General features: G+C 74.6%; 1 protein-coding gene. It reads left to right on the plus strand.

The window, feature by feature from the left end:
- On the plus strand, positions 1-41,184 hold a 41,184-nt coding region (locus A949_RS33435; protein WP_037706402.1), incomplete at both ends, for a lonely Cys domain-containing protein.

The following is a 41,184-nucleotide window of genomic DNA, read 5'->3' on the forward strand; positions in this document are numbered from 1 at the left end:
CGATCTGGGTCTCGGGCCTGCAGGGCCTGGGCGCCGGCGGCCTCATCCAGCTGTTCAACAAGATCGGGAACATCCTCAAGAACACCTTCTCGAACTTCTTCAAGAACAACTTCGACGTCGATGTCTTCTTCAAGGTCGACAAGAACAACTTCCCCGGCCCGGGCAAGAACCAGTTCAACCCGCGCAACTACCTCGACAACCCGAACCTGAACAACCTGTTCAAGAGGCCCGACCCGATCACCAACACCCTCTGGCACGTCCCCGTCACCTTCCTCGCCCACGGAGCCGGCGAGGGCCTGGCCGGATTCCTCGTGGTCGGCGCGGTCTACGGCAAATGGGAGTTCCAGTGGAACGACTGGGTCGGCGGCGGCACCAGCGCCCTGGTCCACGGCGGCCTCCACACCGGACTCACCACCCCCGGCCACACACTCCACAACAAACTCTTCCCGAACGGAAACCTCTTCACCAACTACATCAACAACAGCTACACCACCGGCGGCCCGGGCGACGGAGGCGATCGGCCGAACGGCTCCGGGCCCGGGACCCCGCCGCCCCCTTACTCCGAGAACGACGTCTTCCCCGAGGCGAGGCCGGCCGTCAGCCCCGCGCCGCCCTACGCGAAGAACGACCCTCTCACCGGGCCGACGCCCACGCCGACCACCGGCACCAGCACGCCCTCTTCGCCGCCGCCCGCCTACTCGCCGAGGCCCCCCACCACCACCACCGACCTCGACTACGACTCGGGATACGAGTCCGACACCGGTTCCACCGATTCCGACATTCCTCGCTCGGCGCCGGTCGGCCCGAAGACGACCGGCCCGCTCGGGGCGCCCCTGAGCAGCCTCCCGCCGGTTTCGAGCCTCGCGCCGCCGGTGTCGAACCTCAGCCCGCCCCTCAGCAAGGGCTTCGGTACTGCGCCCGGGTACGGCGACAGCTACGGCGAGAACGACCTGCTCAACCTGTCGCCGGAGAGCGCGGACCTGGACGCGTCGGGATGGGACGCGGACAAGAACGTCTCCGGGCCGGGCGCGGGCCGCGGGCCGACCGGGCTTCCGGGATCCGGGAACGCGCCCGGCCGGTTCGGCAATCCCGGCGATTCCGATGTCAACACGCTGCTGGACGAGGAGAACCTCGCCCCCGGAGAGCAGGGGCCCGTCGGTGCGCCGCCCACCATGGGATCGACCCCTCCGGTCTCCCAGTCGCCCGGCGGCCAGCAGTCCCCCGACCAGCACACCGGGGGCCGGTCGGGCAGTGGCCAGCAGGGCGGGAACCAGCAGTCGGGCAACCAGGGCACGCGCAGGCCCGACGTCCAGGACGGCTCCGAGACCGGCGACCCCGACCTGGACCAGCCGGACGCCGGACAGCAGTCCGACGCGGACCCCCAGTCGACCCCGGAGACGCAGCCGGACGCCGACCCGGGCAGTGAACCGACCCCGGGCCGAACCCCCGATTCGGGCTCCCCGCAGGATGACGCACAGCAGAATCCCGCACCCCCCGCGGCCGTGCCCACTCAGACCGCCACCGGAGGCCCGGGGACGGCCGGCGGCCGCTCCACCGCCGACCAGGTGCCACGCGTCGACCGCTCCGACGCCCAGCGCCGCTGGATCGCGGAGCAGCTGGCGGACGCGGATGTCGTCGGCAGCCCCGCACCGCTCCCCTCCGACGCGATGATCAGCCTCGCCCAACTGGAGGAAGCGGGCTTCACCCCGGGCCCCGTCCAGCGCACCGCCGCCGAGATGAACAACGGTCTGCTGACCGTGGGCGACAGCCGGCTCACCCCGCTGGAGCTGACGCAGTTCCTCATGGTGCGGGACGCATCCTGGACGCCCGGACTCGACACGGTCGCGGCCAAGGCCTCCGAACGGATCTGGCAGTCGGCGTACGAGGACTTCGCGGCAGCCGCCGCCGAGAGCGCCGTCTCCGACGACGCCGCGGCCGAACACGCCGCCCGCGCCTGGGAGTCCGCGCTCACACTGGTGCTGCCGCCCGGCCCGCATCCGGCGTCGGCCGACTCCCGGTACGCGGGCGCCGAATTCCGGGGCGCGGTACGGAAGGTCGCCGAGCACCTGCTGGCCGCGGGGCCGGACGCGGACTCCGCGGTGGCGCTCGCCGACGAGGCCCGCGACGAACTGGGACTGCCGCCCGCGGACCGCGTGGCCACCACGTCCGGGGGCCCCGACCGAACGGACCCGGCCGTCCCGCCGCCGTCCCCGGCCAAGGTCGTCACCACCTCCGGGCCGCTGGCCGAGGACGACGGCTCCGCCACGCCGCTCACCGACCGCGAGGCCCGCGAATCCGCTGCCACCGCACCCGCCGGCCCGCCGACCGCCGCGGACAAGGGCAAGGGAACGCTGGTCAGCGCGGACCCGATCCCGGCACCGAGCACACCGGAGGTGTCCCGGCGGGAGACGCAGATCGCCCTCGCCCGGGCGGACTTCGACGCCGCGCGCGCCGACTTCGCCGCGGCCCTGGACAGCATCGAGCAGATCGGCGCGCGTGTGGAGTCCGGCGTCGGAGGCAGCACCGACACCGACGCAGCGCTCGCGGCGGCCCGGGTCGGTGCCGACCGTGCCTACGGGAAGTGGGAGAGCGCGGCGGAGCGGCTGCGCGAGCTGGGTGTCGATCCGACGGCCTGGGACGAGAGCGAGGATCTCTCGGCGGTGCCGCACCTCGCGCACGACGCCGCCGAACGGCGCTGGATCGCCTCGCGGGTGACGGCCGCGGACCTCCCGGCCGACCTGGCGGATCTGGCGGATGCCGATCCCGCAGCACACGACGCCGTCACCGCCGACGAGTTGCGGAAGGCGGATGTCCCGCCGCCCGGCGCCGTGCCCACGAGCCGGCTGCCGCTGGCCGCGCTGGCGCCGGTGGACCGGGTCCGGGTGCTGATGGTCCGGTCCGGGCCATGGTCCGGGGTGCTCGACGAGACGGCGGCGAACATGGCCCGCCGCACCTGGCAGGAGGCGTACGCGGACTTCGCGCGGACGAACGCCGAACTGGCCGGCGGCACCAAGCAGACCGGCTCCGACGCCCTGCGCCAGGCGTGGGACACCGCCATGGGCCTGGTCCTGCCGCTGGAACTGCACCCGGTCGAGGCGCTGTCCTGGTATGCGGCCGGCCGGTACGTGCGTGCCGTCCGGGAGGTCGCCGACCTGCTGGCGGAGGACGTTCCCCGCGAGACCGCCCGCACCCTCGCCGACCGCAACCGGCGCCATCTCGGTCTGCGCCCCCGCGGACGCGGTGGTGCCCCCACTCCGACGGCCCGGCCGGGCGTCCCGTCCCTCCCGCCCGCTCTCACCGATCTGGCGGCGCGGCTGCCCGGGATGTCCGCGCAGGAGCGGACCGAGGCGCTGGCGCTCCTCCCGGACACCGAGCTGGACAGGCTGGCCGGGGACCGGAAGCTGATCCGGGCTCTGCTGGACGGCCTGTCGCGGAAGGATTTCGGGGCCACGGCGGCACAGTTGATGGTGCGCGTACCGGAGGGCGTGCACGAGCCCGAGGCCGCCCGGAGCGCGGCCCAGGACGTGCTCGCCCATATGCTGCGGGACCCGAACAACTGGTCCCGCCAGGGGTCCGAGGCGCCCGCGTCCGACGATCCGGCAGACGTCCTGCTGCGGGGCCCCAACGCCACGATGCGGATGCTGCTCACGGGCTTCCGCGCGGTGGTGATACCCAGGGACAGGCCCCTCACGGACTTCGCTCCGTTCACCGAACTGCGCGGAACCGCCGCGGCCCACGGGGGAGCGTGGGAGGAGAGCCGGGGCGGTTTCTGGAACGGCCACGCGGGGTTCGCCGAGGAGAACCTGCTGGGCGAGGAGACCAGCCTCTCCCGCAAGACCCACTCGGCCGACGGCTACTCCGACGCGTCCCACGAGTTCGCGCACGCCCTCCATATGACGGCGCTGCCCATGCCGGTGGTGGACCACATCAGGTCCGTCTACCAAGCGAAGATCGAGCAGGAGCGGATCAACGAGTGGGCGCTCAACTGGGGACAGGACGACGAGTTCGAGCCGGTGCACTGGCCCGACGGTCCCTACCAGGACCCTCGCGGGCGCCGTCCGGGGACGAACTACTCCTCGCACGACGAATACGAGTACTTCGCCCAGCTCTCCAACGCCTACCTGGGCACCAACACCGGGACCGACCCGTACACCGGCCAGCCGCACAACAACGGCGCCCAGTGGGTGCGCGACAACGACCCGGCGCTGCTTCCGCTGCTGGAACGGCTCTACGGCCCCGTCTCGGAGCAAGGCGGCCTCAAGGCGAATCCGTACGCCGAAGTGCAGGCCAGGAAGGCCGCAGCGGTCGCGGACGACGGCGCGCGGACCGGGACGACGTCCTCGCGGCCGGAGGCGGCGGCCACCACCGCCGGTGAGACGGACGCGCCGCCGGTGCTTCCGGAGGACCAGGGCCAGGACACCACCGCGGATGAGACGGTCGTGGCATCGGTGCTTCCGCTGGACCCGGGCACCTCCGCCGAGGAGACCGCCCCGGCCCCCGAGCCCCCCGCGGACGAGGGCACCACCACCGACGGGACCACGGACCCGTGGCGGCCCGGGAACGACGAGACGTGGGCCGCCTTCCGGGGACTGTGGGACGACGGCGCAGCCGAGGACAGCACGCTCACCACCCGCCCGCTGGGCACCCCGCTGCCCGTCCCGCAGGACGGCGAGAGCATGCTCTCCGCCGTCCTGGCGAGCGACCCGGCGCTGCTGCGCGACCGGCTCCCCGGACTGGCCGAACGTGCTCCCGAGGCGCACGCCTGGCTGGCGGACCCGGCCCGGGTCCGCCGCGATCTGGCCGGCCCCTCCGAGGCGCTGCCGGACACTCCCCACGCCGCCGTGCTCACCGCCGTGCGGGGGCTGGTCGCGGACCGGCTGCAGGCGGACCGCGGCCGGGGTGCCACCGAGGCACTGTGGCAGTACCGCCTCAGCAACCTGGGCGACGACTCCTTCGCGGCCCGCGTCGCCGGGATGGACCTGGCCGAACTCGTCACCCGGCTGGCCGACCTGGGCGTCCCGCTCCCGGACCAGACCGCCTTCGAGACCGAGGAGGGGCTGCGCGGAGAACTCTCCGACCTCCTGCTCCGCCACGAGCCGCTGGACGACCGGGAACTGACCGCGCTCACCGCCGCCGTCCTGGACTGGACGGACCACTGGAACTCCGCCGAGGGCGAGGCGTTCCTGCCGCTGCTGGCGCATGTCCTCGGCGTGCGCATCGAGATCTTCCGGGCCGACCGGTACGGCGAGGGGGCCGGCCCTCTCGACTTCCGGCGCCACCAGGCCGTCGGCCCGGCCGACGCGCCCCGCACCGTCGAGCTGTTCCACACCACCTCCTACGCCCGGCAGTCCGTCACCGAGAACGGCGAGACCACCACCCGATGGGTGCCGACGAGCGACCAGCGCTACGCGGGCAGCACCGCCGTCGAACCGGTCACCGACACTCCGCCCGAGAGCGCACCCACGCCGACGCGGGCGGCGCAGGACCCGCGGTTGGCACCGGTTCCGGAACCGGCCCCCGCGCGCACCTGGAGCGACCTGCGGGAGCTGGCGGACGAGGTGATCGCCCGCGGCCCGGTGGCGATCTCCGCACTGGGCCCCTGCGCCGGACTCGTGCGGCGGCTGACCGACCGGCTGTTCCCCGGCGGCGGGGTACGGCCCGGAGTGGCGCTCGACGACCTGACGAGCAGTCGCAGCGCGACCGAGTACGCGCTGGCGCCGGGCCCCGGCTGGGCGTCGGTGCGCTCCTGGGACGTGGTCGCCGACGCGCTGCGCGGCTCCGCACCGGGCACCCTCGCCGTCGTCCTCGCCGGCAACCAGGGCGGCCTGCCCGGCCACGCCTGGACGGCCTACCGGCTCCCGGACACCGACGTACGCGGCGTGGCCTGGGTGAACCTGACGCCCGGCCATGAGAGGCAGCCGGTCTCGGACGGGCCGCCGGCCCTCGTACCGCTGGACGCGCGGGCCGTACTCGTCGACCCGTCCGGGCGGGTGCGGCCGAACGCGCTGCCGCTGTCACCCGGCAGCACACCCTCCGCCGACGCCTGGCAGGCCCTGGTCGACGCGCCCGTCAACCGCGAGTACGCGGGGGAGGGCCGCAGCGGGCTCGCCGCCGACCCGAGGAACTCGGCCACCACCCTTCCGCCGCAGCCCGCACCGGCCTCCGCGGCCCGCCCGGTGCTCACCCGGCCGGTGGCGGAGGTCGGTGACCGGCCGGGAGTCTCCCGTCCTGTGGACACCGCCGCCGGGGCGTCGGCCTCCGGCGGGCCGGAGGACGCGACCCGGAACGTGCCGGGGGACGCGATCCGCTCCTCGTGGCCGCACTCCGGGCGTCCCGGGCCGGTGCCGTCCTCGCCCGTCGTCTCCACGTCCGGCAGTTCGGACATGTCGATGGACAGTTCCGAGGACGAGCAGGGCGAACTCCTCCCCGAGCCGCAGTACCGTGCGGTGCAGGGGCTGCTGGCCGCGCTCGATCCGGCCGCGGCCGCCCGCGAGGGCGCGCTGGACGCGCTGCTGGACCGGCTGGACGGCCTGCGCGGGCAGCACCCGGAGCTGGCGCGCGGCCGGTTCGACCTGACGAGGCTGACCCGGAGTGTGCTGCATCTCGATCCGGGCGAGCAGCTGACCGACGCGACCGTCACCGAACTGCTGCGGGTGGCCCTCCAGCGCCCGCGGGCGGCGAGCCTCGCGGAGCTTTCGGCCTACCACCTGGCCACCCACGGGGAGGGACTCTTCGCCGACCGGTACCGGCTGCCGACGGGCGCGCAGGGCCGTCCGGCGGGCTGGAACTGGAGCGCGGACGGCATACCCGGCGACGCCGATCTCGCGGTGGCGGCACAGGTCGTCGAGCGCGAGGACGGCACGCGTGCCGAGAAGCTGATCGACACCCCCTGGGGGGCCGCGTACCTCTACTCGGCGTCCAGCGGCCCGTCCTGGATCTCGTTGCCCGGCTTTGGCGGGCGGCTGCGACGGGTGCCGTTCGAGGTGTTCACCGAACTGCCCGCGTTCGACCCGGACACCGCGCGGGTCCCGCAGGGCACCGATCTCCTGCTGGCGATGCCCCAGGTCAGCTCCCGGGGCATCCACCTCGCCGACGGACTGGTGTCCCGGTACGGCATGAACGTGCTCTCCAGCAGCGGGCGGCTGGAGTGGACGCGGACGGCGGAGGACCCGGACCGCTCCGTGCTGGCGATCACCGCCCGGGAGCGGCAGGAGCCCCTGGGCGGCTGGCTGCGCCGCGACCCGGACACGGTGCGCGCCGTCGCCGCCCGCGGCCTGGGCGACGCGGCCCACTGGAGCCGACGGGTGTCCTACTGGCCCCTCGTCGGGGACGACAACCGCCTCATCGGCTACGCCTCGATGGACTTCGCCGAGGAGAACGACGGGGGCTGGGACACCACCTCGTTCTACTCCCGGTTCACCGCCGGCACCCCGGTCGAGAAGTACGTCATCCGCTACGCCGACGCCGACCGGCTGGAAGCGCGCACCGTGCCCTGGGTCGCACAGGCCCTGCCCTCTCCGGTCTTCGGAGTCGCCCACGGACTGGCGGGCACCACCGCCTGGCACACGCCGCGGGGGACGCGGACCACCTCCGGTCCCGAGACCGGCCGGCTGGTCGCCGGGCTGGTGGCGCTGACCGGTCTGCCCGACAGCCACCCCTTCGTGATGGACCACTGCTACGGCATGATGCCGCGGCAGCCCGGCACCCTCGGAGAGGAGGGCGCCTCCGTCCACGACACGGATCCGGGGGGCGCCGACCCGCTGTTCGACCGGTCCGAGGCGGACCACGTGGCGGACGCGCTCGGTAGGACGGTGCTCTCGCACCGCCACCTGTCCACCGTCGGCGTCACCAACGTGCCGCTGCCCGGCATCGGTGCCGACGAGGGCGTGTTCGAGGTGCAACTGGACCCGCGGTCCCAGGAGCTGCCCCCGGAGCACGTGTACCCCGTCGCGCAGCCCAGCCCCCGGGGCGAAGCGCTGGACGCGCTCGCCCGGGGCATGGGCCTGCACCAGGGCACCGGGCCGGCGTCCGCCGAGGTCCGGAGCCAGACCCTGGGGCTGGTGCGGGTGCTGCGCGCGGCCTTCCAGCCCTTCAAGGACCGCAACGGGAACTACCGTTCCGTGGATGCGCACGCGCTGTCCCTGCGGGATCCCGACGACCCGCGGGGACGACTGAGCCGGGTGCTGGTGCAGGGCATCGGCGCATTGGAGCTGATGCGCCGTCAGGACGTCCGGCTGGGCCGCTCCGGAGCCCCGCTGTTCACCACGAACCTGCTGGAACTGCTGGGGGAGAAGCACCGGGACCAGACCGGGGAGACCGGTCCGCCGGCCGGACTGTCGCAGGCGGACCGCCGGCAGTCGCTCGCCGTGCTGCTGGAGAACGCGATCGCCGCGCGGGCCGAGCAGCCGGAGCGCGGGCTGACCCAGTGGATCGCGCTGCCGGAGGTGACCGCGGCGCTGGGGGCACTGCGGCAGGCGAACGACCCGCAGGCGCTGGCGCGGGACGCGCTGGGCCTTCCGGAGGGCGCTCCGCTGCGGGCGCCGGAGGCGTCGCGGCTGCTGTGGGCGGAGGTCAAGGCCGCGCGGATCGTCGGCTGGGATGCCGATGCGACGGCCAAGGGAGAGTTCGCCGCCGCGGTCCTGCGCCTGGACCGGGCCGACCCCGCACGGTTCCCGGAGGCACACCTCGCCGCCGTCCGGGCGATCGCCGCCGGCCGCGACCCGGACGACCTGGCCGCGCTGGCCTCCTTCGACCTGGAGCGGGAGGGAGTGCTGTCCTCGGAGGCGCTGCTGACCGACGTCGCGGACGAGGCCTGGGCCCGGGACTTCACCGGGGAGTTCGGGGACGGGAACTTCGACCACACGGTCATCACCCCGATGAGGCAGCAGCCGGACGGCTCGTTCCGACCGGAACGTCCCGTCCCCGCGCCCTGGCACGACGAGGACGAGCCGGACGGCCCGATTCCGTTCGTGTACCACGCGCGGGAGGGCTACGCGCCGACGGGCGCGTTCGCCGATCTCGCCTCCCGCGATCCGCTGCTGCGCGGGCCGAACGCACCCGAGCTGGGCATCCTGGCGGTCGGCCGGGCCATGCCGGACAGCGACGACCTCGAAGTGGACAGCCTGCCGGCGCAGGTCGCCCTCCACACGTCCAAGGACTGGTACGCCAGCACGCACCCCGTGGCGCTGCACCGGGACGGGGACGGCCGCGTCACCCTCGCCGTGTACTTCGACCAGGACGACGCCACGGATCCGCAGGACGTCTGGGGGTACGTCCCGTACCTGGACGTACGGGAGCAGCTCGCGGACACCTCCGGCGCGTCCCCGGCCTCCGCCGCCGCGCTCATCGACTCGGCGCCCCCGCACGCGTCCCGCCCCGGCCCGTCCGCCGTCACCTGGCCGCAGCCGACAGCGGCCGGACGGCCGGACGCCTCGCCGCCGCGCAAGCGGGCCCGGTTCGCCGAGGGGGATCCCGAGTCCGGCACGAGCCCGGAGTCCAGCTCCGAGTCGAGCAGCCTGAGCTCCGACTCCAGCACGGAGTCCGACTCCGAGTACAGCAGCTCCAGTTCCAGTTCCAGCTCCAGCTCCAGTTCGAGTTCCAGCTCCAGTTCGAGCTCCGAGTCGGAGTCCAGCGGCGACTCGGGCTACTCCTCCGGCTCCACGACCGGTTCCGAGGCCGCCTCCGAGACGAGCAGCAGCTCCAGCTCCGGAAGCGAGTCCGGGACCGAGTCCGACTCGGGCCTCGGCTCCGACGCGGAGGCGGGCTACGAGTCCGACCTCGACTCCGAGACGGACGAGGAGCCCATGCCGGGCCCGGCAGCCACGGCGCCGTCGGGGCCCGCGCCGCGGTCCGCCGCCGGGCCCGCGGCGTCGTCCGCTCCCGGCACCGTCACGTCCTCGGCCGCGGCACCGCGCACTGCTCCGCGGCGCGTGCTCACCCAGCCGGTCGGCGACCCGACGTCCCCGTTCCGGCCCTCGTCGGCCGTGCCGTCCCTGGCCGACGCGTCGCAGAACGCACCGGTGCGCTCGCCGTACGCGCGCCGGCAGGCGCCGCAGACGAGCATGCCGCAGGGCGGAATCGGGACCGCGCCCACGGGGCTGTCCGGCGGGCCGGGCGGGCGCGGGGGCTCCCGGATCCCCACGGCGATCCCGGCTCCTGCGGACCCCTACGACCGGATCCTCCGGACTCTCCACGGCCCCCGGTTCGCTGACCGCCCCCGCACCGCGGAGCGGTCGGCCCTGGCCCGGCTGGACACGCTGCGGAAGAAGCACCTGTCGCTGCAGGGCGGCTCGCTCGCCCTCGATCCGCTGGCCCGGCAGGTGCTGCTGCTGGACCCGGAGCAGCCGGTGACGCCGGAGCACCGGCGGGAGCTGCTGGCCGTGGCGATGGACGCGCGCGCGGAGCGGGTGGCGAACCTGGCGGGTCTGTCCGCGGTGCGGCTGGTGCGCCAGGGCGTGCTGCACGACCGGTTCCGGCGTCGAGGTCCCGAAGGGGACTGGCGGGGCTGGGACTGGAACAGGCCGCGTGTGCCGCTCGGTGCCGACGTGACCAGGTCGGCGCTGGAGGTGGTCGACCCCGCCGACGGTACGGTGCGCTTCGCCGACGACGGCTCCGCGCCGTGGAGCAGCGGGCCCGACCCGTATCTGCTGACCGCGGAGTCCGACCGGACGGGGATCCGGGTGCGGGGTCAGGAGGGCTTCTCGCAGCGGGTGCCCCCCGAGGTGTTCTTCGAGCTGATGGGGTTCGATGCCGAGCTGGACCGGGCGGCTCGGGACGTTCCCGTTCTGCTGGCGATGTCCGAGGCCAGCGCCTGGAACATGCATCTTCAGGACGCGCTCGCGGACCGCCACGACCGCGATGTCTGGGCCCCCAACGGCGTCGGCCGGTGGGTTCCGTCGACCGACGATTCGGACCGGCACGTGTTCGTGCTGTCGGTCCGGGAACATGTCGGGCTGCATGCGCAGTGGCTGCTCCGGCACCCCTCCGAGGTCCGGGCCGGTGCCAGGCTGCCGCACGGCGGTGCGGTCGACTGGGCCCGGCCGGAGATCGCCTATCCCCTGGCGGGCTCGGACCACCGGCTGAACGCGTTCATCTCCATGGACCTCCCCGCCGAGCCGGACCAGGGCTACCTCCGCAGCGCCCTGGCACGCCTGCTGGACAACACCACGTCGTGGGTCACCCTGCGCACGGGCCGATTCGGTCTGCACGTCCCGCACCGGCTGCCCTGGCTCGAGGGCGGACGGCCCCGTCCTGTCTTCGTGAACTACCACGGAGGCGCGGGATCGAGTTCCTGGTTCACCCCGGACGGGATGGAAGAGGTCGACGCTCCGGAGACAGGCCGCCGGGTGGCGCGTCTGGTCTCGCTGTTCGGCCTGTCGCGCAGGCATCCGCTGGCCCTGCTCTCCTGCTTCGGCGCGATGCCCGGGGGAACGGACCGCAGCCTGCCCAACCCTGCGGTGCACACCGGCCGTTCGCGTCCGGCCGACCCGCTGCGGAGGCCTGCCGGGGCCGACCCGCTCTCCGAACCGGCCGCCGGGCAGTACGTGGCGAACGAGGCCGACCGCGAGGTCTGGGCCTCCAACTACACGCTCGCCATGAACTTCGCCCAGGGCCTCATCCCCCCGAACCATCCTGACGAGATGGTCATCAGCCTGATGACGGACGAGCGGAGTCCCGGCGCGGAGTGGGCACGCTTCCTGCCGGAGCCGAAGGGCCGGGCCCTGGACCGCATCGCGGACTGGGCGCATCTGTACGACGGACGTGGGCGGGCGCCGGACGAGGTGCGGGAGCAGGCGCTGCGGCTGGTGCGGGCGCTGCGGTTGGTCTTCGGCGCGGACGTGGCGAGCCGCAAGGACTACCGCAAGCTGGTCAGCGGCATCGGTTCGCTGGAGATGCGCCGGACGGCCGACCCGGCTCTGGAAGAACATCCCGGGGCACGGCTGTTCAGCATGGAGCTGTTCGACGCGCTGGTCCGGAAGTACGCGGGCGTCGGCCCGGGTGAACCGGGGGCCACCGTCGGCGATTACGACCGTCTGCTGAAGGCGGCGGCGAACCAGGGAGGCAGGGGGCGGCGGCTCCCGTTGACCCGTTGGCTGGCGCTGCCCGATCTGACCGGCGCGCTGGCGGACCTGGCGGCCGCTCCGGATCCGGAAGGACGGGTCAGGGAACTGCTGGACCTGCCCGACGACGGCGAGCCGGTCGACGAGGCCGACTGGTCGCGGACCGCGTGGGCGCAGGCCAGGGCCGCCGAGTTCCTCCGCACGATCCAGGACGAGGGTGAGTTCGCCGAGCAGGTGCTGCGGCTGCCCGGCCCGGCCCCGAGCCGATTCGGTGAGGCCGGGCTGGTGGTGCGTGACGCGCTGATCGCCGGTCGCGACCCCTGGAACATGGACGACCTGATCGCCTTCCGCCGGGAGTGGAAGGGCGAGCTGTCCTCGTTCACGCTGAACACCGACGAGAACGGAACCCCGTGGGGCAGGTCCTTCGGCCTGCCGGCCCAAAGCGCCGACCCCGTGGACCTGAGCACCGTCACACTGCTGTCCCTGGGAGCCGACGGCAGGACGCTGGAGGTCCACGACACCGAACCCGCACCCTGGGCGTCCGCTGACGACAGTCCCCCCTTCGTCTACGACCTCGCCGACGACGAGCCGGTGGACGAGGTACTCGGCTCACTCGCCTACCACGACCCGGTAGTGCGCGTGCGGCTGCCCAACGCGCCGCTCGTCGTGACGAGTCAGCAGCCGCCGCTGAACGGATTCCACCCCGCGGACGGCGGCCTGGGGATCCTGTCCCGCAACACCGGCAAGTGGACCTGGGGCTCGGACTTCCCCACCGGGGTGTGGACCGACCCGGTCACCGGTGTCCGCACTCTCGCGGTGTATCCCGACGCGAGCGGACAGCCCGCGCCCCGGGGCTCCTGGCAGGTGGCCCACCCCGAGGACGCGGACTCGCCGCCGCTCACCCCCAACGGGACCGCGACACCCGCCAGCACACCGGGCGGCTCGCCCACCCGCAGCGCCTCCCCGGACCCGGGACCCGCGCCGCTGATGCCCGCCTCCGGCGGGGCGACCTCCAGGACGGCCCTGCCCCCGGCCGACCCCGGCGCGCCGACACCCCGCCCGAGGGTGTTCGCACGCCCGGTGGACGACGCGACCGACGGCGGGACGTTCGACACGGCGACGCTCACCTCTCTCCGGGAGCTGGCCCACGCGCCGTCGCCCGACTCCGGGCCGGCCTCGCAGTCCGGCGTTCCGCGCGCGCCGGTGACCGTACCCATCTCGACGGAGCGGACCGGGCAGCCGGACTACCAGCGGTTCCTGACGATGCTCTACCGGGGAAGGACGATCCCCGCGGGGTCGCTGGAGGCGATGCGGCGGCTGGACCGGCTGCGCGCCCGGACCCCGGACCTGCGGGACGGTGTGTTCGACCCGCTCGCGCTGGCCCGCCAGGTGCTGATGCTGGAGCCGGGGGAGCCGGACACCCCCGCGGGGGCCGAGGAACTGCTGCGGCTCGTGCGGGATCCGCGAGCGGCCCAGGCGCGGAGTCTCGCGAGCCTGTCCGCGCTGCACCTGGTGGACCAGGGAGTGCTCGACGGCCGCTTCCGCCTCGGCAGCGAGCGCAGTCCCCGCGGCTGGGACTGGACCCGGGAGGGGCTGCCCGCCGGCCTGGACCTGAGCACGTCGGCGACGCGTACCGGACCCGTCGGCACCCCCCTCGCCACGGAGGCCGCCGGGTGGAGCGGCGCCGAGAGCCCGTATGTCCTCGCCGCTTCGGAGAGCGCCCCGGAGCGGGTCCGCGTGCGCGGACTCAGGGGATTCCGGCGGCAGGTGCCCTTCGAGGCGTTCACCGAACTGATGGAGTTCGACGCGGGGCACCGGAAGCTCGCGAAGGACGTCCCCTTCCTGGTCGCCGTCCCCGATGCGGCCGGGCGGAACCTCCACCTCCCGGACGGGCTCGCCCTGCGGTTCGACCGCAGCGCGTGGGCCCCCAACGGCGGACTGTCCGTCTCCGAGCCGGGGGAGGGCGACCGGCGCGTGTTCGTGCTGGAGGGCCGGGAGGAGCGGGTGCTCTCCCGCTGGCTGGTGCGGGATCCGCAGACCGCGCGGGGCGCGCGGCAGGACGGCGCCGACGTCGACTGGCACCGCCGGGAGGTGGCCTACCCGCTGGTCGGCTCGGACCACCGCGTCTTCGGGTTCATCTCGATCGACCTCACCAAGGGAACGGACTGGCGCCGGTCCCACACCGGCCAGCGGATCCGCGAAGCGGAGAACTACCTGGTCGTCACGTCGGGGCGGCTGCGCTACCAGGCCGTCCGGAAGCTGCCCTGGGTGGGCGAGGGCAAGCCCGCGCCGTTCTTCTCGTCCATGCACGGCACGCCGGGGGCTGCCGCCTGGCTGACGCGGGACGGCGTGGAGGGCGTCGGCCTGGAGGAACACGCCCGCAGGGTCGCCTACCAGGTCTCGCTGTCCGGGCTGCCGCAGGAGCATCCCCTCGTGCTGGAGGAGTGCTTCCGCGGGATGCTCGCCCCGGAGGGCGTCACCTCCAACCCGCCGAACCTGCGTGGCATACCCGACGCGGCCGATCCGCTGGAGGACATGGCCGGCGCCCAGCACATCGCGAACGAGACGGGCCGCCCGGTCTACGCCACGGTCTTCTGGAACTCCACCCTCTTCAGGGTGGGCCAGTCCGATCCGCCGCTGCAGGCCGCCTACACCGACATCCGCGGCGGCGACGCCCAGTGGGTGCTCTTCCACCCCGAGCCGCAGGGCGCGGCGCTGGACGAGGTGGCACGGTGGGCGCATCTGCACGACGACCCCGGTCCGGCCTCCCCGGAGGACCGGGAGCGGACGCTGCGGCTGGTGCGGGCGCTGCGAGTGGTCTTCGGCGCGGATGTGGCGAGCCGCGCGGACTACCGCGAGCTGGTGAGCGGCATCGGGGCGCTGGAGGCGCGCCGGCAGGCGGATCCGGCGCTGAACCGTCCCGGAACGCTGCGGTTCACCATGGACCTGTTCGAAGCGCTGGCGCGGCAGCACTCCGGTGCTGCGCAGAGCGCCGTGCCGGTGCCGGCGAGCGGATATCTGGCTCTGCTGACCGACGCGGCCGAGCGCTGGGGCGCACAGGAGCAGGGCCCGTTGACCGGGTGGCTGCCGCTGCCCGCGGTCACCAAGGCACTGGCCGCCTTCGACAGGATGCCGGACGCCGAGGGAGTGGTCAGGGACGTCCTGGGACTCCCCACCGGCTCCGCATCCGACGACGACTCCGATTCCGACCTCGACTCGGACTCGGACGCGGAGTCCGACTCCGATCTCGAGGCGCCGGTCGGGGAACGCGAGTGGTCGCGGACCCTGTGGGCCCAGGTCAGAACCGAGCAGCTGCTCCCGGCCGCGGGGATGTTCGCGCAGGACCCGGGGCAGCGGACGGCCAACCGGGCGAGCTTCGCCCAGCGCATGCTGGGACTGCCGGAGCCCGATGCGAACCGCTTCGCCGAGGCGGTCGCGGGGCTGCGCAAGGCGCTGGCCGCCGGGCGTGACCCGAGGAATATCCACGAGCTGGCCTCCCACCGGCTGGAGCGGGCGGGCGCGCTGTCCGGCGCCACGCTCCGGAAGGATCGCGACGGCCGGCAGTGGGGCAGGCTCTTCAACCAGCGGGAGTTCCGCCCCGGCGGCTTCGACGCCGGTACGGTCACGCTGTTGGAGCGGAAGGCCGACGGCACCGGGTTCCAGGCATTCGGCACCGAGGCAGCTCCCTGGCACGAGGAAGGCGGCCAGAGCCCCTTCGTGTACGCCGGGCGCGGCGGCGTCCCGTCCGCGCAGCTCGCCGACCTGGCCTACCGCGACCCGGAACTGCGCCTGCGCGCCGAACTGTCCCCGGTGGTCTCCACACTCGTACCCGCCGCCGACCTCGGGCTCCTCGCGGACCACACCGGCAAGACGTTCTGGGGGTCCGCCCACCCGACCCGGCTCTGGTACGACGACAAGCGCAAGGTCTTCACCCTCGCGGTGTACCCGCAGCCCGGAGCGCAGCAGGCGGTACCGGGCACCTGGCACAAGGCCGCTCCCGGCAAGGGCGTCACCGCGCAGGGCGCTCCGGCGTCGTCCGTGTCGTCCCCGGTGCCGAGCCTGGTGAACACCTCGGCCCTGCAACCGCCGAACGCGGCCGGTGCGCCGCCCCGCCCGAGGGTCTTCGCACGCCCGGTGGACGGCTCGGCGGACGGCAGGCCGTCACTGCTGCCGCCGGACGGGCGGAACATGCCCACGCGCGGTGCCGGGCCGGAGGCCCCTCGCGGTACCCGGCAGCGGATGCCGCGCCGGGGCTCCCGCCAGGGGCCACCGGCCGTGCCCGGCACCGCACCGGCCACCCCGGCCGCGCCCGGGTTCGGGCCCGCGCCGATGCCGCGGGGTGTCGCCGAGCACCACGAGGTGCTGCTGCGGGGGCTCTACGGCCCGCTGCCCGCCGGGCAGTCCTACCCGGCCGGATCACGTGCGGCGCTGGCCCGGCTGGAGCGGCTGCGCGCCAAGGTGCCGGAGCTGCGGGACGGTTGGCTGGACCTGGCCTCGCTCGCCGAACGGGTGCTGATGCTGAGCGCCGACGCACCGGTCACCACGGTCGAACTGGACGCGCTGCTGCGCGTGGCGGCGGACCCGCGGGCGGAGCGGGTGGGGACCCTGGCGGGTCTGTCCGCGGTGCACCTGGTCCGGCACGGGGTGCTGCACGACCGGTTCCGGCGGTGGGGCCCCGGCGGCAGGCCGCGGGGCTGGGACTGGAACAGGCCGCGCGTGCCGGTCAGCGCCGATGTGACCAGAACGGCGCTGGAGGTGGTCGATCCCGACGGTGGGCCGACCAGTTTCGCCGACGACGGCCCCGCGCCCTGGAGCCGGGGACCTGAGCCGTATCTGCTGACCGCCGAGTCCGACCAGGCGGGCGTCGTGGTGCGCGGACAGGAGGGCTTCTCGCAGCTCGTGCCCTCCGAGGTGTTCTTCGAGCTGATGGAGTTCGACACCGCACTGCCCACGGTGGGCCGGGACGTGCCCGTCCTGTTGGCGATGTCCGACATCAGCGCCTGGAACCGCCATCTCCAGGACGCCCTGGCGCTCCGTCACGACCGGGATGTGTGGGCTCCCACCGGCCTCGCGCGCTGGGCTGCGACGACCGGCGACCCGAACCGGCATGTGTTCGTACGGCAGATCCAGAGGGGGAAGGGCTTCCACGGGCAGTGGCTGCGGCGGCAGCCGGCCGTGGTGCGGGCCGCCGCGGCGCTGCCGCACGGAGGCGCGATCGACTGGAGCCGGAGGGAGATCGCCTTCCCGCTGGCCGACGCGGACCACCGCCTCAACGCCTTCATCTCCATGGACCTCCAGGCGGAGTCCGACGAGGGGGCCGCACGCAGTCGGCACTACAGCTGGCTCACCAGGGTCACGTCGTACATCCCTTTCCGCACCGGCCGTCAGAAGCCGTATGTCGCACGCCTCCTGCCGTGGGTCGAGGAGCAGCAGCCCCGCCCGCTCTACGCGAACTTCCACGGCGGCGCCGGATGGAGTGCCTGGTTCACGCACAACGGCGTCGAGATCGTCGACGGGCCCGAGTCGGGGCGCCGGGTCGCGCACCAGGTCGCAGAGTCCGGTCTGTCGCGCAAGCACCCCGTCGTCCTGCTGTCCTGCTTCGGAGCGATGCCCGGAGGCCGCGACCGTTGGACGACGCCGAATCCTCCGGTGCGCGGTGGTCGTCCGAGCCCGGCCGACCGGCTGCGGCGGCCCGCCGGCGCAGATCCGCTCACCGACCCGGCCGTCGGGCAGTACGCGGCGAACGAGGCGGAACGGGCCGTCTACACGACCAACTACTCCAACGCCCTCAGCAACGCCCCGGATCTGGTGGCCAATCGGCATCCCGCCGAGCTGTTCATCCGCGTGTACTCGGACGAGCGCAGCGACGGGGCGGAGTGGACGCTCTTCCTGCCGGAGCCGACAGGCCGCGAGCTGGACCGGATCGCGCGGTGGGCGCACCTCCACGACGGCCGGGGCCGTGCGCCGGCCGAGGTGCGGGAGCGGGCGCTGCGGTTGGAGCGGGCGCTGCGGCTCGTCTTCGGTCCGGATGTGGCGAGCCGTGGGGACTACCGCAAGCTGGTGAGCGGTATCGGGGCGCTGGAGGCCCGGCGGCAGGCAGATCCGGCGCTGAACCGCCCCGGCGCGAAGCGGTTCACCATGGAGCTGTTCGACGCCCTGGTGCGCGAGCATGCAGGGATCGGCCCGGAAGCCGCGGGCGCCACCGTCGCCGAGTACACCCGGCTGCTGAAGGCGTCGGCGAACCAGTGGGACAAGGGACGGCAGGGGGCGCTGACCCGGTGGCTTCCGCTGCGCGATCTGACCGACGCACTGGATGTGCTGTCGTCCGTTCCGGATCCGGAAGGCGGGGTCAGGGAGGTTCTGGACCTGCCCGACGACGCCGGGCCGGTGGGCGAGGCGGAGTGGTCGCGGACCGCGTGGGCCCAGGCCAGGACCGCCGAGTTCCTCCGGTCGATCCAGGACGAGGGGGAGTTCGCCGCGAAGTTGCTGCAGCTGCCCGGCCCGGACCCGAGGCGGGTCGCGGAGGCGAAGCTGGTGGTGCGCGACGCGCTGGCAGCCGGCCGCGACCCCCGCGACATGGACGACCTGATCGCCTTCCACCGGGAGTGGAGGGGCGAGCTCGACCCGGCGACTCTGAACACGGACGAATACGACATGCCGTGGGGCAGGTCCTTCGGACGCCAGGCCCAGGGCTCCGGCCCCTTCGACCCCACCACCGTCACGCTCCTGCGCCTGGGGCCCGACGGCAGGACGCTGGAGGCCTTCGACACCGAAGCCGCCCCCTGGTCCGGTGGCGACACCGATCCCGCCTTCTTCTACGACCTGGCCGACGACCAGCCGTTGGACGACGTACTCGGCGCACTCGCCTACCACGACCCGGAGCTGCGGCAGCGGGAGTACGGCTCCCCGGTGGTCCTTGCCGGGAAGGAGGCCATACCGCCCGGCTCCGACCCCTGGGCCGACGGACCGGGTGCGATAGCCCGCAACACGGGCAAGCCCGTCTGGGGATCCGAGCTGCCGACCGGGGTGTGGACCGATCCGACGACCGGCGTGCGCACCATCGCCGTGTACCCGAGCACGACCGGGCAGGCGCCCCACAAGGACTCCTGGGCCCCCATCTACCCCGAGCACGCCGACCGTCCCGCCTCCTCGCCCAGCAGGCCCGCGACTCCCGCCGGTACGCCGCCGGGCGGCGGCAATGCCCCCGCCAACCTGGCGCGTCCGGTCCCGGAGACCGCGGCGCCGGTCTTCGCGGAGTCGGAATCCCCGAGCCCCGCTCCCACCGTCATCCGGCGGGTCGCGCCGCGTGAGCTGCCCGCGCCGCCGGCCAACGAGGCGGCCCGCGCAGTGGACACCGCCCGGGGTCGGACTCCCGCGGCAGCGCCGCAGCGGGTGTTCGCGCGCCCCGTGGACAGCACGACGGAAGCCGAACCCGTCATCCCGTCGCTGGGCAGGACGAACGCGCCCGCGAGCGAGGCCGGGCGGAGGTCCTCCCGCGACCCCCGGCGCGTGTCGCGCCGCGGCTCCCGGCAGGCCCCGGCTGCCGCATCCACCGCTGTGCCCGCGCAGGATTCCGCGCCTGCTCCCCAGCCGCTGCCGCGGAATGTCGCCCAGCACCACGAGACGATCCTCGCGGCGCTGTACGGCACGCCGCCACCGGGACAGAACTTCTCGCCCCAGGCGCGGGCGGCGCTGGCGGTGCTGGAGCGGCTCCGCTCCCAGGTGCCCGCGCTGCGCTCCGGCCCGCTCGATCCGAAGGCACTGGCCCGCTGGGTGCTGCTGCTGGAGCCGGACGCACCCGTCTCGGCGGCCGAGGCGCACGAACTGCTGCTGACCGTGGCCGACCCGATCGCACGCAACGCGCGGAACCTGGAGGTCCTGTCCGCGGTGCACCTGGTGCGGCAGGGCGTGTTCGATCCCCGGTTCCGCCGCGGCACCGAGACCGGTCCCCAGGGCTGGGACTGGACCGGGCTGCCCGCCGACCTGGACCTGAGCAGGTCGGGGACGCTGACCGGTTCGGTACGCGACCCGGCCGCGCAGCGCACGCTGCTGCGGGAGAGCCCCTGGAGCGGGGAGCCCACGCCGTATGTGTACGCGACCGCCGGCAGCGATCAGACGCACGTGTGGCTCCGCGGACGGGGTGACTTCGAGCGTGCGGTGCCGCACGAGGTGTTCGTCGAACTGACGGAGCTGGACGAGGGACACCGGAAACTGCCGGCCCGCGCCTCCTTCCTGCTGGCGGCGCCGGATGTCGCCGGATGGAACGTCCACCTCCCGGACGGGCTCGCCATGCGGCACGGCCGGCGGGTCTGGGCACCCACCGGCGCGCTGAGCCTCACGGACCCCGGGGTGCCGCCGCGCCGCGCGTTCGTGCTGTCCGGCCTGCGCGAGCAGATCCGCTCCCGCTGGCTGGTGCGGGATCCGCAGACGGCACGAGCCGCCAGGCCGGGCCGGGCCGATGTGGACTGGAGCCGCCGCGAGATCGCCTTCCCCCTCGTCGGCGAGGACCACCGCTACTTCGGCTACATCTCGATGGAACTCGACACGGCGGAGGCCCTGCGCGCCGGACGCACCCATCTCTACAGCCGGCTCGGGGAGGCCAGGGGCTACTACCGCCACCGTCCGGGGCGGAACGCGGGCGGCGCCACCCTGCACGAGCTGCCCTGGATCAAGGACGGGACACCGCCGCCGCTCTTCGGGAACAACCACGGGGGAGCGGGATTCGCCTTCTGGCACACGCCGTCCGGGCAGGTCCGCGTGGCGGGGGAGCAGTCCGCACGGGGCGTCGCGCTCCAGGCGGCGCTGGCCGATCTGCCACTGGATCATCCGCTGGTCCTGCTGAACTGCTACGGCGGGCTGTCCGCCTCGCGGGGAGCGCTGCCGAACCCGACGGTGACCGGCGGCAGGCCGGACGGCGCCGACCCGCTCGCCGACGTGGCCTACGGCCAGCTCGTGGCGAACGAGACGGGCCGCACGGTGTACGCCACGCCCTACTCGAACGCTGTCGTGGAGATGCGCAGGCTCCGTCCGGGGTCCCGGTCCGAGGAGCCGGTGCTCTCGCTCTACACGGACGAACGGGAGCCGGCGGCGGAGTGGATGGTCTTCCGCCCCGAACCGAAGGGCGCCGCGCTGGACGCCGTGGCACGGGCGGTCGGACTGCACCAGGATGCCGGGCCCGCCCCCGAGGAGGTGCGGGAGCGCACGCTGCGGCTGGTGCGGGCGCTGCGCCTGGTCTTCGGTGCCAGGGTGGAGGACCGGAAGGACTACCCGGAGCTGTTGAGCGGCATCGGGGCACTGGAGCTGATGCGCAGCCGGGACCCGGCGCTGAACCAGCCGGGCGCGCTCCGGTTCACCGTCGAGCTGTTCGAGGAGCTCGCGCGGGCGCACCACCGGCTGCGGGGTCCCGGCGTCTCCCGGGGTTCGCTCGCGGACGGGTACGCCCTGCTGCTGGCGGACGCGGCGCGGGTGTGGTCCACGGCCCGGGGGCTGCCGCTGTCGGGCTGGCTGCCGCTGCCGCACCTCACCTCGGCACAGCGCGACTCCGACGCCGTGGTCCGGGACACCCTGGGCCTGGGCACCGCCGCCGAGGTCACGGAAGACGATCGGTCCCGCACGTTGTGGGCGCGGATCAGGACCGACCAGCTGCTGGCCCGGGTCCAGGACCGGGGGGTGTTCGCACAGCACGTCCTGCTGCTGCCCCGTCCCGCGCCCGAGCGCTTCGACGAGGCCACCGCCGCGGTGCGCCGGGCGGTGGCCGCCGGCCGGAACCCCGGGAGCATCGCGCAGTTGGCCTCGCACGGCCTGGAGCGGGCGGGTGCCCTGTCGGACGCCACGCTGTCGAAGGACAGCAGCGGCGCCGCATGGGCGAGGACGTTCGGTGTCCAGAACGACCCTGCCGCCGATTTCGACCGCACCGTGGTCACGCTGATGAGGCGGAAGCGGGACGGGGCCGGCGGGTTCGAGCCGTACGCCACGGAGAGTTCCCCCTGGGCGGCGCAGCGGCCGGACGGGACGGCCTGCCCTCCCCCCTTCGTGTACGGCGCCAGGCGCGGCAGCGTGCCTCCGCCGGGGACGCTCGCCGACCTCGCCTACCGCGACCCCGCGCTGCGGAAGCGTCCCGAGGACACGCCGGTGATCACCACGCTGCCGCTCGGCGCCCTCCCGGAGCTCGCCCGCAACACCGGCAAGACGTGGTGGGGCTCGACGAACCCCGCCGGGCGGTACTTCGACCAGGCACGCGGCGTCCACACCCTGGCCGTCTTCCCGGCCGACGGAGAGGACGCGGCCCCGACCGGCACCTGGCGGCAGGCCACGGCGGACTTCGGCGACTCGATGTCGGGCCGCTCCCTCCCGGCTTCCTCGTCCGCTCCGCGGACCGCCCCTCCGGCGACCAACGCCGGGCCGTCGCGTACGGGGGCCGCAGGCGGGGCGCCCACCCGCCGGGTGGTCACGCGTCCGGTCGCCGCGGCCTCCGACGGAGCCGCTGCTGCCTCCAACGGGACCGCCACCGGGGCGCCGTCCGGCTCCCGGCAGGTCCGGCCGACCGCTCCCGCACCGCAGCCGACCAGTACCGCACCCCGGTTGACCGGCACGCAGCGGCAGGTCTACGCCGAGGCCCTCCGGGCGATGGCCGGGCCGCCGAGGGGCCGCGCGGACTATCCGGATGCGGCGTACACGGCGCTGGCCGCGCTGGACCGGCTGCGCGAGCAGGTGCCGGAGCTGCGGGGCGGGACACTCGACCTGGCGGCGCTGGCCCGGCATGTGCTCATGCTGGGAGCGGACGCGACGGTGGCGCCCGCGCACCAGCACGAACTGCTGCGCGTGGCCCGGGACTCCCGCTCCCAGGGCGCGCGCGGCCTCGCCGTGCTCTCCGCCGTCCATCTGGTGCGGCGGGGCGCGTTCGACGACAACGCGCGGTCACTCGACGCCCGGGGCCGCCACCGCGGTTGGGAGTGGACCCCCTGGCGCGTGCCGGCCGACGCCGATCTGAGCCGGACGGCGACCGAGGTGCGGGACAGGGCGGGCGAGCCGGTCTCCGAACGGGTCGAGTCGGCCCCGTGGGGAACCGGCGGCTATGTCGTCGGGGTGGGCGGCAGCGGTACGGGCCACGTCTCCATGACGGGCCCCTGGGGGACCCTGCCGCGAGTACCCGTCGACGTGCTCGTCGAACTCCTGGCCTTCGACCCGGTGCTGCCCACGGTCCCGCGCCGGGTGCCCTTCCTGCTGCCGGGACACGAAACCGCCACCCGGCAACTAGACGTCCAGGACGGGCTGGTGCGCCGGTACGGCCGGGCGGCGTGGTCCACCGACGGAGCGCCGCGCTGGACGACTCCTTCCGAGGGCGCGGCTCGGGTGCTCACCCTGCGCCATCAGCACGGTGAGGTCCGGGCGCGCTGGCTGCTGCGGGATCCGGCCACGGTGTACGCCGCCGACCGGCTGCGGGCCGGCGCTCCGGCCGACTGGAACCGGGACGTGATCGCCCGGCCGGTCATCGGCGCCGACCACCGGTTCTGGGGCTTCGTCTCCCGGTCCCCGCACACCGACACCGGCTTCCTCCCCGGCCGCTTCGCGCACATCGCGCTGCGCGTCGTCCGCCCGGTCGGCGGGCGCCCCGGACGCGATCTGGTCAGCCTGGTCCCGTGGTCGGCCGATCCGCCGCGCCGGCCCGTCCTCGTGGACCTGCGCAGCGTCCCGGACTCCACCGCCTGGCTCACCCCGGGTGAGGGGACGGAACGGTTCGCAGCCCGGGAGTCCGGGCGTCGGATCGCGCATCAGGTGGCGCTCTCCGGACTGCCGCCGGCGCATCCCATCGTCGTACTGTCCGCCCACCAGAGCCGGCCGGGGAGCTACGACCGTCAGCCGGAGGACCTGCCGGCCCTCGGTCGTCCGCCCGCCCGGGTCGACATGCTCACGCCCTGGCACGTCGGCCAGTTCGCCGCGAACGACGCGGGCCGGACGCTGTACTACATCGAGGACGTGACCAGCGCGGGCCGTGCGCGCGACGTGTGGCCGCAGATCGACTCCGACGCTCCGGTGCTCGTCCAGTTCCAGGAAGGGCGGGACCGCGACCGGCGCCGGTCGGGCATCCGCATCTTCCAGCCCGCACCCACCGGGGCGGTGCTGGACGCGTACGCGCGGCGCGCCCATCTGCACCTCGGTCCCGGCAGGGCGAGCGAGGAGGCGCGGGCCCGGACCCTGCGGCTCGTGTCCGCGCTGCGGCTGGCCCTCGGCGTCTTCGTGGAGCGCCGCCCCGACTTCCCGCAACTGCTGGACGGCATCGGCGCCCTGGAGCGGATGCGGGAGGCCGACCCCGCGTTCGATCCGCCGGGACTGCCGGGCGCCGGCCGGTTCACCGCCGAGCTGTTCGCCGCCCTCGGACGGGCGCACCACCGCGGCAGGCACCCGCGTACCGGCGCCTCGCCGGCACCGCGATTCGACCGCCGCGGCTACGAACGGCTGCTGGCGGACGCCTCCCGGGCCTGGGCCGTCCGCCGCGGGGCGACCCCGCCCCGGCTGTCCGGCTTCCTGCCGCTGCCGCGCGTCACCGGGATGCTGGCGCGGATGGCCTCCGTCCCCGACCTGGATGCCAGGATCAGGGACAGCCTGGGGATGCTGCCGACCGAGCCCGTGGGCGACACGGAGCGGTCCCGGGCGCTCTGGCTGGAGATCAGCACCGTCCGGACCGTCGGGGCCCTGCGGCGCCGCTTCGGCAGGGGCGAGATCGCCCAGCACATGCTCCGCCTTGCCGGCCCGGACGCGACGCGCTTCCGGGAGGCCGTCGACGCGGTGCGCAGGGCGCTGGCCGCCGGCCGGAACCCCGGGGACATCCATGCGCTGGCCGCGCACGGTCTGGAGACGGGAGGTGCGCTGGCACCGGACACGCTGCTGCGCGCGGCCGAACCCGACCAGGACCCGCCACCCGCGCAGCCCCAGCAGCAGCCCCCGCCGTTGCAGCCGCCCCCGTGGCTGATGCCCGCCCCGCTGCCGCGCCCCGCCACGAGGCCGTCCTGGGGCAGGTTCCTCACCGGCGGCCCCCACCCGCCGGGTGACTTCGACCCCCGCTGGGTCACGTTGCTGGAGCAGGACCCCGAGACCGGCGAGTACGTCCCCGGCGGTCGGGTGCGCGCCCGCTGGTATCAGCCGGACCGGCCCGCGCCCTTCGTCTACGTCGTCGACCCCGCGGCGCTGGGCGAGGACGGCGCCACCGTCCCCGCCGAGCAGCTCGCCCATCTGCTCTCCCGCGACCCGGAGCTGCGCAGGCCGGGTTGGGACGTCGACGTGGTCGTGGTCATGCCGCACGCACTGACGCCCGGTGCCGAGGTCCGCGGGAGCGGCCCGGGCCTGCTGGCGAGCGGCGCGGACCGGCCGGCGTGGTTCACCGCGGGGCGGGTCGGGCTGTACCGCAGCGAGGTCACCGGGCGCTACACGGTCGCGCTCTATCCGGAGCCGGGGCAGTCGGAGGCGCAGCAGGCCCCGTGGCAGGACATCCTCCCGGAGGAGGGTGCGCCGCCACGCCTGCCGGAGCCGCGGATCCGGCCGCTGACCGCGGAAGAGGAAGCGGCTGAGGAAGAGGAAGCGGCCGAGACGGCCATGGGGACGCCCACCGAGCCGGCTTCGGACACCGAATCGCTGCCGGACACCCTGCCGCCCCAGGACACGGGGTCGCTGCCCGATACCGCGTCGTTGCCGGACACGGCGTCCCTGCCGGACACCGCGTCGCTGCCCGACACGCTTCCCCCGCAGCCCGCGCCCGATCCCGTGCTCGACGCCGTGTGGAGCGGGCACCAGCGGATGCTTGCCGTCCTCCGGGAAGCCGTCGCGGCTGCCGAGTCGGCGACCCGGGCCGGTACCGACGAGGCGACGACGGCGGCGGCCTGGACCGAGGTGGCCCGGGCCCGTGCGGACGTGGAGAGCGCCGAGGCGCGCCTGCTGGACCTGGGCGTCCCCCCGGCCGACCTGGTCGCGGCCCGCTCCTCCGACGACGGACCGGACACCGGCGACGCCGCCACCGGCATCGGCGCCGGTCCCGGCCGCCCGGCTCGCGACCCCCTGGTGCCGAGGGACCCGGCGCACCGCGAATGGCTGGCCCGCGAGCTGACCGGCGCCGACCTGCCCGCCGGGCTGCCCCCGGCCGCGCCACAGGAGACCGTCGAACAGGCGGACGTGGACGCGGCGGGCGTCGAACTGTCCGTCAGCCAGCGGCTGGAACGGGACCTGAACGGTGGCGACCGTGTCCTCCTCAGCGGCTTCGCACCGCTGCCGCAGGCACAGCTGCGGATGCTGCGCCCCGGTACCTGGCCCGAGGCGCTGAACACGGCGGCGGCCAACACGGCCCGCAGGCTGTGGGACGCGGCGCGGCAGGAGTTCGCGGACGAACGGCTCGCGGAGACCGCTTCCGGCAATGTCACGCAGACGGACATCGACCGCGCCTGGACCGCCGCCGTCTCCCTGGTGCTGCCGCTGGAGCTGCACGACGTAAGCGCCGACTCCCGCTACGCCGGGTCCGATTTCCGGGCCGCGGTCCGGCTGGTCGCCGAGCACCTGCTGAACCAGACCAGGCCGGACCTGGCGGCGGCCGCCGAACTCGCCGACACGCTGCGGCGCGACGCACTGGGCCTGCCGAAGCGCTGGACGGGGGAGACGGCGGACTCCGACGCCGAGCCGGACTCGGAGACGGATTCCGACTCCGACTCCGAGCCGGACCTCTACGACCCGTCCGGCCCGTGGACCCGGCCCGTGGTCGTCGGCCCGGCATCGGGGCGGGGCCCCACGACGTCGATTGCGGCGAACGTCTCGGGGACCGCGGCGCACATCCCGGCGCGACCGGTGCAGGAGCCGGGCGCCGCGGCGGACTCCGACGACTCCGACGCCGAGTCCACCTCCGGCTCGGAGTCCATTTCCAGCTCCGAGTACGAGTCCAGCTCCGAGGAAGAGGCCGACTCCGGCGCGGAGTCCGGCTCTGACTCCGGCTCGGAAGCGGACTCCGGGTCCGACTCCGAGCCGGGCAGTGGGCCCGCCGCCGCACCCGCGTCCGGGCCGCGCCGTGCCGTGCCCTCTGCCGCCGGGCGGCGGCCCGTGTGGCCGACCAACGCGCCCCCGCCCGGCTCCGGCCCGGAGCCCGCCACCGGGCCGCGTCGGGCCCCGGTGACCGTGCCCGTCGCGGCAACGGGCACCGCCGCACCGGACCACCGCGCGCTGCTCACCCCCGCATTCGAGGGCAGCGAGGTCCCGGCCGGTGCCGTCTCGCTGCTCAAGCGGCTGGACACGCTCCGCTCGGCGGACCGGGAGCTGAGCAGCGGGGACCTCGACCTGGACGTGCTGACCCGCCGGGTACTGCTGCTGCGGCCCGACGAGCAGGTGACCCCGGCTGCGCAACGGCAGTTGCTCCAACTCGTCCGGGACCCCCTGGCCCGGGACGCGAAGAGCCTCGCGGAGCTGTCCGCGGTCCGGCTGTACCGGGAGGGCGCGTTCGAGCCGCAGTTCCTCCGCACCGACAGCCGCAACCGACCCCGGGGCTGGGACTGGACCGCGGGGGGCCGCTCGAAGGACGCCGACCTGAGACAGACCGCGGTGCAGGTGCTGGGCGCCCGGGGGCAGGCAACCCTCCAGGGCGTCACGCTCAGCCCATGGGGCTCCGACGCCTACGTGCTGGCCGCCGACAACGCGTCGGAGCTCACCGGTGAGCCGGCGGCGCTCCGGATACGCGGCCGGGCCGTGCCGCCCGAGGTGTTCCTCGCGCTGCAGGGCCTGGATCCGATGCGGGACGGCGAGGACGTCCCGAAGCACCTGCCCTACCTGCTGGCGATGTCCGAGGGCGCCGCGCACGACCTCGACCTGACGGACGGGCTCGCGGCGGCGCAGCAGCGGGAAGTGCACGCCACCAACGGCCTGTTCGCCTGGGAGCCGATCCCCGGTCTCGCCGGCCGTCGCGCTCCCGTGCTGCGGGCCCCTGAGGGCGTCGGTACCTATCCGAGCTGGCTGATGCGGGACCCGGAGACCGCGGCGGCCGCGGTCGCGCAGCGCGGCGGCCGGGCGTTCGACCGGGACCGGACGTGGACCGCCTTCCCGCTCGCCGACGCGGGCGGCCGCGTGAACGGCTTCGTCTCCCTGCCCGTCGCAGCCGGGCGGGACCACGCCTGGCAGCGCACCGAGGTCTACAGCCGGCTCGGCGAGGCGTCCTCGTACCTCGTCCGGCTCCTCGGCCGGGCCATGCGTCCGATCCTGCGGAAGCTGCCGTACCGCAGTGCCGGGTTCTCCCAGCCGTTCTTCGCGATCATGCACGGCAAGCCGGGCGTCACCTTCTGGGCCACCCGCGAGGGCGGGTACGAGCAGGCCGACGAGGCGGAGTCGGCACGCCGGATCGCCTCCATGGTCCAGCAGGCCGGGTTGCCGCCGCGCACGCCGCTCGTGCTGATGAACTGCTACGGCTCCCGGGCCAGAGGGCTGGGCCGGGGACACACGCCGGAGTCCCCGTCGGTCCAGGGCGCGCGGCGGGCCAGGTTCGACGCGCTGGCGCCCAGGACCGTGGCGCAGCTCTCCGCCACCGACACCGGGATGATCGTCTACGCGGCCGGGAACAAGATGGCGGCCGTGCAGAAGCTCAGGATCACGTCGCTGGGCAGCACGAACGAACCCGTGCCCGTCGTCTACACGGACGAGCGGGGCAACGACGTGGGCTGGGACGTCGCCGCGCCGGAGCCGGACGGCCGCACGCTGGACGACTACGCGCGCACGGCGCACCTGCACGACGGCCCCGGCCCGGCCTCCCCGCAGGTCCGGGAGCAGACCCTGCGGCTGGTGCACGCGCTGCGTCTGGTCTTCGGCCCCTTCGTGGAGGGCCGCCCCGACCACCCCGAGCCGGGGCACCCCGAATTCCGGCGGCTGCTCGGCGGGATGGGCGCGCTGGAGCGGATGCGGAGGGCCGACCCGTCGCTGGACCGCCCCGGCACCCGCCGCTTCACCAGGGAGCTGTTGGAGTCCCTCGCAGCGGAACACAGGTCTCTCCAGCGCCGGCACAACCAAGCGGCCGCGCCCCCCTCCGGCCCTCGCGACGCGTACCAGCGGCTGCTGCGGGACGCGGCGAGCAGGTGGGAAGACGGCCGGCGTGAGGCGCTCACCGCCTGGCTGGAGCTTCAGAAACTGGACGACGCCCAGCAGTGGCTGCACCGCGGGCCCCGGCCGGAGGCGGAGGCGCGGGTCCGCGACACGCTGGGTCTCGCCCCCGACGAGGCGCTGGACGAGGCGGACTGGCACGACGCGCTGTGGGCGCAGCACACGACCCGACGTCTCCTCGGCAGGCATCCGGACCACGCGGCCTTCGCGGCCGACGTGCTGCACCTGCCGGCTCCGGATGCGACGCAGTACGCGCGAGCCGTCGACACAGTGCGCCGTGCCGTGGCCGCCGGGCGCGACGAGCGGGACTTCGACGCGCTGGCCTCCTTCGACCTGGAGCAGCGCGGAGCGCTGTCCCCGCACACTCTGCTGACCGATGAGGCGGGGCGGTTCTGGGGCCGCCGGCTCCGCGTCGGCGCCTCGGGTCCCGAGCCTTCCGGAACGTTCGACCCGACCGTCGTCACGCTCCTGAAGAGCAGCGCGGACGGGAAGTCCCTGGTGCCCGGCGGCACGTACAAGGCTCCCTGGCAGGTGGAGAGGGAACAGCAAGGGCAGCAGGACATCCCGCCGCCGGTCGTCTACACAGCGGAGGACGGCACCGCGCCGTACGAGGAGCTGGCCCACCTTGCGGGCCGGGACCCGGAGCTGCTGAAGCGGCTCGAGAACACCCCGGTGATCGCGGCGTTCGCGCACGCCCTCCCCGACGGCACCCCGCACGATCCGGTGCTGGGAAGTCTGCCGGGGGAGTTCGCCCGCAACACGGGCAAGTCGAACTGGACCTCCGACGGGCCGGTCGGGCTGTACTTCGACCCGGAGAAGAAGGTCTACACCGTCGCGGTCTTCCCCGAGCGCGACGGAGCGACCGCCGCCCCGGTGACGTGGCGGAAGACGACTCCGGACGAGGGCGACCCGCCTCGCCCGAACCTGCCTCCTGTCAGTACTCGCAACTCGTTCGTGCTGCCGACCAACGCCCCACCCGCCACGGTTCCGGTACAGGCCGCGCCCGTCACCGCGGCGGCGCCCGCGTCGCGCCGGGAGACGGCGGTCCCGTTCTCCGGCGGCCGCGTCAAGCTGTCCGCCGACGAGCGGACCGCTGTCGAGGAGATGGCCCGGAAGTTCGCGGTCGAGTCGGAGTCGCACTGGCGGCTGGGGGTCGGCCCCCCGCGGGTCAAGATCGTCGCGTTCGCCGACGGCCATCCCGCAGCGGAACGGGACAGCTCGCAGTCCGAGCGGATCGCGGAGCTGCGGGCACGGGCGGTGGCGGCCGTCTTCCGCGAGGAGCTGCGCGGGCAACTGGCCGCGCTCCAGCGGAGCCTTCCGCCGGGACGGCAGGCGCTCACCCTGGGCGACTTCTCCTTCTCCATGAGTCTGGACGACGGTTCCCCGCGGGCGGGCCGGCAGCGGCCGACCACCATCCAGGTCCCCAGTCCGTCGGCCGACAGGGCGGTGCGGCGGCTCGACAAGCTGGCCGACCACGATGTGCAGCGGTTCGGCAGGCCGAAGCCGCGCCCGGACGACCAGGTGCGCAAGGTGCTGCACCTGTCCTCCAGGACCGCGGTCGGCGACACCGAACGGGCAGCGCTGGCCGTGCTGATGGAGCGGGCCGAGCGCAACGCGCGGCTGACGACCTTCGGGCAGCTCGCGGCCTTCCACCTCCAGCAGCCCACGGTGCTGGACCGGTTGGGAGTGACCGACCCCTCCCGGACGCGCCGGTTCACCGGCGACGGCGGGCCGGTGCCGGGGCTGAACTGGACGGACCGCCCGGTCGCGAAGCTCGACACCTCCCGGCTCGACACCCCGGGAGCCGGTCCGGCAGGCAGCAGCGTCCCCTGGCAGGGCATCCCTCTCGTGATCGCCGGTCAGGGGCTCCCCGGCCAGGTGGTGATGCGGCTGCCGAGCGAGGCGTTCTGGGAGCTGAGCATCGAGGAGGCCGTCGAGGTCGCGGCCCGGGAGGTGGCCCAGGCGGGGCTGGGCACGAACGACCCGGTGGTGCTCCTCGTCCCCTTCGCGAACCGCTACAACGAGCTCCTGCTGCGGATGATCGCCAACCGCACCGGCCGCACGGTGTGGTCGTACAGCGGCGAGACACCCCGCGTGAGCAGCTCCGGACGTATCGAGGTGGTGCACCGCAAGGGGCAGCCGGTCGGCACGTGGGTGGCCGTGGAGCCGGGTCTGCCGCTCGACGAGAACGTGCCGGACTGGCTCTGGGGTGCCGATGTCCGCACGGTCGTCAGCGAGAAGACCGGACGGCGGACCGGGGCGATGCACTTCCGGTCCGGCGAACTGGTCAAGGTCCGCGAGCGGTTCAGCCGGACGCTGGATCAGCAGAAGACGTTCGTGTATCTGAACCCCGCCACGGGGGCGCTGTCCGCGGAGCACGCGCTGCCGGTACCTCCCGGCATGTCGGAGAGCGACGCCATTCAGGACTTCGGACACGGTGGGCCGGGCCTCACGGAGATGCGCCGGTTCGACGGCAGCGGGTTCGTCCTCACGGCGGAGCAGCGGAGGGCTTGGGCCGCCCGCCTGGCGAGTCAGTTCCAGGGCAAGTGGCTCAGTCTCACGCGCTGCTGGTACACCACGGCGCCCGATGTCTCGCGGCGGGCACCGAACTTGGCGCACGCCGCGCCCCCGCCGTACGTCGTCGACCCCCTGCGGGACGTGTCCGAGGGCCAGGCGATGGCCAACGAGGCTCAGATGTGGGTCCGCTCCTTCGAACGGACGCACCGCGTCGGCGAGCTCGACGACGGCCGTCTCGTGCACACCCAGGACACCGATGCCCAGGGGCGGCTCCCCCGGGTGGAACTGCTCCGTCCGGAACCCCCGGCGAAGAGGCTGGAGCAGTGGGCGCGGGAGGCCGGACTGCACACCGGAGACGGCGCGGTCGATCCGGCCGTGTTGAGCCGGACCCTGCTCCTGCTGCGGGCGTTGAAGCTGACCTTCGGCCGGGACGTGCAGGACACCGAGGGCTTCCCGGAAATGCTGGCGGGCGCCGCGGCCCTGGAGGGGATGTGGCGGACCGACCCGAGGCTGAGCGCCGCCGGTCCGTTCACGCTGGGGGCGTTCCAGCGGATGGTCGCGGCACACCCGGCGGGCCGGAGCGGAGTCGATCAGGCCGGCTACCGGGCGGTGCTGGACGCCGCCCGGGAGGCCGGGGACACCACGCTGACCGACTTCCTGCCGACGGTGCCGACACCTGCGCTGCAGGCGGCGCTCGCCTGGCTCGGCCGGACCGGCACGGCGGGGCCGGCCGCCGAGGCGCCGCGCACCCGGCTCTCGGGCCGGCGGCTGGTCTCCTGGATGTTCTGGGCGCGGGTCGAGGCGCACGAACTGCTGGCCCGCGCCGGCTCCGGCGAACCCGCCCTCATGCGGAGGCTGCTGCATCTGGACCCGGCCGAGCCGCTCGACGACGTGCGGCAGGAGGCGGCCCGCCGGTTGCTGACCCGGGCCTTCGCCGAGGGCCGTGACGCCTCCGACCCGGCAGTGGCCGCCGCCTTCCACCTCGAAGAGAGCGGCGTGCTGGGCGACTCCACGCGGCTGAGCACCCGCTACCTCGACGGTGCGACCGGGCAGGGCAGGGACTTCACGGGCGACGCAGACCGGTCGGTGGTGGACCTGACCGAGACCGCCGGGGCGGACGGCAGGAAGGCCGCCCCCTGGGCCGGGGACAAGGACCGGCACGGCAACGACAAGCCCGCGCCCTACCTGGTGCGGGCCGAGCTGGACCCGGCCGACGCGGACTTCCTGCTGCTCACCGTGGACGGAGCGACCTGGCGCGCGACCCACGCCGAGTTCCTCGAACTCCTCGCCGCCGACGCCGCCTTGCAGGCCGAAGAGCTGAGCACCGGTGTCGTGCTCGACATCCCGGAACTGGACCGGCGCGCCCCCGGACTTGCCGACGCCGCCGCGCAGCGGCTCGGACGGCATGTCCACTCCACGGCGCAGGACTCCGGGGTCTCCGCGATCGGCCGGGACGGCACCGCCGTGCTCGAACTGCTGCCCGCGGCCGACACCCCGGACGCACCCTTGACCTGGAACCGGAGCACCCCCCGCTGGTCGGACCAGACGGCGCCGGCACCGCGCTCCGTACCGGACCCCCTGCCGGAGCACGCGCCGCTGCCCGCCGAGGGCACCGCGGCCGGACCGCGTCCGGTGCCCGGCATCGGCCGGCCGGTGCCCGGCGCGTCCGCCCCGGCACTGCTGCCCGGCTCCTCGGTGGCGACGAGCGCCGGTCCGGTGTTCACCGCACCCGCCACCGGCTCTGAGCCGCGGCCGGCGGCGGCCCGGCGCGCCCCGGCCACGCCGCGCTCGGCGACACTGCTGCCGTTCCGGGGCGGTGCCCTCGAACTGTCCGAGGACGAGCGCGAGTCGGTCCGGAAGCTGGCCCGCAAGTCCGTCGCCGGGGCGCTGCCGCGCTGGAAGTTCGGTGTGCGGCCCGACGAGGTGCGAATCGTCGGCCGCGGCAACGGACTGCCGCAGGACGGCGACGGGCGGATCCCGGAGGCCGGACGGCAGCGGGCCGACGCGGTGGCGGCGGCCCTCCGCGAAGAGCTGCGGCGGGAGCTGGCCGCCCGGACGGAGCAACTCCCCGACGGGCTGCCCCCGCTGACGGCCGACCACTTCACACTCACGGTCCTCGCCGACGAGGCGCCCGCGGACCCGGCACAGGCGGCCGACCCGCGGTGGCAGACCGCCGTCCACCTCGTCAGCCCGCCCAACAAGAAGGCGAAGGAGACGCTCGCCGCCCTGGACGCGCGCGACGTGCGCCGGTTCGGCGGGGAGACGTTGAGCCCCCAGGAGCAGGCCTCGTGGATCCTGCACCTGCACCCGGACACGAAGGTGGACGACGCGGCGCTCAGCGCGCTGTACGCCCTGGTGGCCCAGGCCGAGGCGGCGGGCCGGGCGAAGACCCTGGGGCAGCTGGCGGCCTTCCACCTCCGGCAGCCCGGTGTGGTGGACCGGCTGGGCGTCCTCGCGCCGCAGCGCGCCCGCCACTTCACCAGCGACGGGGTCCGGGTTCCGGGCCTGAACTGGACGCGGGACGAGCAGGCCGAGCTGAACCCGTCGCAGTACGGTGACTCGACCGCCGCCGCGCACGGTCCCGAGGTCGTCTCCTTCGAAGACGCCCCCTGGTCGGGCGACGCCTACGCGCTGGTGGACGACGGGCAGTCCGGCCACCTGATGATGCCGCTGGCAGGCTGGGAGCGTCCGGCCACCTTCGAGGAAGTCACCGAACTGGTGGGCCAGGACCTGGAGCGGCTGGCGCAGGAGGGCCGGTACCAGGACGCCCCGATCGTGGTGTCCGCGCTGCCCGCGCACTTCCATCACGAGCTGCTGCTGCGCATGATCGCCCGACGCACGGGCCGCACGGTGTGGTCGCACAACGGTGAGACCGCCTTCGACACCGGAACGGGCTTGATCGAGGTCACCCACCAGGAAGGGCGGCCCGAGGGCAGCTGGATACGCATCGACCCCGATATGCCGGTCGACGAGGAGATGGCCGACTGGCTCTGGGCGGTCGACACCCGGACCGCGGTCAGCGAGACCTCCCACCGGCCGACGGGCAGCATGAGCTTCAACACCGGGGACACGTCCCGGCGGGAGCGGTTCAGCCGCACGATGCACACGGCAACCGCATTCGCGCACCACAACCCGGCGACCGGCTCCGTTTCCCCGGAGGGCGCGCTGCCCACGCCCCCGGGCGAGACGGAAGCCGGGGCCCTCCACGACTTCGGGCACGGCAGCGCCGACGGCACGCTGAGCGTCCGACTGCTGGACGGCAGCTCGCGGCGGCTCAGCGAAGCGGAACAGGACCAGTGGATCGACCATCTGGCACGTTCGTTCAAGGGCAGCTGGATCAGCATCGCGCGCTGCTGGCAGGGCAGCACGCCCGGACGCACCCGCGGGCTGGAACACTCCCAGGGCGCGCCCTTCGTCCCCGATCCGCTCCGGGAGATCTCCCCGGGACAGCGGGCGGCCAACAGGTCCCGGCTGTGGGTGCGGGCCAGCGAACGAGTCCGTGTGGCAAGCCAGAGCCCGGACGGCAAGCCGGTGCACGGCCTGCGCACGGACGCACAGGGCAGGCGTACCCGGTGGGAACTCTTCCGCCCGGAGCCGTCGGCCGATGACCTGGCCCGGTGGGCGGCCGAGCTGGGCATGCCCGTCGACACCGACATCCGGCGCGAGCACGCGCAGGGCCGCGTGCTGGTCCTGGTGCGGGCGCTGAAGCTGACGTTCGGCCGGGACGTGGAGGACACGGAGGGCTTCTTCGACCTGCTCCGGGGGGCGGCGGCGCTGGAGCAGATGTGGCGCGGCGACCCGAGGCTGAGCGAGGCGGGGCTCTTCACGCACGATGCCTTCCGGCGGGCGGTCGCCGCACACCCGGCCGGCAGGCAGGGTGTGGACCAGGCCGGCTACCGCGACGCACTGGCCGCCGCCGCCGGGGCCCGGCGGGGTATCGGGCTCACCGAGTTCGTCACGATGCCGTCGGTGGAGGCCGCTCTGCGGTGGCTGGACGACAGGGACGCAGCCGCCGCGGTCAGCGAACTGCTGGGCAAGCGGCTGGAGAAGCCCGCGCCGGTCCAGGTGCTGGGAGCGTTCTGGGCGCGGGTCAAGGCCGAGGAGGTACTGGGCCGGGACGGCACCGACCAGGCGGCGCTGGCCCGCCGGGTGCTCCACCTGGACCCCGCCGAGCCCGTGGACGCGGCGCGGCTGAAGGAGCTGGGCCGGACGCTGACCCGGGCGTTCGCCGAGGGACGCGACGCGGCCGCCCCCGATGTCGCCGCGGCATACCACCTCCAGCGCTCCGGGCTGCTGGGCCGTGCCACCTCCTCCACCACGCTCGGCCTCACCGGCACGGCGAGGCGGGCACGGGACTTCTCCGGCCGGTCGACCGGCCCGGTGGACCTCAACACCCTCCGCACCGGCGGTCAGGAGTCGGACGCGCCGTGGCTGACCGAGGGCGTCGAGAGCCAGCGCCCTGACCCCTATCTGATCCGGGCCGAGCTGGATCCGGCCGACCAGGCCCACCTCGTGCTCGCCGCCGGGGGCCGCACCTGGCGGGTGACGCAGCGGGAGTTCGTCGAACTGCTCGCCGAGGACACGGTCCTGCAGAGCATCCGGGACGATCTCCCCGGGCGGTCCTCCCTGCGCGTCGACGTCGTGCTGGACATCCCGGAGCTGAACCGGCGAGCCCCCGAACTGGCGGGGCTCCTCGCCCAGCGGCTCGGCCGGCACGTGTGGGCGACCGGCCTGCCGACCTCGCTGCACGAGGGCGGCCGGGACGGCAGCTCGATACTCGGCGTGCCGGACCGGGGCGCCGCCTCCGGCACGTCCCCCGACGCCTGGACCGAGAGCGTGCCGCAGGACCCGGCCGAGCCGGTGGAGTCCCCGCGTTCCCTGCCGGACCCGGTGCCGCCGCACGCGCCGCTGCCCGGTGAGGAGAGCCCGGCCCGTCCCGCCGCCCCGGCAGCGGCGGGGGCACGTGCCCAGGAGCCGGGCCTGCGCCAGGCCACCGGCCTCGACCTCGCCGGCGGGGACGACGCGGGCAACGGGACCGACGCGGAAGCCGGATACGACTCGGACCGTGTGTCGGACAGGGACAGCGAGGTCAGCTCTGTCTTCGACTCCGTTTCCGACCCGTCCTCCGGCACGGACACGGAGAGCGAGCCGGACGCCGAGGCCGACGAGCAGGACGGAGCGGCCGGCGGCAGAAGCACTGAGCGGGCGCCTGGGGATGCTGCGTTCCCCGCGACCGTCCCGGTGGCTCCCGAGATGATGCCGGTGGGCACGGCCAGCGGCCCGGTCTTCACCGCGCCCGCCACCGCACCGGCAGCTCCCACCCCGGCGCCGTCCGCCGACCCGACCCCGCGGCTGCCGCGTTACCTGCCGACCCTGCGTTTCCGGACCGCTTCCGCCGATCTCCAGGCCGATGAGCGCGAAGAGGTCGAGAACTACGCGCGGCAGACGGCGCGGGTCGGCTGGGCGCACTGGAAGCTGGGTGTGGCACCCTCGCCGATCGAGATCACCGGCTACAGCAACGGACTGGGGGGTCTCAGCCGGAGGCCGCTCGCCAAGCGGCGCGCGGCGGCCGTCAAGGCCGCGTTCCTGTCCGTGCTGGAGGCGGAGCTGACCGCCCTGCAGCAGAATCGCCCGCCGGGCCACGCTCCCCTGACCGCGGCGGACTTCCCCGTCCGGGCCGAGCCCAACACCTGGTACGGCGGCCCGGGCTCCGATGACGCCGGAGCGATGATCAGGCCCGAGAGCTTCGCGGGGACGAGCACGCTGACCGAACTGGCGGAACGGGAGCAGGCCAGGTTCGGTGGGGAGCGGCTGAGCGCGGACGAGCAGGCACGCCGGATCCTCCATCTGGCTCCGGACCGCCCTGTGGACGACGGGATCCGCGACGCGCTGTACGCGCTGGTGGGCCAGGCCCGGGCGGCAGGCCGGGCGAGGACCATGGGCGAGGTGGCGGTCTTCCACCTGAGCCGGCCCGGTGTGCTGGAGCGGCTGGGTGTCCTCGCCGACAACCGTCCGGATCATTTCGTCGAGGGCGGTCGCCGGACATTCGGTCTGAACGGCGCGGTCGCCGGGCCGGTGGAGAGGGCCGGTTCGTCGGTCGCCGTCCAGCGGCGGGACGCCGACGGACGCAACGTCGACGCCGCCTCTCTCCGGGCTGCCCCCTGGACGGGGCCCCAGCAGAGCTATGTGCTGGCGGCCGGCCGGTTGTCGGGCACGGTACGCATGCGCCACCCGGACGGGTCCTCTCGTGAGTGGAGCATCGAGGAGACCGTCGAGCATCTCGCACGGGACCTGGAGCACGAAGGTGTGGACCCGCGCGCTCCGATCGTTCTTGCGCTGTCCTACGGAACCCGTCACAACCGGATGCTGATGCGGCTGCTCGCGCACCGCACCGGCCGCACGGTGTGGGCCCACAGCGGCGAGGTGGAGCTGGACGCTGCCACGGGCGTCATCCAGGTGGTCCACCGTGCGGGGCAGCCCCAGGGCGACTGGATCTCCCTCGGGCCCGACACACCGCTGGACGAGGCCGCGCCGGATTGGTACTTGCAGGCCGACGAGCGGCCCGTCGTCGCCGACGGCCGCGAGATCGGTGTCACGACCTTCTCGTCGGGTGAACTGGCCGGCTCGAAGGAGGAGAACGTCCGCTCCCGGAGCCGCGGCACGGCGTTCTCGTACTACAACCCCGCGACGGGCACGTTCTCGGCCGAGTATGAGCTGCCGGTCCCGGACGGTGCCGCTCCGGAGGGCGCGGACCATCTGGCCGGACACGGCCTGCCCGGCCAGGTGTCGCTGGCGATGCTGGACGGCGGCTTCCGCAACGTGGGCGGGCGGGAGCTCGACGAGTGGCTTGGCCGTCTGGAGGGTCTGCTCAAGAGGGCATGGATCAGCCTCGACCGCTGCTGGTCGGGTGTCGCCCCGGACAGCAGCGGATCGAGCACGCGGGCGGGACGCTACGAAGGGACGAGCGCGGCCGTTCCGTTCGTCGCCGATCCGCTGCGGGATCTTTCCGTGGCACAGCGGGCGGCCAACAAGACGCAGAAGTTCGTGCGTTCGGCCGAGGGGATCTCCGGGTCGCAGGGCAGGCGGCAGCGTCTGCTGTTGACCGACGCCCGGGGACGGCGCCCCCGCTGGCGGATCGACCGCCCGGAGCCGGAGGCGAGCCGGGTCGAGTCCTGGGCCCGGATGCTCGGGCGGCTGGACGCCGGGGAGCCGGCGACGCCCGCGGTCCGCGAGGAGGTGCTGGTCCTGCTCCGCGCGCTGAAGTTCACCTTCGGCCGGGACGTGCAGGACGAGAAGGACTTCCTGGATCTGCTGCGTGGGATCTCGGCTCTGGAGCGGATGTGGTCGAAGGACCAGCGGGCCGCCCGCCTGGGCCCGTTCATGCTGGACACCTTCCGGCACGTGGTCGCCGCGCATCCCGAGGGCCGCCGGGGTGTGGATCAGGCCGGCTACCGCGCGGTGCTGCGTGCTGCTCGGCTCGTGGTGCCGAACACTCCGCTGACCCGCTTCGTGGCGATGCCCGCGGTGGAGGATGCCCTCCAGTGGCTGCGGACCGAAGGATGGCCCGGCGGCTGGCACGACCTGGTCACGAGGGTGCTGCGGACGCCTCTGGGCGGGCCGGCGCAGACCGCCCGGATGTTCTGGGCGCGGGTCAGGACGCACGAACTGCTGCGGCGGCCGGGCGTGGACGAGGCGGTGCTCACCCGGCGGATACTCGGCATGGAGGCGGCCGCCGATGTCGACGACCGGGACCGGGCCCGGGTGCGCACGCTCCTCACTCAGGCGTTCGCCGAAGGCCACGACGCGGCCGACTCAGACATCGCCGTCGCGTACGCGCTCAAGCGTCAGGACCTGCTGAGCCTTGCCACCGCGCTGTCGACCGTGGGCCGCGACGACCACCGGGGGGCGGGACGCGACTTCACCGGAGAGGTGCCGCAACCGACGCTGGATCTCCGGCAGATCGGGACGCGCGAGGGCCGGCGCCCCGCCCCGTGGCTGGGCCGGAGCCGGCTCGGCGCGCCCCGCCCGGTGCCCTACGTGGTGCGCGCGAAGGCGGACCCGGCCGAACGGGACCATCTGCTCCTCACCGGCCAGGACGGTACCCGGCGGGTGACCCACGGTGAGTTCATGGCGCTGCTCGCCCTGGACCCCGCCCTGACCGGTGCGCAGGACCCCGCTGTGGGAGGCGCCTCGCTGACCGTCGACGTGGTGCTGGACATCCCGGGGCTGGAGGACCGGGCTCCCTGGCTGGCGGCAAGCCTCGCCCAGCACCTCGGCCGACGCGTGTGGGCCACCAAGGCGCGAATCGGGTTGGCCGAGGCCGGCGCGGACGCCACCTCGATGCTCAGCCTGGACGCCCCGTACACGGACGACATGTGGACGGAGTACCAGCCCGTCGATCCCGCCTACCCCGTGGCCGCCCCGCGCGCGGTGCCGGACCCGGTGCCGCCGCACGCGCCGCTGCCGGGTGAGGAGGGAACCGCCCCCGCGCGGCCCTCCCTGCCGACTGCCGGTGTCCGCGCGATTCCGATGGCGCCCGTGGCGGGGCCCGTACCCGTCACCGAGGCCGCGGCCCCGCATCCGGCAGCCGAGGCCGCGGTGTCCCGTCCGGCTCCCCGCCCGGCCCCGCCGGCGGCGCTGACCCTGCTGCCCTTCGCGCCCTCCTCCGCGCGGCTGACCCGGGAGCAGGAGGCGTCGATCGGCCAACTGGCGCGTCGAGTGGCGGCGCTCGACCCGGCCCACCACCTGGACGTGGAGATCACCGGCTACGGCAGCGGTTCGCGCGCGTCGCGGAGCCGGTCCGTGCCGAACCGGGCGGCAGAGCGGGCGGAGGCGGTGCACACCGCGTTCACCGGGGCGCTGGAGCGGGAACTGGCCGCACGCCGGCCGGAGTGGTCGCCCGCGCGGGTCCGGCAGCGGGTGGCGGCGGTCGTGACCGTACGCGACGGCGGCGCGGAGCAGGGGGCCGTCCCGCCGGTGCTGGCCGACGGCGACCGACGGGACCAGGCGCTGATCCGGGTGGCCACGGTCTCCGCCGAGGAGGCGGAGCGAAAGCTGGCGGCGCTGGACCGCACCGACCCCCGGATGTACGGCAAGTCGCCGTCCAGCCCGGCGGACCTCGCACGCCGGGTGCTGCAACTGCCCCCGGACGCGGTGGTGGACGACTCGACGAAGCGGGCGCTGGTGGCTCTCCTCGGGGAGGCCGAAGCGGCCGGGCAGGCCCGCACCCTGGGTGAGCTGGGCGCCTATGTGCTGCGCAAGCCGGGGGTGCTCGACCGGCTGGGCTGGATCGCCCCGAAGCGTGCGCGCCGCTTCTCCAACCGGCTGGGCGTCCGGGTCCCCGGACTGAACTGGGGCCGCCCGGAAGCGGGTGCGGGCAGCCTCGGCGCGCGCGAGACCCCGGACCGGGAGCAGGTGCGGCTGGACGCCACGGAGATCGAGGCGTGGCTGCTGTCGGCGGAGGGCCGGGTGGTGGACCGGCGGAACAACTCCGACA

Origin of the sequence: Streptomyces sp. AA1529, from assembly GCF_000280905.1 — a bacterium.
Taxonomy (GTDB): Bacteria; Actinomycetota; Actinomycetes; order Streptomycetales; family Streptomycetaceae; genus Streptomyces.